54 protein-coding genes, 1 tRNA gene and 1 pseudogene (1 of these 56 running past the window's edge) are annotated in these 56,279 nt (G+C 64.9%); 28 read left to right on the top strand and 28 right to left on the bottom strand.

Translation table 11 applies throughout. The annotated features are described in order from the left end of the window. From ACLKOZ_RS11785 to ACLKOZ_RS11775, 3 genes are all read right to left on the bottom strand, one after another. Positions 1-3,370, bottom strand: the 5' portion of a protein-coding gene (locus ACLKOZ_RS11785; protein ID WP_436475253.1) for a DNA-directed RNA polymerase subunit beta'. It extends 530 nt beyond the left edge of the window; 3,370 of the gene's 3,900 nt are visible here — the first part of the coding sequence; it begins with the start codon at positions 3,368-3,370; the stop codon falls past the left edge of the window. A gap of 107 nt (positions 3,371-3,477) precedes the next feature. Beyond that, positions 3,478-6,987 (bottom strand): DNA-directed RNA polymerase subunit beta, encoded by a 3,510-nt coding sequence (gene rpoB / locus ACLKOZ_RS11780; RefSeq protein ID WP_337346866.1) that lies wholly within the window; start codon positions 6,985-6,987, stop codon positions 3,478-3,480. 297 nt (positions 6,988-7,284) lie between these two features. Continuing rightward, complete coding sequence (locus tag ACLKOZ_RS11775; RefSeq protein ID WP_436475251.1) at positions 7,285-7,752, bottom strand: hypothetical protein; 468 nt, start codon at positions 7,750-7,752, stop codon at positions 7,285-7,287. Between the two features lie 212 nt (positions 7,753-7,964). Between ACLKOZ_RS11775 and ACLKOZ_RS11770 the strand changes: the two genes are divergently transcribed. Continuing rightward, complete coding sequence (locus ACLKOZ_RS11770; protein ID WP_436475249.1) at positions 7,965-9,164, top strand: acetyl-CoA C-acetyltransferase; 1,200 nt, start codon at positions 7,965-7,967, stop codon at positions 9,162-9,164. Beyond that, complete coding sequence (locus tag ACLKOZ_RS11765) at positions 9,164-9,667, top strand: aminoacyl-tRNA deacylase (protein ID WP_436475247.1); 504 nt, start codon at positions 9,164-9,166, stop codon at positions 9,665-9,667. Before ACLKOZ_RS11770 ends, ACLKOZ_RS11765 begins: the two co-directional genes overlap by 1 nt. Before the next feature lie 116 nt (positions 9,668-9,783). Here ACLKOZ_RS11765 and rplL read toward each other — a convergent pair whose 3' ends face one another. From rplL to ACLKOZ_RS11720, 9 genes are all read right to left on the bottom strand, one after another. Then, a complete protein-coding gene (gene rplL, locus ACLKOZ_RS11760; protein WP_011692821.1) occupies positions 9,784-10,155 on the bottom strand; it encodes a 50S ribosomal protein L7/L12 in 372 nt (123 codons plus the stop codon). A gap of 78 nt (positions 10,156-10,233) precedes the next feature. Beyond that, the gene (gene rplJ, locus ACLKOZ_RS11755; protein ID WP_028269591.1) at positions 10,234-10,824 is read right to left on the bottom strand and encodes a 50S ribosomal protein L10; all 591 of its coding nucleotides are present in this window, start codon (positions 10,822-10,824) and stop codon (positions 10,234-10,236) included. Positions 10,825-11,133: 309 nt separating this feature from the next. Continuing rightward, entirely contained in the window at positions 11,134-12,252 is a 1,119-nt protein-coding gene (locus tag ACLKOZ_RS11750; protein ID WP_337346862.1) for a GNAT family N-acetyltransferase, read from the bottom strand. 8 nt (positions 12,253-12,260) lie between these two features. Beyond that, the gene (locus tag ACLKOZ_RS11745; RefSeq protein ID WP_436475244.1) at positions 12,261-13,373 is read right to left on the bottom strand and encodes a GNAT family N-acetyltransferase; all 1,113 of its coding nucleotides are present in this window, start codon (positions 13,371-13,373) and stop codon (positions 12,261-12,263) included. 125 nt (positions 13,374-13,498) lie between these two features. Continuing rightward, positions 13,499-14,206 carry a 50S ribosomal protein L1 gene (gene rplA, locus ACLKOZ_RS11740; protein ID WP_337346860.1) on the bottom strand — a complete coding sequence of 236 codons (708 nt, stop codon included), beginning with the start codon at positions 14,204-14,206 and terminating at the stop codon, positions 13,499-13,501. A 196-nt stretch (positions 14,207-14,402) separates the two neighbouring features. After that, on the bottom strand, positions 14,403-14,834 hold the full coding sequence (rplK, locus tag ACLKOZ_RS11735; protein WP_024365990.1) for a 50S ribosomal protein L11: 432 nt from the start codon (positions 14,832-14,834) through the stop codon (positions 14,403-14,405). A gap of 130 nt (positions 14,835-14,964) precedes the next feature. Beyond that, positions 14,965-15,807, bottom strand: coding sequence for a transcription termination/antitermination protein NusG (gene nusG, locus ACLKOZ_RS11730; protein ID WP_337346859.1), 843 nt, complete (start codon positions 15,805-15,807; stop codon positions 14,965-14,967). 117 nt (positions 15,808-15,924) lie between these two features. Then, positions 15,925-16,209 (bottom strand): preprotein translocase subunit SecE, encoded by a 285-nt coding sequence (secE, locus tag ACLKOZ_RS11725; RefSeq protein ID WP_337346858.1) that lies wholly within the window; start codon positions 16,207-16,209, stop codon positions 15,925-15,927. 81 nt (positions 16,210-16,290) lie between these two features. Next, positions 16,291-16,363: transfer RNA gene (locus ACLKOZ_RS11720), tRNA-Trp, on the bottom strand. 275 nt (positions 16,364-16,638) lie between these two features. On the opposite strand from ACLKOZ_RS11720, the gene ACLKOZ_RS11715 reads away from it, so the two are divergent. Then, positions 16,639-17,856 (top strand): pyridoxal phosphate-dependent aminotransferase, encoded by a 1,218-nt coding sequence (locus tag ACLKOZ_RS11715; protein ID WP_376043224.1) that lies wholly within the window; start codon positions 16,639-16,641, stop codon positions 17,854-17,856. Positions 17,857-17,938: 82 nt separating this feature from the next. On the opposite strand, the gene ACLKOZ_RS11710 is transcribed toward ACLKOZ_RS11715, so the two are convergent. Both ACLKOZ_RS11710 and ACLKOZ_RS11705 read right to left on the bottom strand, forming a co-directional pair. Continuing rightward, positions 17,939-18,622, bottom strand: coding sequence for a LuxR C-terminal-related transcriptional regulator (locus ACLKOZ_RS11710; RefSeq protein ID WP_436475240.1), 684 nt, complete (start codon positions 18,620-18,622; stop codon positions 17,939-17,941). Then, on the bottom strand, positions 18,619-20,097 hold the full coding sequence (locus ACLKOZ_RS11705; protein ID WP_436475238.1) for an ATP-binding protein: 1,479 nt from the start codon (positions 20,095-20,097) through the stop codon (positions 18,619-18,621). The genes ACLKOZ_RS11710 and ACLKOZ_RS11705 overlap by 4 nt, the downstream gene beginning before the upstream one ends. Positions 20,098-20,221: 124 nt before the next feature. Between ACLKOZ_RS11705 and ACLKOZ_RS11700 the strand changes: the two genes are divergently transcribed. From ACLKOZ_RS11700 to ACLKOZ_RS11660, 9 genes are all read left to right on the top strand, one after another. Then, positions 20,222-21,793, top strand: a complete 1,572-nt coding sequence (locus ACLKOZ_RS11700; protein ID WP_436475236.1) for a PspC domain-containing protein — start codon at positions 20,222-20,224, stop codon at positions 21,791-21,793. 1 nt (position 21,794) lies between these two features. Further along, positions 21,795-22,085, top strand: a complete 291-nt coding sequence (locus ACLKOZ_RS11695; protein WP_436475234.1) for a hypothetical protein — start codon at positions 21,795-21,797, stop codon at positions 22,083-22,085. A gap of 3 nt (positions 22,086-22,088) precedes the next feature. Continuing rightward, positions 22,089-22,346, top strand: coding sequence for a PspC domain-containing protein (locus ACLKOZ_RS11690; RefSeq protein WP_337346852.1), 258 nt, complete (start codon positions 22,089-22,091; stop codon positions 22,344-22,346). A gap of 189 nt (positions 22,347-22,535) precedes the next feature. Further along, positions 22,536-23,513 (top strand): ABC transporter ATP-binding protein, encoded by a 978-nt coding sequence (locus ACLKOZ_RS11685; protein WP_436475232.1) that lies wholly within the window; start codon positions 22,536-22,538, stop codon positions 23,511-23,513. Then, a complete protein-coding gene (locus ACLKOZ_RS11680; protein WP_337350839.1) occupies positions 23,510-24,376 on the top strand; it encodes an ABC transporter permease in 867 nt (288 codons plus the stop codon). The genes ACLKOZ_RS11685 and ACLKOZ_RS11680 overlap by 4 nt, the downstream gene beginning before the upstream one ends. A gap of 58 nt (positions 24,377-24,434) precedes the next feature. Continuing rightward, complete coding sequence (locus tag ACLKOZ_RS11675; protein WP_436475230.1) at positions 24,435-25,751, top strand: sensor histidine kinase; 1,317 nt, start codon at positions 24,435-24,437, stop codon at positions 25,749-25,751. After that, on the top strand, positions 25,748-26,380 hold the full coding sequence (locus tag ACLKOZ_RS11670; protein WP_436475228.1) for a response regulator: 633 nt from the start codon (positions 25,748-25,750) through the stop codon (positions 26,378-26,380). The genes ACLKOZ_RS11675 and ACLKOZ_RS11670 overlap by 4 nt, the downstream gene beginning before the upstream one ends. Positions 26,381-26,478: 98 nt before the next feature. Further along, a complete protein-coding gene (locus ACLKOZ_RS11665; protein WP_337346847.1) occupies positions 26,479-27,504 on the top strand; it encodes an ATP-dependent 6-phosphofructokinase in 1,026 nt (341 codons plus the stop codon). 102 nt (positions 27,505-27,606) lie between these two features. Then, positions 27,607-28,323 carry a GNAT family N-acetyltransferase gene (locus tag ACLKOZ_RS11660; protein WP_337350837.1) on the top strand — a complete coding sequence of 239 codons (717 nt, stop codon included), beginning with the start codon at positions 27,607-27,609 and terminating at the stop codon, positions 28,321-28,323. A gap of 23 nt (positions 28,324-28,346) precedes the next feature. On the opposite strand, the gene ACLKOZ_RS11655 is transcribed toward ACLKOZ_RS11660, so the two are convergent. The 6 genes from ACLKOZ_RS11655 to ACLKOZ_RS11630 all read right to left on the bottom strand — a co-directional run bounded on the left by ACLKOZ_RS11655 (position 28,347) and on the right by ACLKOZ_RS11630 (position 33,761). Further along, complete coding sequence (locus tag ACLKOZ_RS11655) at positions 28,347-29,864, bottom strand: DHA2 family efflux MFS transporter permease subunit (protein WP_436475225.1); 1,518 nt, start codon at positions 29,862-29,864, stop codon at positions 28,347-28,349. Positions 29,865-29,867: 3 nt separating this feature from the next. Continuing rightward, positions 29,868-30,278 (bottom strand): ankyrin repeat domain-containing protein, encoded by a 411-nt coding sequence (locus ACLKOZ_RS11650; protein WP_337346844.1) that lies wholly within the window; start codon positions 30,276-30,278, stop codon positions 29,868-29,870. Next, positions 30,275-31,360 carry a CAF17-like 4Fe-4S cluster assembly/insertion protein YgfZ gene (ygfZ, locus tag ACLKOZ_RS11645; protein ID WP_436475222.1) on the bottom strand — a complete coding sequence of 362 codons (1,086 nt, stop codon included), beginning with the start codon at positions 31,358-31,360 and terminating at the stop codon, positions 30,275-30,277. Before ygfZ ends, ACLKOZ_RS11650 begins: the two co-directional genes overlap by 4 nt. 41 nt (positions 31,361-31,401) lie before the next feature. Further along, entirely contained in the window at positions 31,402-32,124 is a 723-nt protein-coding gene (locus ACLKOZ_RS11640; protein ID WP_436475220.1) for a flavodoxin family protein, read from the bottom strand. Positions 32,125-32,210: 86 nt separating this feature from the next. Continuing rightward, complete coding sequence (locus ACLKOZ_RS11635) at positions 32,211-32,825, bottom strand: FABP family protein (RefSeq protein WP_337346841.1); 615 nt, start codon at positions 32,823-32,825, stop codon at positions 32,211-32,213. A 168-nt stretch (positions 32,826-32,993) separates the two neighbouring features. Continuing rightward, positions 32,994-33,761, bottom strand: a complete 768-nt coding sequence (locus ACLKOZ_RS11630) for a permease (protein WP_436475218.1) — start codon at positions 33,759-33,761, stop codon at positions 32,994-32,996. Positions 33,762-34,107: 346 nt separating this feature from the next. Between ACLKOZ_RS11630 and ACLKOZ_RS11625 the strand changes: the two genes are divergently transcribed. From ACLKOZ_RS11625 to asd, 13 genes are all read left to right on the top strand, one after another. Further along, positions 34,108-34,806: a winged helix-turn-helix transcriptional regulator gene (locus ACLKOZ_RS11625; RefSeq protein WP_337346839.1), complete on the top strand. Its 699-nt coding sequence runs from the start codon at positions 34,108-34,110 to the stop codon at positions 34,804-34,806. Between the two features lie 232 nt (positions 34,807-35,038). Further along, the gene (mshD, locus tag ACLKOZ_RS11620; protein ID WP_436475216.1) at positions 35,039-36,010 is read left to right on the top strand and encodes a mycothiol synthase; all 972 of its coding nucleotides are present in this window, start codon (positions 35,039-35,041) and stop codon (positions 36,008-36,010) included. 130 nt (positions 36,011-36,140) lie between these two features. Continuing rightward, positions 36,141-38,390 carry an RNA degradosome polyphosphate kinase gene (locus tag ACLKOZ_RS11615; protein ID WP_436475214.1) on the top strand — a complete coding sequence of 750 codons (2,250 nt, stop codon included), beginning with the start codon at positions 36,141-36,143 and terminating at the stop codon, positions 38,388-38,390. 10 nt (positions 38,391-38,400) lie between these two features. Then, complete coding sequence (locus ACLKOZ_RS11610; RefSeq protein WP_337346836.1) at positions 38,401-39,369, top strand: NUDIX hydrolase; 969 nt, start codon at positions 38,401-38,403, stop codon at positions 39,367-39,369. Positions 39,370-39,509: 140 nt separating this feature from the next. Then, positions 39,510-41,105, top strand: a complete 1,596-nt coding sequence (locus ACLKOZ_RS11605; RefSeq protein ID WP_436475212.1) for a hypothetical protein — start codon at positions 39,510-39,512, stop codon at positions 41,103-41,105. Beyond that, on the top strand, positions 41,102-41,494 hold the full coding sequence (locus ACLKOZ_RS11600) for a GntR family transcriptional regulator (protein WP_436475210.1): 393 nt from the start codon (positions 41,102-41,104) through the stop codon (positions 41,492-41,494). The genes ACLKOZ_RS11605 and ACLKOZ_RS11600 overlap by 4 nt, the downstream gene beginning before the upstream one ends. Before the next feature lie 81 nt (positions 41,495-41,575). Next, the gene (locus ACLKOZ_RS11595) at positions 41,576-42,379 is read left to right on the top strand and encodes a thymidylate synthase (RefSeq protein WP_436475208.1); all 804 of its coding nucleotides are present in this window, start codon (positions 41,576-41,578) and stop codon (positions 42,377-42,379) included. After that, positions 42,376-42,960, top strand: coding sequence for a dihydrofolate reductase (locus tag ACLKOZ_RS11590; RefSeq protein WP_436475206.1), 585 nt, complete (start codon positions 42,376-42,378; stop codon positions 42,958-42,960). The genes ACLKOZ_RS11595 and ACLKOZ_RS11590 overlap by 4 nt, the downstream gene beginning before the upstream one ends. A gap of 1 nt (position 42,961) precedes the next feature. Continuing rightward, entirely contained in the window at positions 42,962-43,180 is a 219-nt protein-coding gene (locus ACLKOZ_RS11585) for an NF038396 family protein (RefSeq protein WP_436475204.1), read from the top strand. 121 nt (positions 43,181-43,301) lie between these two features. Further along, a complete protein-coding gene (locus ACLKOZ_RS11580; protein WP_436475202.1) occupies positions 43,302-44,258 on the top strand; it encodes a hypothetical protein in 957 nt (318 codons plus the stop codon). A 28-nt stretch (positions 44,259-44,286) separates the two neighbouring features. Further along, on the top strand, positions 44,287-44,925 hold the full coding sequence (locus tag ACLKOZ_RS11575; protein ID WP_436475200.1) for a hypothetical protein: 639 nt from the start codon (positions 44,287-44,289) through the stop codon (positions 44,923-44,925). Positions 44,926-45,055: 130 nt separating this feature from the next. Further along, the gene (locus tag ACLKOZ_RS11570) at positions 45,056-45,301 is read left to right on the top strand and encodes a hypothetical protein (protein ID WP_337346829.1); all 246 of its coding nucleotides are present in this window, start codon (positions 45,056-45,058) and stop codon (positions 45,299-45,301) included. A 268-nt stretch (positions 45,302-45,569) separates the two neighbouring features. Further along, the gene (asd, locus tag ACLKOZ_RS11565; protein WP_436475198.1) at positions 45,570-46,700 is read left to right on the top strand and encodes an aspartate-semialdehyde dehydrogenase; all 1,131 of its coding nucleotides are present in this window, start codon (positions 45,570-45,572) and stop codon (positions 46,698-46,700) included. Between the two features lie 87 nt (positions 46,701-46,787). Here asd and ACLKOZ_RS11560 read toward each other — a convergent pair whose 3' ends face one another. Further along, entirely contained in the window at positions 46,788-47,894 is a 1,107-nt protein-coding gene (locus ACLKOZ_RS11560) for a winged helix DNA-binding domain-containing protein (RefSeq protein ID WP_436475196.1), read from the bottom strand. A gap of 115 nt (positions 47,895-48,009) precedes the next feature. Here ACLKOZ_RS11560 and ACLKOZ_RS11555 point away from each other — a divergent pair, with 115 nt between their 5' ends. Then, on the top strand, positions 48,010-48,522 hold the full coding sequence (locus ACLKOZ_RS11555; protein WP_436475194.1) for a hypothetical protein: 513 nt from the start codon (positions 48,010-48,012) through the stop codon (positions 48,520-48,522). Here the strand turns inward: ACLKOZ_RS11555 and ACLKOZ_RS11550 are convergent. From ACLKOZ_RS11550 to ACLKOZ_RS11535, 4 genes and pseudogenes are all read right to left on the bottom strand, one after another. Continuing rightward, positions 48,503-49,570, bottom strand: a complete 1,068-nt coding sequence (locus ACLKOZ_RS11550) for a UDP-N-acetylmuramate dehydrogenase (protein ID WP_436475192.1) — start codon at positions 49,568-49,570, stop codon at positions 48,503-48,505. The genes ACLKOZ_RS11555 and ACLKOZ_RS11550 overlap by 20 nt on opposite strands. Positions 49,571-49,595: 25 nt before the next feature. Continuing rightward, a pseudogene (locus ACLKOZ_RS11545) lies at positions 49,596-50,703 on the bottom strand (MFS transporter). Positions 50,704-50,882: 179 nt separating this feature from the next. Then, a complete protein-coding gene (locus tag ACLKOZ_RS11540; RefSeq protein WP_337350822.1) occupies positions 50,883-51,320 on the bottom strand; it encodes a MaoC family dehydratase in 438 nt (145 codons plus the stop codon). A gap of 2 nt (positions 51,321-51,322) precedes the next feature. Then, a complete protein-coding gene (locus ACLKOZ_RS11535; RefSeq protein WP_436475189.1) occupies positions 51,323-51,784 on the bottom strand; it encodes an FAS1-like dehydratase domain-containing protein in 462 nt (153 codons plus the stop codon). Between the two features lie 134 nt (positions 51,785-51,918). Here ACLKOZ_RS11535 and ACLKOZ_RS11530 point away from each other — a divergent pair, with 134 nt between their 5' ends. Continuing rightward, positions 51,919-52,299 (top strand): ArsR/SmtB family transcription factor, encoded by a 381-nt coding sequence (locus ACLKOZ_RS11530; protein WP_337346822.1) that lies wholly within the window; start codon positions 51,919-51,921, stop codon positions 52,297-52,299. Then, positions 52,296-53,969 (top strand): SulP family inorganic anion transporter, encoded by a 1,674-nt coding sequence (locus ACLKOZ_RS11525; RefSeq protein ID WP_436475187.1) that lies wholly within the window; start codon positions 52,296-52,298, stop codon positions 53,967-53,969. Before ACLKOZ_RS11530 ends, ACLKOZ_RS11525 begins: the two co-directional genes overlap by 4 nt. On the opposite strand, the gene ACLKOZ_RS11520 is transcribed toward ACLKOZ_RS11525, so the two are convergent. The 3 genes from ACLKOZ_RS11520 to ACLKOZ_RS11510 are packed head-to-tail and all read right to left on the bottom strand — an operon-like array spanning position 53,957 to position 56,036. Next, complete coding sequence (locus ACLKOZ_RS11520) at positions 53,957-54,181, bottom strand: DUF3188 domain-containing protein (protein ID WP_436475185.1); 225 nt, start codon at positions 54,179-54,181, stop codon at positions 53,957-53,959. The genes ACLKOZ_RS11525 and ACLKOZ_RS11520 overlap by 13 nt on opposite strands. Positions 54,182-54,203: 22 nt before the next feature. Continuing rightward, complete coding sequence (locus ACLKOZ_RS11515; protein ID WP_436475183.1) at positions 54,204-55,145, bottom strand: DUF2797 domain-containing protein; 942 nt, start codon at positions 55,143-55,145, stop codon at positions 54,204-54,206. A 27-nt stretch (positions 55,146-55,172) separates the two neighbouring features. Further along, positions 55,173-56,036, bottom strand: coding sequence for an HpcH/HpaI aldolase/citrate lyase family protein (locus ACLKOZ_RS11510; protein WP_337346818.1), 864 nt, complete (start codon positions 56,034-56,036; stop codon positions 55,173-55,175). Between the last annotated feature and the right edge of the window lie 243 nt (positions 56,037-56,279).

The raw sequence follows: 56,279 nt of genomic DNA, 5'->3' as shown, positions 1-56,279 counted from the left end.
GGCTGCGGTACACGCCCTGGACTTCATCCACCAGGAACTTCTGCGCGGCACGGGGACCCATGATGCGCAGCACCTGCTTGGGATCGACCGGACCGTTGATGAGCTTCTGGCCCACTGTGACGTGCTCGCCATCCTCGATGAGGAGGCGTGAACGGCGCAGTACCGGGTAGGCGATCTCTTCGGATCCGTCATCGGGGGTGATGACGAGGCGCATCTGGCGCTCGGACTCTTCAATGGTGATGCGGCCGGCTGCTTCAGCAATCGGTGCGACACCCTTCGGAGTACGGGCTTCGAAGAGCTCCTGGATACGGGGCAGACCCTGGGTGATGTCGTCGCCACCACTGGCGGAAACAGCACCACCGGTGTGGAACGTACGCATGGTCAGCTGCGTGCCGGGCTCACCGATGGACTGTGCGGCGATGATGCCCACGGCCTCTCCGATGTCCACGGTCTTGCCGGTTGCCAGGGAACGTCCGTAGCACAGAGCGCAGGTGCCCACGCTGGACTCACACGTGAGTACAGAGCGGACCTTGACCTCGGTGATGCCTGCCGCGAACAGCTCAGCAATCACGACGTCGCCGCAGTCAGTGCCGGCCGGAGCCAGGACATTGCCCTTGGAGTCAAGGACATCCACGGCCAAGGTACGGGCGTACGCGCTGTTCTCGACGTTCTCGTCCAGGACCAGCTCGCCGTTGGAGTCTGCGACGGCGATCGGAGTCACCAGACCGCGTTCGGTACCGCAGTCCTCTTCGCGGACGATGACGTCCTGGGACACGTCCACCAGACGACGGGTCAGGTAACCCGAGTTGGCGGTACGCAGTGCGGTGTCAGCCAGACCCTTACGGGCACCGTGGGTGGCGATGAAGTATTCCAGCACCGACAGGCCCTCGCGGTAGGAGGACTTGATGGGACGCGGGATGATTTCACCCTTCGGGTTGGCCACCAGGCCACGGATACCCGCGATCTGGCGGACCTGCATCCAGTTACCACGTGCACCGGAGGACACCATGCGGTTGATGGTGTTCATCGGGGACAGGCTGTCACGCATCGCCTGGGCGATCTCGTTGGTTGCCTTGTTCCAGATCTCGATCAGTTCCTGGCGACGCTCGTCGTCGTCGATCAGGCCCTTGTCGTACTGGCCCTGGATCTTGGCGGCCCGCTCCTCATAGCCGGCAAGGATGGCAGGCTTTGCGGCCGGAACCTCGATGTCGGAGATGGCAACGGTAACGCCTGAACGGGTGGCCCAGTAGAAGCCTGAATCCTTCAGGTTGTCCAGCGTCGCCGCGGTAACAACCTTCGGGTAGCGCTCAGCGAGGTCGTTGACGATGCGGGACAGTTCACCCTTGTCGGCAACAGCCTCAACCCAGGGGTAATCCTCGGGCAGGGTCTCGTTGAAGAGGACCTGGCCCAGGGAGGTCTGGACGAGGGCGGGCTGACCCGGCTCCCAACCTTCGGGAGCTTCCCAGCCGGCGTACGGAACAAAGCCTTCGAGGCGGATTCGGACCTGCGAGTTCAGGTGCAGCTCACGGGCGTCGAAAGCCATGATGGCTTCGGCAACCGAGCCGAAGACGCGGCCTTCGCCAGCTGAACCGACACGCTTGGTGGTCAGGTGGTAGAGGCCGATGATCATATCCTGCGACGGCAGGGTGACCGGGCGTCCATCGGACGGCTTCAGGATGTTGTTCGAGGACAGCATCAGGATGCGTGCCTCGGCCTGGGCCTCCGGGCTCAGCGGCAGGTGCACTGCCATCTGGTCGCCGTCGAAGTCAGCGTTGAACGCGCCACAAACCAGCGGGTGGAGCTGGATTGCCTTGCCCTCAACGAGCTGCGGTTCGAACGCCTGGATACCAAGGCGGTGCAGGGTAGGTGCACGGTTGAGCAGCACCGGGTGTTCGGTGATGATCTCTTCGAGCACATCCCAGACCTGCGGGCGGTAGCGCTCGACCATGCGCTTGGCCGACTTGATGTTCTGGGCGTGGTTGAGGTCAACCAGGCGCTTCATCACGAACGGCTTGAAGAGCTCCAGGGCCATCTGCTTGGGCAGGCCGCACTGGTGCAGCTTCAGCTGCGGGCCGACGACGATGACCGAACGGCCGGAGTAGTCAACACGCTTGCCGAGGAGGTTCTGGCGGAAACGACCCTGCTTGCCCTTGAGCATGTCGCTCAGGGACTTCAGCGGACGGTTGCCCGGTCCAGTGACCGGACGGCCGCGGCGGCCGTTGTCGAAGAGGCTGTCAACAGCTTCTTGAAGCATGCGCTTCTCGTTGTTGACGATGATCTCCGGAGCACCCAGGTCAAGCAGGCGCTTGAGTCGGTTATTGCGGTTGATCACACGGCGGTAGAGGTCGTTGAGGTCGGAGGTCGCGAAGCGGCCACCGTCCAGCTGGACCATCGGGCGCAGTTCCGGCGGGATCACCGGGACGGCATCCAGAACCATGCCAAGCGGGCTGTTGTTGGTGGTCAGGAACGCGTTGACAACCTTCAGGCGCTTCAGGGCGCGGGTCTTGCGCTGGCCCTTGCCGTTGGCAATGATGTCGCGCAGCAGGTCAGACTCGGCCTGCATGTCGAAGCCCTCAAGACGCTTCTTGATGGCTTCGGCACCCATGGAGCCTTCGAAGTAGATACCGTAGCGGTCGCGCAGCTCGCGGTACAGGCCCTCGTCACCTTCGAGGTCTGCGACCTTCAGGTTCTTGAAGCGGTCCCAGACCTGCTCGAGGCGCTCGATGTCGGCGTCGGCGCGCTTACGCACGTTCGCCATCTGGCGGTCGGCGGAGTCGCGGGCCTTCTTCTTGTCGGCAGCCTTGGCACCCTCACCCTCAAGGCGCGCAATTTCGCCTTCGAGGTCGCGGGCGATGGCCGCGATGTCGGAGTCGCGGTTGTCGATCAGCTGCTTCTTCTCGATGTCGTGCTCAACCTGCAGGTTGGGCAGTTCCTCGTGGCGGGCAGCCTCGTCGACGCTGGTGATCATGTAGGCGGCGAAGTAGATGACCTTTTCGAGGTCCTTCGGAGCCAGGTCAAGGAGGTAGCCCAGACGGGAGGGGACACCCTTGAAGTACCAGATGTGCGTGACCGGTGCGGCCAGCTCGATGTGGCCCATGCGCTCACGGCGGACCTTCGCGCGGGTGACTTCAACGCCACACCGTTCGCAAATGATGCCCTTGAAGCGCACGCGCTTGTACTTACCGCAGTAGCACTCCCAGTCGCGGGACGGGCCGAAGATCTTCTCGCAGAAGAGGCCGTCCTTCTCAGGCTTGAGCGTGCGGTAGTTGATGGTTTCCGGCTTCTTAACCTCGCCGTAAGACCAGCCACGGATGTCTTCCGCGGTGGCGAGGCCGATCTGCATGAGGCCGAAGGAGGATTCGCTGGACATATGGTCCCTGTTCTCTCTTGTTCTCTAAATTCTGAAGTCTTGGTTACGGGAAGAGGGAGCCCCGGAGCAAGGCAGCGGACGGGCCGGCTGCCTTGCTCCGGAGGACTCTAGACCTCTTCTACGGAACTGGGCTCTGCACGAGACAGATCGATGCCCAGTTCTTCCGCAGCCGTGAAGACTGCGTCATCAGAGTCACGCATTTCAATTGTGGTTCCGTCCGTGGAAAGCACTTCCACGTTCAGGCACAGCGACTGCATTTCCTTGATCAAGACCTTGAAGGACTCAGGAACGCCCGGCTCGGGGATGTTCTCGCCCTTGACGATTGCTTCGTAGACCTTCACGCGACCGTGGATGTCATCCGACTTGATCGTGAGGAGCTCCTGGAGCGTGTAAGCGGCGCCGTAAGCTTCGAGCGCCCACACTTCCATTTCACCGAAGCGCTGGCCACCGAACTGTGCCTTACCACCCAGCGGCTGCTGCGTGATCATGGAGTACGGACCGGTGGAGCGGGCGTGGATCTTGTCGTCCACCAGGTGGTGGAGCTTCAGGATGTACATGTAGCCAACAGAGATCGGATCCGGGAACGGCTCACCGGAGCGGCCGTCAAACAGGCGGGTCTTGCCCGAGGAGTTGATCAGGCGTTCGCCGTCGCGGGTCACGTTAGTGGAGTCCAGCAGGCCGGTGATTTCCTCTTCGCGGGCACCGTCGAACACGGGCGTTGCAACAGTGGTCTGGCCACTCTCGCGCGGCAGGTTCGGCAGCTGCTTGACCCACTCGGGCTCGCCTTCGATCTTCCAACCGGTCTTGGCAACCCAGCCGAGGTGCGTTTCGAGCACCTGGCCGACGTTCATTCGGCCCGGAACACCCAGCGGGTTCAGGACAATATCAACGGGGGTGCCGTCGGCAAGGAAGGGCATGTCCTCGATCGGAAGGATCTTGGAGATGACGCCCTTGTTGCCGTGGCGGCCGGCGAGCTTGTCGCCGTCGGTGATCTTGCGCTTGGCGGCCACGTAGACGCGGACCAGCTGGTTGACGCCCGGCGGCAGTTCGTCGTCGTTGTCGCGGTCGAAGACGCGGACGCCGATGACGGTGCCGGACTCGCCGTGCGGAACCTTCAGGGAGGTGTCGCGCACTTCGCGGGACTTCTCACCGAAGATGGCGCGCAGCAGGCGCTCTTCCGGGGTCAGTTCGGTTTCACCCTTCGGGGTGACCTTTCCGACCAGGATGTCGCCGGCTTCAACCTCGGCACCGATGTGGATGATGCCGCGCTCGTCCAGGCCAGCCAGTACTTCCTCGGACACGTTGGGGATGTCACGGGTGATTTCCTCGGCACCAAGTTTGGTGTCGCGGGCATCGATCTCGTGCTCCTCGATGTGGATGGAGGAAAGGACGTCCTCGGCAACAATGCGCTGCGAGAGGATGATCGCGTCCTCGAAGTTGTGGCCTTCCCATGACATGAATGCCACGAGCAGGTTCTTGCCGAGGGCGAGCTCGCCCTGGTCAGTTGCCGGGCCGTCGGCGATGATGCCGCCAACCTCGAGGCGCTGGCCTTCGTTCACCAGGACACGGTTGTTGTAGCAGTTGCCCTGGTTGGAGCGTGCGAACTTGTTGATGCGGTAGTTGGTTTCCGTGCCGTCGTCGTTGAGCATGATGACCAGCTCAGCGGAGACCTCGGTGACCACACCGGCCTTCTTCGCGATGGTGACATCACCGGCGTCGACGGCGGCTGCGCGCTCCATGCCGGTGCCCACGAACGGAGCCTCGGAACGGACCAGCGGCACAGCCTGGCGCTGCATGTTGGCACCCATGAGTGCACGGTTAGCATCGTCATGCTCGAGGAACGGGATCAGGGCCGTAGCCACGGACACCATCTGGCGCGGGGAAACGTCCATGAACTCGACGTCGGCGGCAGGAACCAGCACGGGCTCGCCTCCACCACCACGGGCGCGGACCAGGACGGTCTCTTCGGCGAACTTCTTGTTCTCATCCAGCGGAGCGTTGGCCTGGGCGATCAGGACCTCTGCTTCGTCGTCGGCCGTCAGGTACTGGACGTTGTCGGAAACGACGCCGTCCTTGACCAGGCGGTACGGCGTCTCGATGAAGCCGAACGGGTTGATGCGGCCGTAGGAAGCCAGCGAACCGATCAGGCCAATGTTCGGGCCTTCAGGGGTTTCGATGGGGCACATACGTCCGTAGTGGGACGGGTGAACGTCTCGAACTTCCATGCCTGCACGGTCACGGGACAGACCACCCGGGCCAAGCGCGGACAGACGGCGCTTGTGGGTCAGACCCGACAGCGGGTTGTTCTGGTCCATGAACTGCGACAGCTGGGAGGTTCCGAAGAACTCCTTGATGGCTGCAACAACCGGACGGATGTTGATCAGGGTCTGCGGCGTGATGGCCTCGACGTCCTGGGTGGTCATACGCTCGCGGACGACGCGCTCCATACGGGACAGGCCGGTGCGGACCTGGTTCTCGATGAGCTCGCCGACGGCGCGGATACGACGGTTGCCGAAGTGGTCGATGTCATCGATCTCAACGCGCAGTTCGTGGTCCTGGCCGTCGCGCTTACCCGTCAGGGTCTTCTCGCCGGCGTGCAGGGCAACCAGGAACTTGATCATGGCCACGATGTCTTCAACGTGCAGGACCGAGGCTTCCTTGTCGCCAAGGGAGCGGTCGATGCCAAGCTTGCGGTTGATCTTGTAACGGCCGACTTTGGCCAGATCGTAGCGCTTGGAGTTGAAGTACAGGTTGTCCAGCAGGGACTGGGCAGCCTCGACTGTGGGCGGCTCGCCCGGTCGCAGCTTCCGGTAGATGTCCAGCAACGCGTCTTCGCGGGTCTCGGTTGCGTCCTTCTCGAGCGTGGCGCGCATGGAGTCGTACTGGCCGAACTCTTCGAGGATCTGGCCTTCGGTCCAGCCAAGGGCCTTCAGCAGCACGGTGACGGACTGCTTGCGCTTACGGTCGAGGCGTACGCCGACCTGGTCGCGCTTGTCGATCTCGAGTTCAAACCATGCACCACGGGACGGGATGATCTTGGCAGTGAAGATGTCCTTGTCACTGGTCTTGTCGGCGGTGCGCTCAAAGTAGGCGCCCGGCGAACGGACCAGCTGGGAGACGACGACACGCTCGGTGCCGTTGACGACGAAGGTACCCTTCTCCGTCATCAGGGGGAAGTCGCCCATGAACACGGTCTGCTGCTTGATTTCGCCCGTGTTGTTGTTCATGAACTCGGCCTTGACGTACAGCGGTGCCGAGTACGTTGCGTCCCGGTCCTTGCACTCGGCCATGGTGTACTTCGGGTCAGCGAACTCCGGATCGGAGAAGCTCAGGGACATGGTGCCCTGGAAGTCCTCAATCGGGGAGATCTCTTCGAAGATGTCCGACAGTCCGGACGTGGTGGCGACGCTGAGGTCGTTTTCTTCTACGGCTTTCGCTACGCGTGCCTGCCAGCGTTCGTTTCCGACCAGCCAGTCAAAGCTGTCCGTCTGCAGGGCAAGAAGATTCGGAACGTCAAGCGGTTCGTGAATCTTTGCGAATGAGAGCCGGCGAGTGGCACCATCAGTGCTGTCGGCGGTGTTAGCGGTTTCGTTATTAGAGGTGCTCGAGGCGACCAAGAGGGATCCTTCCACAGACCTTCAGGCGTTTTCAGATCTCCCCCGCTGTGCACCCTGCAGAATGACTCCGCAGTGCTACCATCCGGTTCCGCTATATGACCCGGGGCCCGGGCTGCCCATACAATGACGTTGTTGACGGCACGTTGATGGTCAGCTGCCAGGCAAAGCCCACCGCTATATGAAGGCTGAAGGTAAACAGGGAAGACGCAAATATCTACGATACGGCAAAACCGATTACGTGTCTACCCCACATCGCGCGTTATTGCAAGACCCATATTTTTCGCATTCGGACGCGGCTCAGAGCCGGAGCGTGACACCCTCAGCTGTGCATTCCTGGGCGTTGGCGAAAACCGCGTCACGGACCATGTCCTTTGACGATTGGTCCACTTCACCGCCGCTTTCAACCGCCGACGACCTGTCCAGGGAGAGGACGCCCAGGGACGTAAACAATCCCTTCTGGTTGCCGGACGCAACGTCCTTGGCGTCCTGGGCGGCGAAGTAGATCTCTTCGTAGGCGTTGGCGTCATCCTTAATGGCCTTGTAATCGGCGTAGAGCTTGTTGAACTGCTCGCAGGCGGCCCGGACACCTCCTGCCTGCGGCGCCTGGGCGTCGGAAGAGCGCGACGGCGTCGGCCGCGAAGATGCGGGGCTGGACGTCGTGGGGGTGGCCATCGCCGTGGTGGGAGCGGGGGCGGGGGCGACTACGCTGCAGGCCGATAGCCCTGCAAGGCTTGCGACCGCTGCCACGGCGAGGATTTTCTTCAAGATGATGCTCCCTGTTTTTGTTCTGCGGCGATGCTGTCATACCCGCCGTCCACCCTACTGAGGCCGCCGACGCCTTGCACGTTTCGGTGATGGGTAGTTCTCCCCTGCCGCGTGCTGAAGGAATTCGCCTGCGCCTGCCAATGTTTGGATAATTAGGTGAGGAAGCTCACGGTAGCCTTGGCCTACATCGGTTCAGATCGGAAGAGATAACAATGGGCAACTCCACAGACAACACTGACGTTGTCATCCTCTCAGCGGCGCGGACCCCCCAGGGCCGGCTGAATGGGCAACTGGCGAGCTTCACCGCCGTCGAACTCGGAGCCCACGCCATCAAGGCCGCGATCGCGGCAAGCGGCGTGGACGCCGGGCGCGTGGATGCGGTGATCATGGGCCAGGTGCTTCAGGCCGGAGCGGGCCAGAATCCTGCCAGGCAAAGCGCCATCGGGGCCGGGATCGGCTGGAATGTTCCGACGGTCACTATCAACAAAGTGTGCCTCTCCGGCCTGACCGCGGTCATAGACGCCGCCCGCCTCATCCGCAGCGGCGATGCCACTGTGGTGGTGGCCGGCGGACAGGAGTCCATGACGCGCGCGCCGCACCTGCTGCCCGGCTCACGCCAGGGCTGGACCTACGGCGCGATCCAGGCCCTGGACGTCGCGGCACACGACGGACTCACTGACGCCTTCGACGGCCAATCCATGGGTCTTTCCACCGAAACGAGGAACCTCGCCCTCGGCATTGACCGCACGTCCCAGGACAACGTGGCTGCCCAGTCCCACCAGCGTGCCGCGCTGGCAGCGAAGAACGGCGTGTTCGACGACGAAATCGCACCGATCAGTGTCAAGCAGCGCAAGGGCGACCCCCTTGTTGTCGCCGCGGACGAAGGTGTTCGGCCCAACACCTCCATCGAAACACTGGCCGGCCTCAAGGCAGCGTTCGTGACGGACGGGACTATCACCGCCGGCAACTCCTCTCCCCTGTCCGACGGCGCCTCCGCGCTGGTACTCGCGTCGCGGCAGTTCGCCGAAGACAACGGGTTGGAGTACCTGGCCGTCGTCGGTAAGCCCGGACAGGTGGCCGGGCCGGACAACTCGCTTCACTCCCAGCCCTCACATGCGCTCCAGAGCGCCCTTGGCCGGGCAGGCTGGACCACGGCGGACCTGGACTTCATCGAGATCAACGAAGCATTCGGTTCCGTGGCAGTGCAGTCCCTGAAGGACCTGGACTACCCGCTGGAGCAGTGCAATATCCATGGCGGGGCCATTGCCCTGGGCCACCCCATCGGCGCCTCGGGGGCTCGGCTGGCACTGCACGCGGCCCATGAACTCAAGCGGCGCGGAAGCGGCAAGGCTGCCGTCTCCCTGTGCGGCGGCGGAGGGCAGGGCGAAGCGCTCCTGCTGTACCGGGACTGATGGTGGCGCAAGCCGACAACGGAAGTGCCGCCGTCGGACGCCGGCGCTTCCTGGCTGACGCCGCGGCGCGTGGCCTCGACGTCGAGGTGGTGGAGCGCCTAGCCGCCCGGAGCCTTGAGGAGGCTGCGGGCATCCTGGGCATAACCCCGGCGGACATCGTGAAGTCCCTGGTGGTCAAGCACAAGGACGGCAGCTTCCTGTTCGCGTTGATCCCCGGTGACCGGCAGATCTCCTGGCCCAAGCTCCGGGCCCTGGTGGGAGTCAACAAGCTGTCGCTGCCGCCGCCCGACGTCGCCCTCGATGCCACGGGATACGAACGGGGCACCATTACTCCGCTGGGCAGCACCAAGGCGTGGCCGGTTTACGCCGACCAGACGATTGCCGGGCGCCGGATCTCCATGGGCGCCGGGCAGCATGGTTTCAGCGCCTTTGTTGACGCCGACGCCCTGACTGCTGCCCTGGGCGCAACCGTCGCGGACATCTCCGATCCCAACCCCATGTAGGTAGCAGCAGATGTCGTTATGAGCCCCCATAACGACATCAGCTGCTACCTAGTTGGTTTAACGCAGGAAGCCCCGCCCACCGGAGTGGACGGGGCTTCCTGTTGGAAAAGCGAGTGTTACTTGAGGGTAACGGTGGCGCCGGCAGCCTCGAGCTGCTCCTTGGCCTTCTCGGCAGCTTCCTTGGTTGCACCTTCGAGGACAGCCTTCGGAGCACTGTCAACCAGGTCCTTGGCTTCCTTCAGGCCCAGGGAAGTGATGGCGCGAACTTCCTTGATCACTGCGATCTTCTTGTCGCCAGCAGCCTCGAGAACGACGTCGAAGTCGGTCTTCTCTTCGGCTTCTTCAGCAGCAGCGGCCGGGCCGGCAACGGCAACAGCAGCAGCAGTAACTTCGAAGGTCTCTTCGAAGAGCTTGACGAACTCGGAGAGCTCGATGATGGTCAGTTCCTTGAAAGCTTCAATGAGCTCTTCGTTGGTGAGCTTCGCCATGGTGTGGCGTCCTTCCTATAGGTGGTGCTTGGCGGCCAGGGCCGTTGCCTTCACACCGGAGTCTGGTTTGAAAGAGAGTTAGTTCTCTTCGGTGGCTGCGGCCTCGGCCGGAGCTTCGGTCTCTGCTGCTTCTGCGGCCGGGGCTTCTTCAGCGGCGGGCGCTTCGGCTGCTGCCGGTGCACCGTTCTCTTCTTCAAGCTTGAGGCGCAGGGCGTCAATGATGCGTGCAGCAGCGGCAGCAGGAGCCTTGAGGATCCCTGCAACCTTGGCGAGCTGCAGCTCGCGGGACTCGAGTGCTGCCAGGGCAGCAACTTCGCTGGCGTTCAGTGCCTTGCCCTCGAAGTAACCGGTCTTGATAACCAGCTGCTTGTTGGTCTTGGCAAAATCCGTCAGGCTCTTGGCCGCTGCAACTGCGTCACCCTTGATGAACGCGATTGCAGTGGGGCCGGCGAGCTGGCCGTCGAATGCTTCGACACCAGCTTCCTTGGCTGCAATGGCGGTCAGGGTGTTCTTGACGACCGAGAACTTGGTGTCCTGGCCGAGAGAAACACGCAGCTGCTTGAGCTGTGCAACAGTGAGCCCACGGTATTCGGTCAGGACAGCGGCGTTCGATTCCTTGAAATCGTTAGTGATCTCAGCTACTGCTGAAACCTTTGCAGGCGTTGCCATAACCCTCCTTCCGGGGATAGTGCCGGTATTCGACGGTCCCCGCTCAAGGTGAGCTAAAACTAAAAACGCCCCGCGCAGATGCACGGGGCTTGGCTCAACACAGTTTCACACCATGGAGCTTTGCTTCGTTCACCTGCGCCGGCCGCCCTACGTTCAGGGTCCTTCGTCCAGAAAACCACTTGATCTCCAGCGCACAAACTACAGAGTTGAGCTGTGTTCAGAAGAGTGGATTTCCAACAACCGACGGTCTTTGGTAGTTCAAGCTTACGGGACGCGGCCTCCCTCTACCAAATCGTGCACATCGAAGGCTCAGCTCTTGCTGGCGCCCAACTGCGGGAGTTCCTTTTGCCAGATGCCCGTCACCCCCGCCGTAGTGAACCCCAACTGCTTGTTGACGGTCAGCAGGTATCTGTTCTCCGGGGCGTTCCAGGTATAAATGACCCTCGCGTCCGGGAACTGCTCGGTGAGGCGTTCCATGTTGGCCACCTTGATCAGCAGCCCCAGCTTATTCCCGCGGTGTTCCTGGAGCACCAGGGTGTCGTCCTGGAACACCACGTCGGCGCGGTGGGCCAGGACGCTGATTGTGGTCAGGCCCACCAAAGCGCCCGTGGCAAGGTGCTCAACAGCCGTAACCACCGTCCGGCGACCCTGGGCAATCGTGGCCTCTTCCGCCTCACGCAGGATGCCGCCGTCGAACACCATGTCCTGCTCGACAGGGGTCTGCAGCGATGGGTCGACGTCGGCGCCCGCCTGGTTCTCCAACACGGCCACCGCCTCCAGCCACTCGTCCGGGCAGCGGTCCGTCCAGTGATGCAGGCGGTACCGGCCGTTGTTGGCGGCGTCCGCCTCCGCCTGGAGGTCGGCCACGAGCTTGGTGTCCAGGGGCAGGGCGCAGGAACTGAACTGCTCAATGTGCTGCAGCGTATACCCCGTCTTGCGGGCAAACTCGACTTCGCGGCTCTCCAGTGGAACAAAGCCCTGGCCCGATCCCGGGACCAGCTGGGCTTTCTCGAACTCGTGCAGTGAAGCACCCGGGTGGTTGGTATCCACCAGGATCATGGTCCGGCCCTCAGCCCGCGCCAGGTGTTCGGCGGCGAGCAATAGTTTCCGGCCAACGCCCTGGCGCTGGAATTCGGGCAGGATGTCCAGCGTGAACTCGGCCAGGTCCAGGTTATCGGCCAGTGGAAGGGCGATATCAACGGTACCTACGATCTCACCGTCGACCTTTGCCACCAGGATGATCTGGCGTTCGTAGGGGTCCTCAAGCTCCAGGAGTTTCTCCAGCGGCGCATACGCCAGATCATCAGTGCCCCAGGTCTGCATCCGGACCTTGCGGCCCACCTCAACGGCGGCCAGGAAGTCCGCCGCGTCCGGTGCGTCCAGCGAATCCGGGATCCACAGCTGCTCGATCTTCACGTCGTTTGCCATAAGGGGCATCATCCCAGCCGTTTCTGCCACTCACCTTCATAGCCAGCAGGCTTGAATCCAAGCGAAATATTTATCGCCAGCATATGCTGGTTTTCGCTGGCATTCCACGTAAGGACCGACCGCGCGGCGGGCCAGCGCTGCTGTGCCAGACGCAGGTTCGCGAGCTTGACCAGCATTCCCAAGCGGTGTCCCCGGTGTTCTGCAGACACCAACGTGTCCTGTTGGATGATCGTCGCAGGAACCTCCGGGCGCCAATTCAGGACGGTATAGGCCGCCAGCCTGCCGGATGTGCTGTGCATCGCGGCGGCCACCAGGGCCTGTACACCACTGCGGACCAGCGTTTCTTCCTCTTCCCGCACCCGGGCCGCGTCCCAGTCCTCGGGGCCCCAGTCCAACCCGGCCGTGGGCACATCGGTGCTCATTCGGGCCTTCAGGGCGGAGTATTCGACGACGAACTCCTCGGGACAGGCCTCCGTCCAGGTGAGAACCTTATAGTCCAGTGCGTGGGCGGATGCCTCGGTCTCCAGCATTTCCAGGCGCTCTGCAGGAACGGGTAGGGCTAGCCGGCTGGACCGCTCCACTTGCTCCAACTCATATCCGGCATCGGCGGCAAAGGCAGTTGAAGCCTCTTCCCGCGGGAGCCCGCCTGCGCCTGATTTTGCCGGCAGCAAGGTTCCTGGGCGTTCTGCCTGCTCCAGCGGGATCTCGCAGTAGGCGTCCAGCGATGTCCTGCCCCGCGTCGCCGCAACGGACTCGGCGTACTCCAGCAGGCGCCTCCCCCACCCGCAGCGCCGGTAGGCCGGGGCCACCAGGACATCGATCCCGGCACTGGCCGTGTTCTCCCGCAGGGGCAGCGTGACCGAGCACAGGCCCACCAGCTCTCCGCCGAGCCGTGCGGCAAAGAGGTGCCGCTCCTCATACTCGTTGCCGCGCCAGAACTCCATTGCCTCGGCTGGAGTAAGGCAGCGGTCAAGGTTGCCCCATTTCTCCTGCTCGTGGGCTTCACGGAGGGCCTGACAGGCACGGAAGTCCGCGGCACCGTCCGGACTTCCCTCTGCAGCCGGGGTGCCGCCGTCGGGCGTTGGCGGGATCTGAACAGCGGTGATGGCCAGGGCGGTCATGCCCCCAGCCTAGCCATCCGCAGGATTTAGTCGAGGGTGCGGGCTTAAGCAAAGAGACCGCCCGGCGCGATGCCGGGCGGTCTCTTTGTGTGCCGGACAGGTCCGGCAGCAGGCGCTGTTGAGGATTAGACCTCGGTCAGGACCTTGGTGACGTTGGGGTCAACGGAGATGCCCGGACCGAACGTGGTGGCCACAGTGGCCTTCTGGATGTAGCGGCCCTTGGAAGCGGACGGCTTCAGGCGAAGCACCTCTTCCAGTGCTGCGGCGTAGTTTTCGGCCAGCTTGATGGCGTCGAACGAAACCTTGCCGATGATGAAGTGCAGGTTCGAGTGCTTGTCGACGCGGAAGTCGATCTTGCCGCCCTTGATGTCGTTGACAGCCTTTGCGACATCCGGGGTGACTGTGCCGGTCTTCGGGTTCGGCATCAGGTTACGGGGACCCAGCACCTTACCAAGACGGCCAACCTTGCCCATAAGGTCAGGGGTGGCTACGGCTGCATCGAAGTCGGTCCAGCCAGCGGCGATCTTTTCGATCAGGTCATCGGAACCAACGAAGTCGGCGCCGGCTGCGATTGCTGCCTCAGCCTTGTCGCCCGTTGCGAAAACCAGGACGCGGGAGACCTTACCGGTGCCGTGGGGCAGGTTGACGGTGCCGCGGACCATCTGGTCAGCCTTGCGGGGGTCAACGCCGAGGCGGAAAGCGACCTCAACGGTGGCGTCGAACTTGGACGGGTTGGTGTCCTTGGCGAGCGTTACTGCCTCGAACGGCGCGTAGAACTTCTCCGCGTCGATCTTGGCGGCTGCTGCCTCATATGCTTTGCTGCGCTTTGCCATGCTGCTTATTTCTCCTTGTGCAGTTGTGGTCTGCGGACCGCGCTGGGCCCTGCCACAGTTGGTGATCCGGCTGGTGTACGCGGATTCCAACATTACGGTTTGTGCCGGTTCTCCGGCAGTGGTGCCGGTTTCCCGGCGGTGCCGCCCGCCGTCGTGATCGGTTTCCCGAACCCAACGCCCTGGCAGCGGAAGGGGATTAACCCTCGACGGTGATACCCATGGAGCGGGCGGTGCCGGCGATGATCTTCGCTGCGCCTTCGAGGCTCGTGGCGTTGAGGTCTTCCATCTTCGTGGTGGCGATCTCGTTGACCTGGGCCTGCGTCAGCTTCGCAACCTTGACGGTGTGCGGGGTGGGTGAACCCTTGGCAACGCCTGCAGCCTTCTTGATGAGCTCTGCAGCCGGCGGGGTCTTGGTGATGAACGTGAATGAACGGTCTTCGTAAACCGTGATTTCAACGGGGATGACGTTTCCGCGCTGGGCTTCTGTGGCAGCGTTGTACGCCTTGCAGAATTCCATGATGTTGACACCGTGCTGGCCAAGCGCAGGACCGATCGGCGGAGCCGGGTTAGCGGCACCTGCCTGGATCTGCAGCTTGATGAGGCCGGTGACCTTCTTCTTGGGAGCCAATGTAGGGTCCTTCTCTCAATAATGTCCTGGGACACAGGAGCGTGCCTCAGGTTTTTGGCCGCCATGGCGAGGCGGCCGGCCGTTCCGGACCTGCTAAGCGGGCAGCGCCGGAACGAATTCTGTAGTGGTGCTAGATCTTGGTGACCTGGTTGAACGCCAGGGTGACCGGGGTTTCGCGCTCGAAGATGGAGACGAGCACCACGAGGGTCTGGGATTCCACCTTGATTTCGGAGATCGTAGCCGGAAGGGTCTCGAACGGACCTTCCTTGACGATGACGGATTCGCCAACCTCGAAGTCAACGTCAACCGGGGCGGCAGCGTGCTTGACGGGCTTGCCCTTCTCGGCCTGCTCTTCTTCGAAGACCGGGGCGAGCATGGAGAAGACCTCATCGAGGCGCAGCGGCACGGGGTTGTGGGCGTTGCCCACAAAGCCGGTAACGCCGGGAGTGTGGCGGACGGCGCCCCAGGAGGCGTCCGTCAGGTCCATGCGAACCAGGACGTAGCCGGGGATGCGGACGCGGTTGATGACCTTGCGCTGGGCGTTCTTGATCTCAACGACTTCTTCCATCGGCACCTGGATTTCGAAGATGTAATCTTCCATGTCCAGGGTCTGGATGCGGGTCTCAAGGTTGGCCTTCACGCGGTTTTCGTAACCGGCGTAGGAGTGGATGACGTACCAGTCACCCTCCTGGCGGCGCAGTTTGGCCTTGAATTCCTCGGCGGGATCAACCTCGGCCTTGGCGGCCGCAGCGGCGAGGGCGTCTGCCTCCTCCGATTCGTCGTCGGAGTCGTCGCCGTCAACGTCTGCCTCTGAAGCGTCAGAGTGGTCGTCGGAATCATCAGCGTCGTCAGAATCGGCGAAGTCGGATTCGGACGCAGCGGACTCAACCTCGGACTCTTCACCGGCTCCTGCCGTGACGTCCGCGGACTCTTCCAGCTCAGTCTCGGTTACCTCGAGCTCCTGCTCAGACACTTGGTCTCCTGCTTCCTCATTGCCTAACATGCCTATTTAAATGGCTCAATTCCGCACACTGTCGTGGCCTCCTCCGGTTTACCCGGACCAGACCACGCAGCCTGCGGACGATTCGCCTTAGCGGTCCCCGGGAGCGATCCCGCCGAAGACCCAGCTGACAGCGGTTCCAAAACCGATGTCCAGCAGGCTGACGATGACCATCATGATGGCCACGAACACCAGCACCACCAGTGTGTAATTGATCAGTTCCTTGCGGGTTGGTGCAACAACCTTCTTCAATTCACCGATGACCTGGCGAACGAAAAGTGCAATGCGAGCGAAGAAGTTTGCCTTGGCGGCCTTCTTAGCTGGGCGGCCCTTGGAGCTGCTGGCAGCTGTTTCGGTCACCTGGTCCTCGCTCATCTTTGCAATGTTGGATTACCCGGCCCTGATCAGAACCATGGTTGCTGCGCTTGCTCCGGTTTGTCGCCGGAACAGCTTGCGCAGGGCAGACAGGACTCGAACCTGCAACCTGCGGTTTTGGAGACCGCTGCGCTACCAATTGCGCCACTACCCTATGGATCGAAAACGACCGTTTTGACGGACTTCCGCAGTTTGCACTGGGGCGCACGACATCATCTGTGTTTTCAACACCGGTGAACCAGTCTACGCAACAACTTCGCGTACGTCGAACCAGCCACATTCCGGACGCCCGTTCCGCTGGAATTGTTGATCTGACCTGCAGTCACAAAACCAATCCGGCAACCCGAACGATCCGGTGAACAGCATAGAGTAGATCACGTCGAATTCCACCATTCAGCCACCGAGCTGTAAGCGAAGAACGGACCCGCCATGTCTGCCGCCCGCGTTTCCCAGCGCATTTCCGCCATTGCCGAATCCGCAACCCTGGCCGTTGATGCCAAGGCCAAGGCGCTCAAGGCGGCCGGCCGGCCGGTTATTGGCTTCGGCGCAGGCGAACCTGATTTCCCTACGCCGGACTACATCGTCAAAGCGTCCATCGAAGCCGCTGGCCAGCCCAAGTACCACCGCTACTCCCCTGCCGGCGGCCTTCCTGAACTGAAGAAAGCCATCGCCGAGAAAACCCTCCGCGATTCTGGCTACGCGGTGGACGCGTCCCAGGTGCTGGTGACCAACGGCGGCAAGCAGGCTGTGTACAACACTTTCGCCACGCTGGTTGACCCGGGCGATGAGGTGATTGTCCCCACACCGTTCTGGACCACGTACCCGGAGGCAATCAGGCTCGCCGGCGGTGTCCCCGTTGAGGTCTTTGCGGGTCCGGAGCAGGAATACCTCGTCACCGTGGAGCAGCTTGAGGCCGCTGTCACGGACCGGACCAAGATCCTGTTGTTCGTTTCGCCGTCCAACCCCACGGGTTCGGTCTACTCCCCCGAGCAGGTCGCCGAGATCGGCAAATGGGCCGCTGCCAAGGGGCTGTGGGTGGTCACCGACGAAATCTACGAGCACCTGACCTACGACGGCGTCCCTTTCACCTCCATCGCCACCGCTGCCCCTGAACTGGGCGACAAAGTGGTCATCCTCAACGGTGTGGCAAAGACCTATGCCATGACGGGCTGGCGGGTGGGCTGGATGATCGGCCCGGCCGACGTCATCAAGGCAGCCACCAACCTGCAGTCCCACGCCACGTCCAACGTCTCCAACATCATGCAGATCGCGGCCCTAGCAGCCGTCTCCGGCCCGCTGACCGCCGTCGACGAAATGAAGGTCGCCTTTGACCGCCGCCGCAAGGCGATCGTCGCCGGACTGAACGCCATCGACGGCGTGGAATGCCCGACGCCGAAGGGCGCCTTCTACGTCTACGCGGACGTCCGCGGGCTGCTGGGGAAGGAATTTCCGACGGCGGCAGGCACCGCCACGCCGTCGACCTCCGCTGAACTGGCCGCGCTGATCCTGGACGAGGTCGAGGTGGCGGTGGTGCCGGGTGAGGCATTCGGCCCATCCGGCTACTTGCGCCTCTCCTACGCCTTGGGCGACGAGGACCTGGCCACCGGCGTTGCCCGGCTCCAGGACTTCCTCGGCAAGGCCAAGTAACGCTCCCCGACACCAGATGCGCTATCACTTGTGGTCCCTTATCAAGGCTTACAGGGACCACAAGTGATAGCGCATCTTTGGGTTAGAGGAGGCGGCGTTCGGCGGCCCATTTGGTGAGCTCGTGCCGGCTGGAGAGCTGGAGTTTGCGCAGCACGGCCGACACGTGCGTTTCCACGGTCTTGATGCTGATGAACAGCTCCTTAGCCACTTCCTTGTAGCTGTAGCCACGGGCAATCAGGCGCATGACTTCCAGTTCGCGGGCAGAAAGCCTGTCCAGTTCGTCGTCGGCAATGTCCGCCGGGGCGGTACCGAAGGCATCCAGCACGAAACCTGCCAGCCGGGGCGAGAACACGGCGTCCCCGCCTGCCACCCGGAACACGGCGTCGGTGATCTCGGCACCGGAGATCGTCTTGGTGACGTACCCCCGCGCTCCCGCCCGGATGACAGCCACTACGTCCTCCGCGGCGTCCGAGACACTGAGGGCAAGGAACTTCGTGGTGGCCAGGAGCGCTGCTGAGCCGGCAATGACTTCACGCCCGCCGCCGCCGAGGCCGCCGGGCAGGTGCACGTCCAGCAGGACCACTTCCGGACGTTCCTGGGCGATCACCGCAATGGCCTGCTCCACTGTGGCGGCCTCGCCCACCACCTGGATGCTCGCGTCAAGGTCAGCCTTGAGGCCTGAGCGGAAAATGGCGTGGTCATCCACGATCACCACGCGGACCGGCTGGGCGGGGCGAATGGGTCCGGTCGCCTGTGCGTTGTTCATGATTTCCCTTCCGCGTTGTCCGTTTGGAGCGCCGGCAGGCCGAGCCGCACTTCAGTACCGTCCGGTGTACTGATGATGGAGGCGGTCCCGCCATGGCGCTTCATGCGTCCGATGATCGATTCCCTGACTCCCAGCCTGTCCTCGGGCACATCATTGAGTTCGAATCCGGGACCACGGTCCTTGACGAAGACTTCGGCACGGCCGTCAGAGACTTCAAGGTACACGGACACAGACCCGCCGCCGTGCCGGGAGGCGTTCAGCATCGCCTCCCGGCTGGCCTGGACGAGGGCCTCGTGGGCTTCGGTCATGGCGGTGTCCCCTACGCTCACCACCTCAACGGCGTTGCCCAGGAAGTCCTCCACCTCTGCCGCCGTTGCCTTGATCCGTTCAGAGAGCTGCCCTGCGTCCCGGCCCGGGTCCTGGAACAGCCAGCCCCGGAGTTCACGCTCCTGGGCCCGGGCGAGGCGGACTACATCGTGTTCGTTGCCGGCCCGGCGCTGGATCAGGGCGAGGGTCTGCAGTACGGAGTCGTGCAGGTGGGCCGCGATCTCTGCGCGTTCGGTTTCGCGGACCCTGCCGGCACGCTCCGATTCCAGGTCCCGCCAAAATTTGAGTGCCCAGGGAAGAAGCACCAGAACCACTCCGCCCAGTACCGCCACCGAAGCAAGCAGCGCCAGCCACGTCTGTTCCCATGATCCTGAACCGGACACCATCACGAGCACGCCGGCCACCACCAAGGCCAATCCTGCTGCCAGCCGTGCCCAGCCACCGGCCTGGTCGGCCTTGGTTTTGTCCAAGAGCCCCGCGCGGCGGGTCTCGTCGAGCTGCATCCAGGCGATGGCAGCGCCTCCCAGCACGGCCGCGGCAGGAATGAGCGTCCCGAGGGGTACGTCGACACCCAGGAGCTGCGCGATCAGGATGCCCGCCACCAGGAGGAGTCCGGCTCCCAGCAGGACCTCCTTGCCGTACCGCATGCTGCGGACCCGGAACCACGGCGGCCGCACAGCCGCACCGTAACCTGTCGTGGCCGGGCCGTAGCCGGGCAAAGGCTCGGCCGACCACGCTGCGCTGTAGGCAGCGGGAGCATTGGCAGCGGCGCCGCCCGCGGCGGCGGGGGCGGAAGCTCCGGCGTCGTGCGTTCCGCGCGGCGCAGCACCCGTGGCTGAGTGGCCGGCAGGCTGTGCGTGCGCCGTGGTCGGCCGGGCGCTGAAAGCCGGATCAAGACTCACCGCCGGGGCAATGGGCGACGCCGGACGCCTGGCGTTGCGCCGAGCGCTTTCGTCAGCAGTAGGGACCATGATCCAGAGCCACGCGTAGAAGGCCAGTCCGGCACCGCCGGCCAAGGTTGCGAGCGCCATGCCGATCCTGACGGTCTTCACCGGCCAGCCCAGATGCGCCGCGAGGCCGGAGCACACGCCCGCAATGATGCGGTCGCTGCTGCGGACCAGCGGTGGGCGGGTAAAGGCTGTGCTCATGTGTCAATCCAAACATGGATCAGGGTTCCCCGGACCCGATTCGGGCCCGAACCGGGGGTATCTCAGGGACGGCTCAGGGTGTTCCCCAGTAGAGCGGGGCGGCGCCGGACGGCAGGATCGAAGTATGAACTCGCAGACCCCCACCCCAGATGACGAACACCCCACCGAGCCACTCCCGCCCCGCGGAACCGAACACCCCACCGAGCCACTGATGCCTGGGACGGAAAGCACGCAGGATTCGCAGCCCTCCCCGTCACAGGACGCGCCGGAGCAACCACCTTACGGCGAGCAGTCCGGACCCTACGCAGGACCGTACGCCGGCCCCTACCAAAGCCAGCCGTCTGGCCAGTACGCCGGCGCCAAACCACCTTCCCAGTCCACCGAATTCTTCCCCTGGATCCGGAGCCACGGCATCCAGCGCGGGCGGGACCGCTGGATCGGCGGTGTCTCCAGCGGCATCGCCTACCGGATGGGCATCGACCCCCTGATTGTGCGAGGCATCTTCATCGTCCTCACGCTTTTCGCCGGAATCGGCGTCCTTCTCTACGGCCTTGCGTGGGCGTTCCTCCCCGAACCTGACGGCCGGATCCACGTCCAGGAAGCCGGTGCCGGCCGGTGGTCCACCGGCATGACCGGTGCCTTGATCACCACCGTGATAGGCCTCACCGGGCTCGGCGGCGGCTTCTGGGGCTGGAGCCGCAACGGCTTCGGCGGATTCGTCTGGACCGTCTTCTGGGTCGGTGGCGCCATCTACCTCATTTACTACCTGACCCAACGCAACAAGGTCCGGAATGGAGCTCCCATGAACACCACACCGCAGCCGGCCGGCGCCGACGGAAGTGCCGCCTTCGCGGCCGCATACCCCACCGCCCCGTACACCTCGCCATACTCCACGACGGATACCGGCTCCGGTTCCGCGGGGACCCCTCCCTACACGCCAACACCGCCCTCCGGCCCCACCCCGCCCTACGGCAGCGGCGGGTTCCCCGGGGGAGGCAACTACGGCGGCGGCAATTACGGCGGCGGTTACCAGCAGCCACAAGGACCGGCGCGCCCGCCAAAGGTCCGCCCCGGCGGTCCTGGAGCGCCTGCAGTGGCAATCACCGCCGGAACAGCATTGCTGGTCGGCGGCGGGCTCAAGGCCCTGGACGCCGGCAACGTGATCAACCTCGGCGACTCCGCGAACGCCATCGTCTGGGCCAGCGCCGCAGCGGTCCTGGGCCTCGGCATCCTCCTCGCCGGCCTGCGCGGAAGGACCTCAGGGATCCTCGGCTTCTTTGCCGTGGTTGCGCTGATCATCGGCGGCATCTTCAACGTGGTGGGCAACGGCGACAGGGTCCGCTTCACCCAGGTTGACTGGACACCCGCCAGCATTGAACAGGCCAGGGACGGACTCGACGTCACCGCCGGCCGGGGGACTGTTGACCTCACTGACCTGGGCGTGGCGGCCCCGCTGACATCCGACGTCGTTGTTCCCCTGGACATCACCGCCAGCAACGTCACCGTGGTTATCCCCGATGACGTCCCCGTGGACGTCAAGGCCGACATGACTATGGGCAACATCCACGACGGCGCCAACGACCGCAGCGGCATCACCACCCGTGAGAGCAGCTACAACACCGACTTGCCCGGCGCCCGCCTGGTGGTCGAGATTGACGGCACCTTCAGCAACGTCACCATCCAGGAAGGAAACTGACATGAGCAACGTTGATCCGGCACCGGATTCATACGCCAAGGAAACGCCGACGGCGGAATCCGCCACAACAGACCCCACTGCTCCCGCAACCACCAGGGTTGGAACCGTGGTCTGGGGCCTCGTGGTCCTGGCACTGGCCGTCCTGATCATCATCGCCCAACTGGGAGTCGTTACCCTGAACGGAACCTACGTGCTGATCGGCCTCATGATCGGAGCCGGTGCCGCGTTGGTGGTTGGCGGGCTGCTCTCGGCACGGAAACGTGACAACGAGCCCACAACAGGGAAGTCTTGAACCATGGACAAGTTTTTCAGCATCGTCAGGGGCTTCGGCCTGAAACGCGGTCCCGAGCGCTGGCTGGGCGGCGTGTGCGGAGGAATAGCGGCCAAGCTCAACGTGGATGTGGCCTTTGTCCGGATCGCGTTCCTGGTCTTCTGCCTCCTCCCCGGACCCGCAGTGGTCTTCTACGTCGCGGCGTGGCTGATCCTTCCGGACCAGCGGAATTCCATCCCGCTGCAGACCTTCCTGGACCGCCGGTCCATCAACGGATCCTGACCCTTCCAAACGGGCCCCCGTCCGCGAGCACCCACCATGGGAACTCCGCGGACGGGGGCCTTTCCGGTGCCGGCTGTACGTGCGATTCCTGCGCACGCGATTTCCTGCCCTGTGTCCACCGGCCGGTGGACACAGGATTCAACCGGCCGGACCTGTTGGCAGCTGGCCCCCGACTGCCACGCTGGAAGCATGAACTCTTCAACCGGCCCGGAGCGGCACTCCCCTGATGCCATCACCGTCCGCGGCCTCAACAAGTCGTACAGGTTGCCCAAAGGCGGCATCCTCACTGCAGTGGACCATCTGGACCTCGCCATCCGGACCGGCGAAACGTACGCCCTCCTAGGTCCGAACGGGGCGGGCAAGTCCACCACGATCGAGATGCTTGAAGGACACCGGAAACCGGACGGCGGCGAGGTGAGCGTCCTGGGCACGCGGCCATGGAAGGCCTACCCAGCTTTCCGTGCCCGGATCGGTATCGTCCTCCAGGAAGCTACGGATTCCGGGGAACTTCGGGTCTCTGAGGCACTTCGGTCCCTGGCTGCCTGTTTCCCCGCGCCCCGCAAGGTGGATGAGGTCATCGAAGCGGTAGGCCTCGGGGGCAAAGGCGGCGTCCGGATCTCCACCCTGTCGGGCGGCCAGCGGCGACGCCTTGATGTTGCCCTCGGGATCATCGGCAACCCCGAAGTCCTGTTCCTGGATGAACCCACCACAGGATTCGATCCCGAGGCCCGGAGGCAGTTTTGGGATCTTATCCGCCGGCTGAGCAAGGCTGGCACCACCATTGTGCTCACCACCCATTACCTTGACGAGGCCGAGCAATTGGCGGACCGGATCGGCGTGATAAACCACGGCCGGATGATCGCCGAAGGCAGCCCGGCGGACATCGGAGGCCCCGGCCTCCGCGTGCCGCGGGTCCGTTGGCGGGATGCCTCGGGCCTGCGTGAAGTGGTGACCCAGCACCCCGCGGCGCTGGTCCACTCCCTGTCCGACGGCGGCGCAAGCGAGCCGGCGGAGCTCGCCGTCGTCCGTCCCAGCCTCGAGGACATCTATCTCCAGCTCATCGGCGCCGCCGATGAGGCCGGGCGTCCGGGCCACACCGAACCTTCGCCAGACCAGGCGATACCGCCGGACAAGGCAACACACTCCAGGACAGGAGCCCTCCGATGAGCACCGCATTGCCAGCATCCGCCGGCCCAGTAGCCGGCCGCCCGGCCTGGCGTCCCTCAGTCCTGCGCCTGGGGGTTGGCCGGATCCTGCTGGAGATCAAGCTATTTAACCGGGATGTGCTGTCACTGGTCCTCGTGCTGTTTTTCCCGATCCTGATGATGTCCCTTTTTGGCACAGTGTTCGGTGATGAACCGGTCTTCGGGGCGGATCCGAACGGGCAGGGCGGCATCACTCCGGCGCACTATTACCTGCCAGGCATGCTGGCCCTGAGCACCATCCTCAGCGGCTTCCAGAACCTCAGCAGCTATGTGGCAACCGAGCGTTTCAACGGAACAGTGAAGAGGCTTGCAGGGACCCCGTTGCCGGCCGCCTCCTACTTCATCGGAAAGACGGGCCAGACGCTCTACCTGATCGTGGCCCAGACCGCCCTCCTGCTGCTGGCGGCCACAGTCCTGTTTGACGTGCCGCTCCCCCGGGAGGCAGGGCAGTGGGGCCTCGTGGCGCTGCTAATGGTCCTCGCCACGGCCGCCTGGGCCACCGTGGCGATAGCCTTCACGGCCCTGCCCAAGTCCGCCCAGAGCGCCTCGACGCTCGCGGTCCTGCCGGTACTGCTGCTGTCCTTCACCTCCGGGGTGTACTTTCCGTTCTCCCAGCTTCCGGACTGGCTGCAGTCCATCAGCAATTTCTTTCCCCTGCGGTGGACGGCGAGCGCCTTCCGGTCCGTCTTCCTGCCTGCCGGTTTTGAGGCCGTGGAGCCGGGAGCAACCTACAACCTGCCGCTGACGTTCCTCGTGCTGGGTATCTGGGTGGCGGCCGGTGCGGTCCTGGCAAGGCTGGCGTTCAAGTGGCCGCCACAGAAGTAACCGGAACGGCGGCGGGAGTGATCTTGGTTGCCCGCCGTCGCGCCGATAGGGTGCACCCATGAGCTATATCAGCGGACGGACCGAGCGGCTGCTGCCCGCCCGCTCGGTATGGACCACTTCCATGCTCTGGTGGCACGCGGGTTTCTACGCCGCGCTGGCCAGCGTGTCCTACTTCGCGCTCTTTGGCGATGGGCGGGATTCAGCGACGCCGCTGGTGATTGGATCGCTGTTGCTGCTGGGCATTGCCTATCCGTTCCTCACCCGCACCAAGGACCTCCGGACGGGACGCCCCACCATTTATGTGGCGCTCCTCGTGACGGTGGTTGTGCTCCTCTCGTTCGTGTACGACGGCGCAGGCGTCCTGCTGTTTGTGGCTTTCCCCCAGGTCTGGATGTTTACAGGCACGCAGCGCCAGGGCGTGGCTGCCACTGCCCTGCTCTGCGTGGGCGTGGCCGTCGGCCAAGTCAGCCGCTGGGGGCTGAGCGGCACGGAGGTCTACGGCATTACGGCCCAGCTGGTGACGTCGTTCGTGGCCAGCTGCATGATTGGCCTCTGGATTTCAAAAGTCATCGAACAGAGCGAACAGCGGGCCGAACTGCTGGCCGAACTTGACGCAACACGCCATGAGCTCGACGTTGCCGAGCAGGCACGCGGGGCACTGGCTGAGCGGGAACGGATGGCACGGGAAATCCACGACACCCTGGCACAGGGCTTTACCTCCATCGCCATGCTGTCCGAAGCCGCACAGGCCCAGCTCAGGACACAACCGCAGGATCCAACGGGACTGCTCCGGAGCCTCTCGGCCATCTCCCAGACCGCCCGGGAAAGCCTGGCCGAGGCCCGTGCCCTGGTGGCTTCGGGCGTCCCGTCCGACGTCCAGGGCGGCGACCTGCTGGCCGCACTGCGGCGCCTTCCGGACACCCTGCACCTGGACAGCATGCGGCTCAACGTGGCCCTGCCGGACCGCCTGCCGCCGCTCCCGTCCACGCAGCAGGTTGCCCTCCTTCGGACGGCCCAGGAAGCACTAAACAATGTCCGGAGGCATTCCGGAGCGACAACCGCGGAGCTGGTCGTGGACGTCCCGGCAGGAGATCCACCTTTGCTGCGGCTGACCGTGACGGACAACGGGCACGGATTTGACCCCTCGGCTGACCACGAAGGGTTCGGCCTGAGGTCCATGGCGGCCCGGCTGGCCGAAATCGGCGGCCGGCTGCAGGTGACTTCATCGTCCGGCGGCACCCGGCTGGTGGCAGTCGTCCCGACGGCGGGGCCAGCCGCCCTGGCAAGGGGACCCCAGCGTGATGACGCGGCGGCACAGGAGCCCAGCGACGCGGACCTGCGTCCACGGTCGCACACACCGGGAGCCGGGGCATGAACGCCGCCGGAACGGTCACGGTAGTCCTGGCCGACGACCACCCCGTGGTGCGGAGCGGCCTTGCCGCCCTTCTTGATACCGCTGCCGGCATTGACGTGGTGGCTGACGCCGCCAACGGGCAGGAGGCGGTGGACGCCGTCAGCCGCCTGCGGCCGGACGTTGTGCTGATGGACCTGCGGATGCCCGTCCTGGACGGCGCCGGCGCCACGGAACAGATCCGGGACCGGTTCCCCGGCACCAAGGTGCTGGTCCTCACAACGTACGACGACGACTCCGACATCGTGCGCGCAGTGGAGTCGGGCGCGGTGGGCTACCTGCTCAAGGACACGCCCGGAGACCGGATCATCGAGGCCGTCCGCGCCGCGGCGCGTGGTGAGACAGTCCTGGCGCCGCCGGTTGCGGCCAGGCTGGTTTCCCGGATGCGGTCCCCGGAACTGCCCCGGCTGACCGCCAGGGAGGTGGAGGTCCTCCGTTGCGTAGCCCAAGGGCTGAGCAACCCCGAGGTGGCCGCGCGGCTGCACATCGCCGAAGCGACGGTTAAGACCCACCTCCTGAGGGTCTTCAACAAACTGGACGTGGACGACAGGACCCGGGCTGTGGTCCTCGCCATGGAGCGGGGCCTTTTGTAACCAGTTTGTGTCGTACCCCACACCGCCCACTAGAATCTAGGGTGAGCTCAGCGTGGCGCTCTGCCTGTAAACCTTCACACCAGGATTTGAGCCGAGACATGAAAATTGGAATTCTTACCAGCGGTGGCGACTGCCCCGGATTGAACGCCGTTATCCGCGGAGCCGTCCTGAAGGGCATCGCCATCCACGGCCACGAATTCGTGGGATTCCTGGACGGCTGGCGCGGCGTCGTTGAAGGCGACATCATCGATATCCCCCGCACCATGGTCCGCGGCATCGCCAAGCAGGGCGGCACCATCCTGGGTACTTCCCGCACCAACCCGTTCGAGAACGGCGGAGGCCCGGAAGTCATCAAGGCCCACATGGACCGGATGGGCATCGATGCAATCATCGCCATCGGCGGTGAGGGAACGCTCGCTGCCGCCAAGCGCCTCACTGACGCCGGACTGAAGATCGTCGGTGTCCCCAAGACTGTCGACAATGACCTCGACGCCACCGACTACACCTTCGGATTTGATACCGCCGTCCAGATCGCCACCGAAGCCATCGACAGGCTGCGCACCACCGGCGAATCGCACCACCGCTGCATGATCGCCGAAGTGATGGGCCGCCACGTAGGGTGGATCGCCCTTCACGCCGGCATGGCAGCCGGTGCGCATGCCATCCTGATCCCGGAGCAGAAGGTCAGTATCGAACAGATCACCGAATGGGTGCAGGAGGCCCACGACCGTGGCCGTGCGCCCCTCGTGGTGGTGGCAGAGGGCTTCGTGCCGGACCATATGGAATCGCCCCACTCCGAACGCGGCCTCGATACCTTCGGACGGCCCCGGCTGGGCGGCATCGCGGACCAACTGGCGCCCGAGCTTGAGGCGCGCACCGGCATCGAGACCCGCGCTACGATCCTTGGCCACATCCAGCGCGGCGGTGTGCCGTCCGCCTTCGACCGCGTCCTGGCCACCCGGCTGGGCATGGCGGCCATCGACTCCGTGGTGGAAGGCTACTGGGGCACCATGGTGGCACTCAAGGGCACCGACATCCAGCACGTCGGCTTCGCCGAAGCGCTGGGCCAGTTGAAGACCGTTCCGCAGAACCGTTACGACGAGGCCGCTGTCCTGTTCGGCTGAGCCAAGCGGCACGGACCAGCGCGGACGCACAGTTACCGCCCCCTTTCGACGCGGGGCCGTGACTGTACGTTCGCGCTTCACTGTGCTGGGTAGGCTGGGCACATGACTCTTGACCCCGGTTCCGCTGCCATCATCCAGCTCGCGTGGGCAAGGCGGCTGGGGCTCGACGACGACGCGTTCGCTGCGTCCCTTGCCTCCGGCGAGCGGATTGTCAGGGCCGACGACTCGGTCCGGACAGTGGAGTTCGTCCGGCTTTTCGGCAGCTCGGCGCTGGTGGGCCCGCAGTGGGTCATTGACGCAGCCGCCGGCATCCCGGACGAGGAAATGGCCCAGCATGTCACGCTGCTGACCCTCACCCGCTCCCATGGAGGCCACGGCCTGGGGGCCGCAGCCCTATTTTTCGCCGACGACCTGCCCCTGAAGCAACCTTCCGAGGATTTGACCGTGTCCCACGGCAACCCGGAGGCGATCGAACTCGAGGGGCTGTGCCCGCCGGACGATGTCAACGAAGTGGGGCTCTCGGACCTGGAAAACCGGTACACGATCGTCCATGAGGTGGACGGCCGGCGGGTCCCGGTGGCGTGCGGCGCCTACTCGGAGTGGGAGGGCCTGCTGGGACACCTCGGAGTGCTGGTGGATCCGGAATGGCGGCGCCGGGGGCTCGGATCGCTGGCTGCCTCCATTGCAGCCCACGAGGCCCTCGCGGCAGGACTCACCGTCCAATGGCGTGCCGAAGTCAGCAACACCGGTTGCGTGGCCCTGGCCCGAAAGCTCGGGCTGTCCACCGGCGGAATCCAGACCAGCGTGCACCTGGGCTGATCCCGTCCCTGCCCGGCAAAGGGCTATGGCCGGGCAGCGCCCTCCGCCGCAGCGCCTGGCGTGTCCGCGGCAGCAGCCTGCGGCGCGCTCCAGCCGTGCACAGCCTTGGGTTTGGCGAAGAACAGGGCCACGGCCGCCCCGACGAGGATCACGGCTGCCGGCAGCAGGATGGACTGGCCCATCGCCGTCGAGAATCCCTCCTGGAGGGATTCCGGGAGCCGGCCTGAGAATTCCATGTTGTCCGTCCCGAGTCCCCCGGCAGGAAGTTCCGCCGCGAGGCGCGCCTGGATCAGCACAGCGATGGCCGCGCTGCCCAGCACGGCCCCGATCTGGCGCGTGGTGTTGTAGACGCCCGAGCCCGCACCGGCCTGCCGCGGCGGAAGGTTCCGCGTCGCCGTCGAACTCAAGGGAGCCCAGATGCCGGCGTTGGCGAATCCCAGCACGGCACTGGGCAGGAGGAACAGCAGGATGGGCGTGTCCGGGTGCATCAGGACCGAGTTCCACGCCAAGGCAACGGCCATCAGGACCAAGCCGCCGGACGTGATGTATCTGGGATTGACGCGGTCGATGATCCGGCCAACCACCGGCGCGAGTCCGCCGGAAATCAGCGCCATGGGCACCATCATCAAGGCTGACTGGGTAGGCGTCATGCCCCGGACCATCTGGTAATAGAAGATCAGCGGCAAGCCGAAGGCGGTCACCGTGAACCCCACCGTGGTGATCCCGATGTTCGCCAGCGAGAAGTTGCGGTCACGGAACAGGTCCAGCGGCAGGAGCGGCTCACCCTTGTTGTAGCGCTGCCAGGCGATGAAGCCGGCAAGCACCACCAGGCCGGAGATGATCAGGCCCCAGACGCTCACGGGTCCGGCGATGCTACCCCAGTTATAGGTCTCGCCCTCCTGGATGCCGAAGACAAGCAGGAAAAGTCCGACGGCGCTGAGCAGCACGCCGGGAATGTCGAACCGGTGCGGATGGGTACTGAGGGACGGGACGAAGCGCCAGGCGAGGATGAAGCCCACGATGCCGACCGGGACGTTGATGAAGAAGATCCACTCCCAGCCGAGGCTGTCCACGAGGACACCCCCGAGGATGGGGCCTACCAACGTGGCCATGCCGGCGGTCGCTCCCCAGAGCCCCATGGCTGCACCGCGGCGGTCAGGTGGGAAGATCCGGGTGATGACGGCCATGGTCTGCGGCGTCATCATGGCGGCGCCCAGGCCCTGCAGGACGCAGGCAGTAATGAGGGACTCGACATCGCCGGACAGTCCGCACCACAGGGATGCCATCGTGAAGACCACCAGGCCCAGGAGGTACAGCTTCTTGGGGCCGAACCGGTCACCCAGCCTGCCCGTGATCAGCAACGGCACGGCGTAGGCGAGAAGGTAGGCGCTGGTCACCCAGATGACGGCGTTGATGTCCGTTCCCAGCCCCTCCATGATGCTGGGGTTGGCCACCGAGACGATGGTGGTGTCGATCAGGATCATAAAGAACCCGATCACCAGCGACCACAGGGCGGGCCAGGGCCGTGCTACGTTTTCCAAGCGTCAGTTGCCCAGCAGGTCAAGGATCTCCGTGCGGGCGAACATCTGCGCTGCCGCCCGGGCCGACGGCGTGCCGGCGTCGGGATCGGCTCCTGCCTCCAGCAGGACCCGGGCGACGTCCGCGTAACCCTTGAACGCCGCACCGGCCAGCGGCGTCTGGCCGCGGTCATTGGCGGTGTCCGCCTCGGCCCCGTGCTCCAGGATCAGCTGCACTGTGTCCGCATGGCCGTGGTAAGCGGCAAGCATAAGCAGGGAATCCCCGGCGGCGTTGGTCATGGTGGCAGGCGCGCCCGCGCTCAGGTAGCCGCGCAGGAGCCCGGTGTCGCCCTCCCTGGCTGCCTGGAACAGCTTGTGCGCGAGCTCCAGCGTTTCGTCGTCAGGTGCGGCCGGGCCGGGTGCAGTGTTTTCTGTCATGAGCGGGTCCCCCTCAGGAATCCTGTCGGGCGCCCCACTACCTGGCCGGCGTCGGGGGCGACAATCACTTCCTGGGCGGCGGTGTACGGTTCCTCGCCATCCATTACCGTCAGTATTTCATCGGGGGCAACGGACCGCTTAATGACGGCCAGTGCCACCGGGCCCATTTCATAGTGCTGGGCCACGGAGGTTACCGTGCCTACCTTCCGCTCGCCCAGCAGGACCTCGCTGCCGGGAGCGGGCATGGTGTGCTGCGACCCGTCCAGCTGGAGGAAGACCAGGCGGCGCGGCGGGTGGCCCAGGTTGTGCACGCGGGCGATGGTCTCCTGGCCCTTGTAGCAGCCCTTGGCCAGGTGCACTGCGGTGCGGAGGAGGTCCAGTTCGTGCGGAATGGTCTTGTCATCGGTTTCTGCGCCCAGCCGGGGACGCCAGGCCGCAATGCGGAGGGCTTCTGCTGCCAACACGCCCGCGAGCGGCCGGTCCCCCACCGTCTGCTCCAGCTCAGCGGCTGGCACAAGGTACTCGAACCAGGGGCGTTCCAGGCCGGGGTGCCTGTCTTCGGGTACCACCGCGTAGGAGTAACCGCCGACGCCTACCTGGGGCCAGGGATCCCGCCAGGCCTGCAGGCCTGACCATTCCTGCACTTCCTGCGTGGAGCCGAGTACTGCCCAGCCTGAAGAGACGTCGTTAATTTCTACGCGCAGCATGAACTTCATCCTGTTCAGCCATTCCGCCAGCGGCCCGGCCTCGGCGGCCTCAACGATCAGCCAGGTGGTCCCGCCGTCGTCCACCACCCGGGCGTCAAACTCAATCCGGCCCTGGACGCTCAGCAGGAGCAGTTCGCTTGAGTCCCCGGGCTGCAGGCCCGTGACCTGCTGCGAGGACAGGGTGTTCAGCCAGGACAGCCGGTCCGGGCCGCTGACAGTCACCACGCCGCGGTGGGAGAGATCGACGACGGCGGTGCCGGCTGCGAGGGCGCGCTGCTCGCGCAGGGGCTCACCGTAGTGGGCTGCGACGCCGGCGTCCGCGCCGGCGCCCTCGACGGCACCAGGGCGCGACAGCATTGGGCTGGGAGTAGTCATACTGGGGCAACGTCCTTTGGTCAGTGAGTATTCCGGTGACGCTAGCGGTATTCCGGGTTTTCGAAATCGAAACGCGTTCCGGCTTTCCATTCTTCAGGAAGGTTGCCGTAGGCGGGAATTCCGCCGGCGTCCTTGAGCATCCGGGCGAAATGTAACAGGTTCCAGGTCATGAACGTTGTGTTCCGGTTGGTGAAGTCGGATTCGGGGCCGCCGGAGCCTTCGTCCAAGTAGCTCGGACCCGGGCCCACCGGACCGATCCAGCCGGCATCCGCCTGTGGCGGGATGGTGAAGCCGATGTGCTGCAGGCTGTAGAGGACGTTCATGGAGCAGTGCTTGATGCCGTCTTCGTTGCCGGTGATGAGGCAGCCGCCGACCTTGGGATAGTAGGCCCACTGCCCCTTGCTGTTCAGTTGCCCCGAGTGGGCGTAGAGCCGTTCGATGAGTTTCTTCGTTTGCGAGGAGTTATCGCCCAGCCAGATGGGGCCCGCCACCACCACGATGTCGGCTTCCTGCACCGCAGGGTACAGCTCGGGCCACTCATCAGTGGGCCACCCGTACTCTGTCATGTCCGGGTACACGCCGCTCGCGATGTCATGGTCCACGGTCCGGATGATCCGGGTGCTGACACCCTGCTTTTCCATGATGAGGCGGCTGACGTTGATCAGGCCCTCGGTGTTGGATGTCTGCGGGGATCTTTTCAGCGTGCCATTAAAGAACAGTGCCTTCAGATCGCTGTAATCCGCGGCGTTCTGCTGTGCAGCCATGATGCTCCCTGTGATTCACTCGCGGGTGAAGCCTAGGAAGCCAAGTGTACTGAGGGCCACGACCCAGCGGGCGTCACGATTCAGTGTCAGGAAACCTTTTTCAGGAAGGCGGAGGCATGCGCCTCAAGCCCCTTGCCCGGCTGCGATGTTCCACCGGTTGCGACGTCCCAGCGCCAGAGGAGATTCCCGTCCACCAAGCCGAAAATCCGCGTGGCGGCACTGTAGTCCTTGGAGTGGCTGCCGCGCATCACCATGTCGGTAGTGAGCTGGATCTGGGGTCCCTTGATCTGTCCGTAATAGAGTTCGGAGATGCCACCGGGGTGGGCGATCGAGACAGAGATATCGAACCCGCCATCCTTGTTGCGCAGGGCTTCGACCTCGTCGGCGCTCTTGAGGGCCGGAACGATGTCCGCCGGGATCAGGCCCGGGCCGCCGTCGGCGTCGAGTTGCTTGCGCTCCAGTGCCCAAAAGCCGGTCTCAACGGTAAGGGGCCGCAGGCGCGTGCCGTCCTCGGCCGTTAACCAACTCTCCGCCCGGTATTGCAGGTACGGCAGACCGTTGTGCGTGAAGGACACGTGTTGGAAAAAGTGTTCCGAGTCCTCGTCGCCGCTGCCGAGCCGGCCGCTGCCTTCCCACTCACCAATGAGCCAGGAAAGGGGGACGAGTTCGGGGGTCAGATCTGTGGGAATCTCAATCGGCACAGCAATTACCTCGGGAAACGGCTAGCTTGTTGAACGGTCTACTTCTGGCCTTTGAAGAGGCGGTAGACGACGAATCCTGCAAACCAGGCCATGGCGAGGCTGGCGATACCGAGCAGGACGAGGAAGAAAATTTCAAATGCAAGTACGGACATGATGCCATCCTAACGCCTAGTAGATGAGTAGTTTGTCTATGAAGTACGCCAACGAACCCACGGCTGAGACGGGTGCAAGACCCATACTAAGAGCCGCCGGAATGTTAAGTGGAGCGCCCCGGAGTGTGACGAGCCGGCGGAAACTGACCAGCACCGCACCCACGACCACCCCGAATACCGCGGCCGGCAGGACGGCGATGTCGGAGAAAACCAGGCCGGCAAGTGGCCCGGCCAGCCCGGCCATCACAATGCCGAGCGGGGCCACAATGCTGTCGGGCCAGCGGATAAGGCCAGCCAACAGGGCAACGGCGGCGCTGATGGCTGCGACCAGCATCATTTCCCGGACACCGTTGAAACGGGCCCCGGCAATCCAGCCCGCACCAAGGCAGGACAGCAGCACGCCGGCGCAGCAGCCCAAGGTGGATTCGAGCCGCTGGGCCTGGCCTGTGCCGCGGATGAGCTGCACCACAAACACCGCCATCATGCCCAGCGCCATGAACGCCGGTGTCCAGTCCAGGAAACCTGGGGCAGGGGCATAAGCTGCCGCGAGCGCCGATCCGGCACCAGGCAGTGCAATGACAGCGGCCAGGGTCTTCTTCGCCGGAATACGGAGGAAGTGGGGCCAGCCGACGCCGACAGCGAGCGCCACGACCACCGCGACAGCGAGCAATGTGTCCGGAGACGTGTACACCCCGGCAATAATGGCGGCCAGCCCGGCCATGCCGAAGGCGCCGATTGTCCACGAGGGCAGCGAACGGACCGGGGCTTGCAGATCCGCGCTCATGCGGGACCTGGCTCTGACGTGCGCGGCTTCAACTCTGCACCCAATTCGCGGCATTCCCATTCTGGCTGGCGACCGGGAGGCGGTTCAGCCCCCGGCAGGGCACAGTGCCCCTGTGTTCAATCCTGCCCTATGTGACCGCGATGTGTCGCAAAACGGACACGGAGGATGGCCCGATCAGTGTCTGTTAAGGGGCGGTTGGGTATACTCAAAGCTCAGCTACGCTTCCTGCTTCGGTTGCCGGCCGGATATTTCGATCGACGGCCCAGACCGCAGCAGTGAGACAGTACCGGCCGGTGAAAACCCGGTTCAGTCGCCCAAAGATGCGCGGACGGCCCTTGGAGGAATAATGTCGCACATCCTGTTATTGACGAACAGCACCGGCTCATCGGTGGACATCCTGCCTGCCCTTGAACTGCTGAACCACCGCGTGCACATCCTGGCCGCCGAACCCACCGCGCTGCTGGAGACTGATCCATGCGACATTGTGCTGCTGGATGCCCGTAAGGACCTGGTAGGTGCCCGTTCGCTGACCCAGCTCCTGAAAGCCACCGGCCTGAGCGCCCCGCTGGTCCTGATCCTGACCGAGGGCGGCATGGCTGCGGTTTCCTCTGCCTGGGCCGTGGACGACATCGTGCTGGACTCCGCCGGGCCCGCCGAGGTGGAGGCCCGCATCAGGCTGTCCGTGGCACGGGCCGTTCCGGACACCGACGACGCCCCCACCGAAATCCGGGCCGCCGGCGTGGTCATCGACGAAGCGAGCTACACGGCCCGCGTCAATGGCGCTCCCCTGAACCTGACTTTCAAGGAATTCGAACTCCTGAAGTACCTTGCACAGCATCCGGGACGCGTGTTCACCCGCCAACAGCTGCTGACCGAGGTCTGGGGTTACGACTACTACGGCGGCACGCGGACCGTCGACGTCCACGTCCGGCGCCTCCGGGCCAAGCTTGGCGCAGACCACGAGAACCTGATCAGCACCGTAAGGAACGTGGGTTACCGGCTTACTCTTGTAAGGCAGCAGGAAGACGAACTCACGGAAGCCTGAACCTGACCCAGTTCCATAACAGAAGCAGCCCCGGACTACTGTCCAGGGCTGTTCTGTTTTATGAGTCTTCGTTGTGGAGGACATACGGGTCGAACGTATCGAGGCCACCCCACTGGTGGATCCCCCTCGAATCCGGCGTTGTGCTGCTCCCCGGATCGGATACCGACTATACGGTCAAGCCACGCACCTATCAAATCGGCAGAGCTACGGCCGGGGCGTATAGCCTAGCTTCATGACCCCAGCACATCCGGAGAAATGGCCCGTCCTCGTCGTCAGAGGCAGTGTGGATGACCAGTTACTGAAGGACTTCAGTGGCCTCCTGGCTGCGGCCGAGGAATCCGACGGCAATCCTTCGCTGTCCGAACAGACGGTGGTCACACTCCGCGCCGGCGATTCCGCTGAGCACTCCTTGCTGAGCCTGGCCCTGTACGCTCCGGACGAGGACTCGGATCCCGCAACGGGGCAGGACCTGGCCGGCTTCGCCGTGGTGGTGGAAGAGTCCGACGGCGGCGGGGTGCTGGAGATCGCAGTTCACCCGAGTTACCGCAACCAAGGCGTCGCCGACCGCCTCGTGGGTGCGCTGAAAACAACACGCGGCTTGGACGGCCTGAAGGCCTGGTCCCATGGCAATCACGAGGCAGCGGCGGATCTTGCCGCCCGCTACGGCTTCGGCCCGGTCCGGGAACTGTGGAAGATGCGGCTGGCGACTGCCTCCTCTGATCTTCCCGACGCCGGCCTTCCGGACGGGGTTTCACTGCGTGCTTTTGTGCCGGGCCAGGACGAGGACGCCTGGCTGGCAGCGAACCGTGAGGCATTCGCCCACCACCCTGAGCAGGGCGGAATGACCCGCGCCGACCTGGACGCCAGGATGGCCGAGGACTGGTTTGATCCGGCGGGGTTCCTCCTGGCCGTGGACGGGTCAGGCCGGCTGCTGGGCTACCACTGGACCAAGGTCCACCCCCGCCACGGTGACCACCCGGCGATCGGTGAGGTCTACGTCGTCGGCGTCTCCCCTGCCGCGCAGGGAATGGGACTGGGCAAAGCACTGACGGTGGCAGGCATCCGCCATCTCCAGGAGTTGGGCCTGAACGCCGTCATGCTTTATGTCGACGCCGACAACGCCCCGGCCGTGCGCCTCTACCAAAATCTCGGGTTCACACGGTGGGATATGGACGTGATGTACGCCCCGGTCACGGCGGGTTAGTCCAATCGACTGACGCACGACTTCCAGCGCCCGAAATCTAGGGGTCCGCGCCGCTGAATGCTTGTAAGGTTGAAACAGAACCGCGCCGGCCGTGAGAGCCAGCATCCAGCGCCAGGTAAGAGGAGACCCCATGAAGCCGGAACCCGCCGGAACAGTCACGTCCGAAGGCGCCGCCGTGCCGGTGCGGGCACGTTTTGGTTCATCCGAAGTTCCGGCATCACGTGCCACGCAGGACCGGATCGACATCCCGGAGTTCGCCCCCAACCTCGAGCCTGAGGGCGATATCCGGCCCGACCGGTTCCTGGACCGCGAACTGAGCTGGCTTGCCTTCAACTCCCGGGTGCTGGAACTGGCTGAGGATCCCACGCTCCACCTGCTGGAGCGGGTCAGCTTCCTGTCCATCTTCGCTTCCAACCTGGACGAGTTCTTTATGGTCCGCGTGGCCGGACTGAAACGGCGCATCGCCACAGGACTGGCTGTGCCCTCCCCCGCCGGCCTCAGTCCGGTGGAAGTCCTGGAGAAGATCGGTGAGGAAGCCCACCGGCTGCAGCAGCGCCATGCCCAGGTCTTCGCCGAGCAGATCCGTCCGGCCCTGGCCTACGAGCACATCCACGTGATGCACTGGGATGAACTGGACGACGCCGCAAAGCAGCAACTCAGCGCCATGTTCGCCGAGAAAGTCTTCCCCATCCTGACGCCGCTGGCCGTGGACCCCGCCCACCCGTTCCCCTACATCTCCGGGCTGTCGTTGAACCTGGCCGTAGTGGTGCGAAACCCGGTCAGCGACAAGGAACTCTTCGCCCGCGTCAAGGTCCCTGACCAGCTTCCGCGGCTGATCTCCATCGACGGACCGCGTGCCGGCGCCGTCGCTGGACGTGTTGCCCGGTTCATTGCCCTCGAAGAAGTCATCGCGGTGCACCTGGACAAGCTCTTCGCCGGGATGGAAGTCCTGGAACACCACATCTTCCGGGTCACCCGCAACGAAGACGTGGAAGTGGAAGAGGATGACGCCGAAAACCTCCTTCAGGCGCTGGAGAAGGAACTGCTGCGCCGCAGGTTCGGCCCGCCCGTCCGCCTCGAAGTCACGCACGACATCAACCCCAACATCCGTGCCCTGCTGATCCGCGAGCTTGGTGTGGAAGAGTCCGAGGTCTACTCAGTCCCCGCGCCGCTGGACCTCCGCGGACTGTCCGTCATCGCCGGCATAGACCGGGCGGACCTGCACTACCCCAAGCATGTGCCGCACACGTCCCGGTACCTCAACGAGTCCGAGACATCCAAGGCGGCCAACGTTTTCGCTGCCATGCGCCGCCGCGACATCCTGCTCCACCACCCCTACGACTCCTTCTCCACTTCGGTCCAGGCCTTCCTGGAACAGGCGGCCGCGGATCCCAAGGTCCAGGCCATCAAGCAAACCCTGTACCGGACCTCGGGTGACTCGCCCATTGTTGATGCCCTGATCGATGCTGCCGAGGCCGGCAAGCAGGTCCTGGCCCTGGTGGAGATCAAGGCCCGGTTCGATGAGCAGGCAAATATCTCGTGGGCACGGAAGCTGGAGCAGGCCGGCGTCCACGTGGTCTACGGAATCGTGGGCCTCAAAACGCACTGCAAACTGTCACTGGTTGTCCGGCAGGAAGTGGACGGCCTCCGCCGCTACTGCCACATCGGCACCGGCAACTACCACCCGCGGACCGCGCGCTACTACGAGGACCTGGGCCTGCTGACAGCGAATGACCAGGTGGGCGAGGATCTTTCCAAGCTGTTCAACCAGCTTTCCGGCTACGCGCCCAAGTCAACGTTCAAGCGCCTGCTCGTGGCTCCCAGGTCGGTCCGCTCCGGACTCATTGACCGCATCGAAACCGAGATCCGCAACGCCCGCGCAGGACTGTCGGCCCGCGTCCAGATCAAGGTCAACTCCATGGTGGATGAGGCGATCATCGATTCCCTGTACCGCGCTTCTCAGGCAGGGGTGAACGTCGATGTCATTGTCCGCGGCATCTGCTCGCTCCGTCCCGGCGTTCCGGGCCTGAGTGAGAACATCACAGTGCGCTCCGTGCTGGGCCGGTTCCTGGAGCACTCCCGTGTATTCGCGTTCGCGAACGGCGGCGACCCTGTGGTCTACATCGGCTCGGCCGACATGATGCACCGTAACCTGGACCGCAGGGTCGAGGCCCTGGTGCAGCTCGCCAGCCAGGATGACATCACCTACGTCCTGGACCTGCTGCGCCGGTACATGGACCCGGAGACGGCGAGTTGGCACCTGGACAACCAGGGTGACTGGACCCGGCATCACATCGCCGACGACGGCACCCACCTCGACGACGTCCAGTCCTGGCTGCTTGCATCGAGGCCGCGCCAGCGCTCCTTGAGCCGCCGGTAGGGCAGCGGTGTTGGCAAGCGATACACCGGTAGCTGACCAGACAGACCATCCCGGCGAGCCGGTAGCAGTTACTGCTGCCGGCGCCCTGCCGTGGCGGATCAATAAGGACCGTTTAGAGGTCCTGCTGATCCACCGGCCGCGCTATGACGACTGGTCCTGGCCCAAAGGCAAGATTGACGCCGGCGAGACGATCCCCGAATGTGCCGTCCGCGAGATCCAGGAGGAAATCGGCCTCACCGCCCAGCTGGGCATCCCGCTTCCGCCCATCCACTATCACGTGGCCACGGGCCTGAAAGTGGTCCACTACTGGGCCGTCCAGGTGAACGGGGCAACCCTTCGGCCCGACGGCAAGGAAGTTGACAGTGTTATGTGGTGCGCTCCCGAGAAGGCTGCGGCGCTGCTGTCCAACCCGTCCGACGTCGCTCCCCTTGAGTATCTCCGGGAAGCCCACGAACGCCACGAACTGGCTACCTGGCCACTGATTGTGGTGCGGCATGCCAAAGCCAAGCCGCGTTCATCCTGGTCCAAGGCCGAGGGAGAGCGGCCCTTGGCCGCCACCGGGATCAGGCAGGCGCAGGCCGTGGGGCGCCTGCTGCAGGCCTGGAAGCCGCAACGCGTGGTCAGCAGTCCGTGGCTGCGCTGTGTTGCCACCATCGCGCCGTATGCCAAGGCCGTGGACGCAAAGATCAAGCTGGTGGATGCCCTGACCGAACACCGGCACGCCCGGAACCCGAAGAAAACCGCTGCCGTTGTGTCCACGCTGTTGGACAAACAGCGCGGCGTTGCCGTCTGCACGCACCGGCCGGCACTGCCGACCGTCCTCGACCAGCTGGGAAAAGCGATGCCGGGCCGCCTGCGCGGGCTCCTGCCAACGTCCGATCCCTACCTCGCGCCGGGAGAGATCCTGGTGTTCCACGTTTCACACCACAGCAAGCAGCGGATCGTCGCCGTGGAGCAGTTCAAACCGTTTGACGACTAAGGCGGCCTGGCTCCCGGCCGCGCCGGGCCACACATTGACCCCGGAGTTTTTGTATCAAATACTTGATACATTGACGCACCAGCCTGGGGGATAGCGTGTCGAATGACGGTTTTGAGTTTACGGTCCACAATGTTCCGCCCATGGTCCTGCTGGGCCCCTTCCTGTTGGCAGCCGGCCTGTACCTGCTGCTGCGGTGGGTGATCCGGGCCCCTGGCGGGGGAACCACAGCCGTCACGGTGTCCCAGCATTCGCTGTGGATCGGCGTCATCGGATGGCTCGCAAGCTCCCTCCAAACAGTGGGAAGTGCCGGTGTCCTTCCAGCCGGGAACGCCTCTCCCCCGCTGGCCAGCCCCGCAAGCATCCTGGTCGCCTTGGCCTGGCCCATCCTCGGCTGCCTGGCCGTCCATGCCATCGGACAGCTGAGCTACCCCGGACCGCAGCTCCCCCGAAGGCTGGCAACGCTGGAGGTCCGCCGAGTCCGGGACTTCCTGCCACGCGCCCTCACCTGGACGGTCGCGGCGATCTTCGCTGCCTCGGCACTGCATATCGGCTGGGTGGCCACGCTCCCGGGCTACGAGGCCGTTCCATTCAACGGCCAGGAACGCGGCCCGGGCTTCAGCCGGATGGGCGGAGACGGCCGGATCCAGGGTTCCGTCCTCGCGGCCTGCCTCGGCGCCGGCTGGCTTGCGCTGGCCCTGGGCACAGTCCTGGTACTGACCCTGATCAGCCGCCGGAGGCAGCTCGAGGCCCTGGACGCGGCAGAGAACGACCTGCTGCGGACCATTGCCATGAACAGGCTCCTGCGGACGGTGGCAACCATCGCCGCAGGACTTGCGGCAGTAGGGGGAAACTTCGCAGCCCGGCCTGACCCTTCAGCCAACATCACGAGTTGGACCAATCCTGCGGGATTCGCGTCATTTGTGGTGCTGCTGGTGATGTTGGGGTGGGCTCCCCCCAAACTGCCCAGCGCGCAGGGGGGCGGCTCCGGCGTGGGATCGTCGCAAGCTCCGGCCGCCGCACATCCGGCGACGCGCCTCTCAGTTTCCCTCGGGGCAGCCACAGGGCTTGCCCCGCTTGTCGCGGGCACGCTGGGGTTCTTTGTTCCCGGCCTCCGGGCACAGCCGGTGATCCTGGTTGCGCTGATGGCTGCCGTCCTGCTGCTGGTAGCGGCTGCGGGCGAGCTCCTGCTGCACCGCAACTACGGCTCCCCCGACGTCCCCAGGACCTGGCCGCGGCAGGCGGTCAGCCCGGCCCTGCTGACCACGGCGATTGCCGCCGTCGCACTTTTCACCGCGGTCGCAGCAGTGGCCGCTCCGGGTGAACTGCAGCTTCTCGAGGCCGGGCGCGGTGCGTCCGGCAGTTGGATTGCCGCGGTCCTGGCCACCGTGGCCGTAGCAGCCATCTCCTGCCTGCCCGTGGCCGCGGCAAGGATGCGCCGCGGCATCACGACCGGCGTCGCCGGTCTCGACGCCGCGCTCCGGGCGATCACAGTCCACCGTGTGGTGCGGACCATCGCAGCCTATTGCGTTGCCCAAGGCGGTGTGCTGCTCATAACAGCCAGCAATGCCGTCCCGCCGCTGCTGGGACTGCCTGCGTCCTCCGCCACCTGGCAGCCCGGTGCCGTCGTGGGGGCGGCGCTCACCACTGCGGGGGTGGTCATCGCCATTATCCCGGTCAGGGGATTCGCCCGGGTTCCTGCAGCCCCGGCGCAGTCAGTGCCGGAAGGGTCACGGTGAACGCCGGAATCTCCGTGGACCTGCGCTCGGCAACCCCGCCGTATGAGCAGATCCGCTCCCAAATAAGCTCCCTGATCGCCACCGGCGCACTCCCGGTGGGCAGCCGGCTGCCCACGGTCCGGAGCCTTGCCGCGGACCTGGGCATCGCTGCGGGGACCGTCGCCAGGGCCTACAAGGAGCTGGAAGCAGCCGGACTCCTAGAGTCCCGACGGCGGAACGGCACCGTTGTGGCGCGCGCGGCACATGGCAGCGCTTCCGGACTGCCAGGCGGCACCGTGCCCGAAGCGGTGACTGCCGCCGTCGACCTCTTGGTCCGTTCGGGCCGGGACGCCCGGCTCAGCGATGAGTTGCTGCTGGACCTGGTCCGCGGAAAGCTGAGGAAGGGCTGACGGCCTCACTGGCTAAGGCGTTTTCGGCCGCGCCGCGATGTCGCCGACGGCCTCGGGCTGCCTCCCCGGTAGACTTTAGCCGTGAGCATCCCAACGCCTTATGAAGACCTCCTGCGCGATGTCATGGCCCATGGCACGCACAAATCCGACCGTACGGGAACGGGCACCACCAGCGTGTTCGGCCGGCAGATCCGCTTCGACCTGGCCACCAGCTTCCCGCTGATCACCACGAAACGCGTCCATTTCAAGTCCGTTGCCGTGGAGCTCCTATGGTTCCTGCGAGGTGAATCAAACGTGAAGTGGATGCAGGACCAAGGCGTAACTATCTGGAACGAATGGGCCGACGCCGACGGCGAACTCGGACCGGTTTACGGCGTCCAATGGCGCAGCTGGCCCACGCCTGACGGCGGACATATCGACCAGATCGCCGAGCTGGTGGAGAACCTCAAGACGAACCCTGACTCACGCCGGCACATCGTGTCCGCCTGGAACGTCTCGGAACTCAAGGACATGGCCCTGCCGCCGTGCCACGCGTTCTTCCAGTTCTATGTCGCGGACGGCAAGCTCTCCTGCCAGCTCTACCAGCGTTCCGCGGACATGTTCCTGGGGGTCCCCTTCAACATTGCCTCCTACGCACTGCTGACCCACATGGTGGCGCAGCAGGCGGGGCTGGGTGTTGGCGAATTTGTCTGGACCGGCGGGGACGTCCACATCTACGAGAACCACATGGACCAGGTCCTCAAGCAACTGGAGCGCGAGCCCTACGAGTACCCGCAGCTGGTCATTACGCGGAAGCCGGCGTCGATTTTTGACTACACGCTGGAGGACTTCGACGTGGTCGGTTACCAGCACCACCCCACGATCAAGGCTCCGATCGCCGTATGAGCACCGAGAACACCGCAGATCCCCAGGCCTTCACCGAGGAACTCGCCGGCTCCGTGACGGGCGTCGGCCTGGTCTGGGCCCAAACGTCCGGCGGAGTAATCGGCAAGGACGGCGACATGCCGTGGAACCTGCCGGAGGACCTGAAGCACTTCAACCGGCTCACCATGGGACACCCGGTGATCATGGGGCGCAAGACGTGGCTGTCGTTCCCGGATAAGTATCGTCCGCTCCCCGGCCGGACCAACATCGTCATTACGCGGCAAAAAGGCTGGGGCGAGTCACCCGAGGCAAAGGGCGCCATCGTGGTTCCTTCCCTGGATGACGCCCTCTTGGAATCCCAGTTCGTCGACGGCGGCGAGACCGTGTGGATCCTCGGCGGCGGTGAAGTGTTCCGCCAGTCCACCGACCTCGCCAACGTCGCGGTGGTCACCACCATCGATATGGAGGCCGACGGCGACACCTTCGCTCCCGAGCTTGGCGAAACCTGGGAAGCGGCTGCTTCCGTTCCGCCGGACGGCTGGCTCACGGCTGCCAACGGGACTCAATACAGGTTCACCAAATGGATACGGACGGCGGGCTGAGATGCTGAAGAAACCGGAAACCCTCTTTGTCCTCGGATATATGCTGCTGCCGCTGCTGGCCCTGCTCTCCGCGATTGTTGGGCTGACCATGATCCTGGGCGGCAACAAGATAGCCGGTGCCATCGTGCTGGTGGTGGTGACGCAGGTGTTCGCGTTCGGTGCCTTCTACGCGTTACGGCTCCGCAAGGCCGCGGTGCTGGGGGAAAGCGACCGCGGCTGACGCGTTTTGCCGGTGGGCGGATGGGGAGGACAGCCCATCGCGGGCCCTTGGCTCCGCTATTAGAGTTGTGCAGGCAGCCTGATGAATATTTGCTGCAGAGACATTTGGGGGATGATGCCTTGTGGCAGGAAACATGTGGGGCGCCGACGTCGCCGAGCTCCGGACGCTGGCGCAGCAGTTCGGCAAGGCGTCCGACACCCTGCTCCAGCAGTCAACCCTGCTGAGCAACCAGATCAACAACAACCCTTCCTGGAAGGGCCAGGATGCTGCCACGTTCCGTTCCGACTGGAACGGCAACCACCGGGCACTGATTCAACAAGCGGCTTCCGCGCTTAGGCAGGATTCCAAGAAGCTGCTGGAGAACGCCAACGAGCAGGAGAAGGCGAGCAACGGGGCGCCTGGATCCGGCGGCGGGCCGGGCTCCAGGGGACAAAGCGGAACATCCGGGAACGGCGGGGTTGACTCCGGCGTCGGGCCGTCCCGGGATCCCTATTTTTGGGAGCACGAGGAGGACGACACCTGGTGGGACACCTATGTGGCAAAGCCGTGGGATGTCTACAAGGTGGTACCGGACACGCTGCGAACGATAAGTCTGCCCCTTCAGGCAGGCACCGAACTTGCCAGCTGGCATAACGCGTTCAATTTCGCAGGCACCACCAACAAGTTCTGGGATACGTTGGACTCGCCACTATTTACCAAGGCAGCCAAGACCCTGGACAGCGCGGCAGACCTAACCGAAGGCTCGGACAAGGTTTTTGCGGCGCTCAAGGGCGTGAAGACCTTTGGAAACGTCCTTGGCGGCCTCGGCGCAGTCATCGACGCGGGCAGCGCAATCAACAGCTTCTCCAAGGGTGAGATAGGCGACGGCGTCTGGAGCACAACGAAGGCTGCCTTAGGGGCGGCCGCCCTCTTCCCTGGTCCCCAGCAGCCGTTCCTGATCGCCGCCAACGTAGGGATTGCCGTATGGGAAAACCGGGAAAAAATCGCGGACGGGGCCGAATGGGTGGCCGACAGGGTCAGTGAGGGCGTCACCGCCGTGGCCAAGGATCCGGCCAAGCTTCTTCCCTGGAACTGGTGAAAATTGACTTCGTTAGGAGATATTAGACATGAGTGCTGAGACCATCGAGGGCACCGGCCTTTCGCCAGCTGGCTATGGGATTGCCGAGTTGTTGTACCTACTCGGATGTTATGACACAGCGAGCACGAGGAAATCCGCCGACGCATTGATGCTGCAGTGGCCCTCGAGCAGCGACGACTTGCGTGTTGCGGGAACGTCATCGCTGCTCGCGCGGCAACAGCTCAAAGTCGAGGGCGACGAACTGGTTCCTACAGGACTGGCACTGGCCATAGCCTATGCCCTGGGGAATGCCACGCGCTGGACCAGCGCCTCATTCCTTTCGGATGACGCACCCCAGGCGGCGGTCTTCATTCACGCTCCGGACTTAGCGGCATTCCTCCAGCCACGTGGGCTGGGCGGCTGGTTTGCCCAGGTCCAGATGGCCAGCCACGGTGTCGCGGGGACTTTGGCACAGCTTGCCGCCGAGCACTGCTCCCAAGCCACGAATGCAAAGGTGGTTCTTTCATCGACCGTTGATAGCTCCTTGGCCCGGAACGTCATTCTCCGCGCATCCGGGGACCGTTGGGAAGCCGCACTCAGCCGTGGTGATGAACGCGCCGTGCCAGTGGGCGGGACATTGAGCCTGGCGGAAGTTGAAAGTCTCTTGAACGAACAACTCCTCGGATAGGAACATCGTTGTGAAACCTGACCGTAAAGTCTTCCGTCGACCCGACGGTACCCCATATGATCCAAACCGCTTCAATGTGCGCCAATACGAGGAGCAATACGGTCCGGGCGGAGTCCCGGAAGGGTACTCCATGGCTGCCATAACGCCGGTGCAGAGCCCCGGCTTGATCACGGGAGTCGGCATCTTCCTGATAGCCATGGCCGGGATGATGGTCTATGGGGCGTTCGCGGCTGCTGGTGAGCCCGGCTTGTCCGTCTATGCGGCCATCGTCGCGGCGCTGACCTTAGCCGGTGCCGTCTGGGCCTTCATCATCGCGGGTCGGCGCCGGCGCTGGTTGCGGGAACAATCCAAAGCCCCAGCGGACCCCGCTCTTTGACCGCGAACGTGAAACCGAGGCAGACCTGACGGCCGCGCTGAAAGCCTTCAGGTCCGAGGCCGGAGCAACTACCAGCGAGTTGCACAGTTACGCCAAAGATGAGCCAAACGCCTGAGGGCCCAACGGGGAATCCCCGACCCCACGGCCCGCCAGTTCGACTGGTAGGAGGCACCCTGGCGAGTGCCGGCGTCGTACATTCCGGCTGAACGTGGCCAGGGCGTGACGTAACCGACTGCGCCCTGCCGGTTCCGAAGTCTAAACTGTACGAATGACTACAGCAGCTACCCCGTCCGTTGGACTTGTCGGTTGGCGTGGCATGGTCGGTTCCGTCCTGATGCAGCGCATGCAGGACGAGGGCGACTTCGCCAACATCAACCCGGTGTTTTTCTCCACCTCAAACGCAGGAGGTGCCGCCCCGTCGTTCGCTGATGGGGCCGGCAAGCTCGAGGACGCGTTTGACGTCGAGACCCTGGCGAAGCTGCCCATTATTGTCACCGCCCAGGGCGGGGACTACACCAAGCGCGTGCACACCGAGCTGCGCAGCCGCGGCTGGGACGGACTCTGGATTGACGCCGCTTCCACCCTGCGGATGAACGACGACTCCATCATCGTGCTGGACCCGATCAACCGCGACGTCATCGACAAGGGCCTGGTCAACGGCACCAGGGACTTCATCGGCGGCAACTGTACTGTGTCGTGCATGCTGATGGGCCTCGGCGGGCTGTTCAAGAACGGCCTCGTCGAATGGGGCACGTCCATGACCTACCAGGCTGCCTCCGGCGGCGGCGCCCGGCACATGCGCGAACTGCTGAGCCAGTTCGGCACGCTCAACGCCGAGGTCAGCTCGGAACTGGACGACCCGGCGTCGGCCATCCTGGAAATCGACCGCAAGGTCCTGGCCCACCAGCGCACCGACATCGACGCCACACAGTTCGGCGTGCCGCTGGCCGGCTCCCTGATCCCCTGGATCGACGCTGACCTCGGCAACGGACAGTCCAAGGAAGAGTGGAAGGCCGGGGTTGAGACCAACAAGATCCTGGGCACCTCGGAAGAGAACCGCGTAATCATGGACGGCCTCTGCATCCGGATCGGTGCCATGCGCTCCCACTCCCAAGCACTCACCCTCAAGCTCCGCGAGGACCTCTCCGTGGCCGAGATCGAGAAGATCGTGGCCGAGGACAACGAGTGGGCCAAGGTCATCCCGAACACCAAGGAAGCCTCCATGGCCGGTCTGACCCCTGTGGCTGCATCCGGAACACTGGACATCCCCGTGGGCCGCATCCGCAAGATGGAAATGGGTCCGCAGTACATCAGCGCCTTCACGGTCGGTGACCAACTGCTTTGGGGTGCCGCCGAGCCGCTGCGCCGCATGCTCAACATCGCCACCGGGAACCTGTAGCCCTAGCTTTTCCTTCAGGACACGCAATCGGTCCGGGGACGCCTGAATTCAGGTGTCCCCGGGCCGATTCCGTGTCCTCTGCGCGCTTCAGTGCTCCAGGAAGCTGACGTACCTTTCGACGGCCCTCGTGAAGGCAGCACCGGCGCCGGCACCGAGCGGCCGGGATTCGTCAAAGAGTTCGGGTACGACGGCGGCGCTCCTGCTGGTCCCGGCCCGAGCCCACGTGCCGATCACCTCTCCCCCGGCCACGATGGTTTTCTTAAACACGCCGTTGCCGCCCGGGACGATCTTGTTCGCGTGCTCCGGCGCCAGGACCAGGCTCCGGTCCTGGTAACCCAGGAGAAACTCGTCAAAGCCGGGCAGCAGGAGGACGGACCGCTGTCCAGGCACGCCATCGTCAAGCAGCGCGGCTGTTTCCGGTGACATCCAGTAGCTGGTATCGCCGAATTCCACCTCGACCAGCTTCGCGCGAACCTGCTCAAACGCGGGCCGCACGTCAGTCAGGGGGATCTGCGTCCACCATGCGAAGTCCCGGAGGGTGGCTGGACCGTGGCTGCGGAAGTAGCGCAGCGCAAACTCGGCGATCCCCTCCTGCCGCTCCAGCTTCCGCGACTCCGGGATCCACTCATCGAAGGCCACCAGCAGCTGCTGGTTTCCGGCCAGCGGACCCTGCACAAGCCAGCCGTGGCGGCACAGCGTCCCCAGGATGTGGACCCCCCGCTGGCCAGTGGTGGGCTGCCCTGCCGCCTCAAACACTGCGAAGAGTTCAGTCCTGCTCAGGGAACCGCCTCCCGCGACGCGCTCCAGGGCAACGTCGCGGCACTTCTCGATGTCGGCCCAGGTGATGTCCAACTCCCGGTGCCTGCCGGCGATGCTGCGCGTGAGCCGATCGGCGGTAAGGCCCAGCATCCAGCGCAGATCTTCAGGTGCCACCAGGTGAAGCGTTCCCCGCATGGGCCAGGAACGAACCACAGAGCCCTCGTCCAGGGCTGCCCGGACGTCCGTCAGTCCGGAGCCCGGTACACGGCAGCCCACAGCCCACAGAGCCGCCTGAAAGTCCTGGGCCTGGGAGGCCGTCATCCAGCGGACAGCCTCCGGGACCGAGCCCAGGCCGGGCCCCAGCAGTCCTTGGGACGCCAGCCGGAGCCGGCCCAGGAGCTTGCGGCTTACACGTTTCGATGCCGTTCCTGCCATGACCTCATCCTAGGTTGTTGACGAACTCCCCAACATGGTTGAAAACCTGGGCCTGGGCCGCCAGGGAGGGCAGCAATGGTCCTCGCCCCTGCGGCGTGGCCGCTAGGGTAGAACCATGACTTTGGGGAGTTTGTGGCAGTTGTTCGCGCGCGAAACAAAAGGATGGATGGTGGGAGGGACCGTTTCGGTCCTCGCCGGCGTGGCGGTGGGACTGCCTGCAGTCACCGGATTCCTGGCAAACGGGGAATCAGAACTTTCGCTGCTGCTGTCCTCCTTGGCGTTCAGCCTCGGTGGCGGCTACGCCGTCCTGTTTCCCGGTATTCGCGTGGGCCACAGTACCCTCCGCATTCTCCGCGACTGGAAGCAGCACCCCCTGAGCGGGAAGGTCCTCTGGATCCTGTCCCACGCCGTTGCGGTCACTGGCCTCGTGACCTGCATCCTTGCCGGCGGTGGAAATCCGTCGCTCCCAGGGCTCCTGATCTGGCTGTTCATGGGCCCCTACCTCGCCCTGACCGGCTGGGCCACAGCCGTGCTCGGCATGGCGGCGAACGTCCGGCTCGCTGACAGTGAGGCTGGCCAGCGCGACGCCGCTGCGCGGGCGGCCGGGGCTAAAGCGACAGACCGATAAGCAGCGGTTCGGGGTGCAGCTCAATGCCAAAGCGTTCGACGACGCCGGCACGCACCTCGCGTGCGACGGCCACCATGTCCGCGGCGCTGGCGGAGCCGCGGTTGGTGATGGCCAGCGTGTGCTTGGTGGACAGCGAGGCCCGTCCGCCGGACACACTGCCTTCCTCCAGCCCGTAGCCTTTTCCAAAGCCCGCGTGGTCGATGAGCCAGGCCGCGGACAATTTCACCAGGCCGTCGGACCCGGCCGGGTACCGCGGCGCAGAATCGGGCAGCCGTGCGGCCGCGTCCGTCGGGACGATCGGATTGGTAAAGAACGAGCCGGTGGAATAGGTATCGCGGTCTGCGGAGTCCAGCACCATGCCCTTGGAGGCGCGCAGCCGGAGCACCTCCCGGCGGACATCGTTGGAATAGGCACGTTTGCCGGGCTCCACGCCCAGGGAACGGGCAAGCTCGGCGTACCGAATAGGGGCGCTCATCCGGCCCAGCGGCAGCTGGAACTCGACCGTCAGCACCACGTAGCGGGGCGACCCGTCCACGGTGGTCTGCTTGAGGATTGAATCGCGGTACCCGAACTTCAGCTCCGAGTTGGTGAACGTCTGTACAGCGTTCCGGGTCCGGTCCCAGGTCCGCACGGCGGCGATGGTCTGTGAAACGTCCGAGCCATAGGCCCCCACGTTCTGGACAGGCGTGGCACCGGTGGCACCGGGGATTCCGGCGAGGGCTTCGATCCCGGACCAGGCGTGCAGCACAGCGTGTTCCACGAGGGCGTCCCAGTTGTGGCCGGCCTGCACCACCACAGCGACGCCGCCGCAGGAGTCTTCGGCGTTCACGGTGAAACCCTCCGAAGCTATCCTGACCACGGTTCCGGGGAACCCGTCGTCGGAAATCAGGAGGTTGGAGCCGCCCCCGATGATGAGGACCTGCTCCCCGGCGGCGTCTGCCGTCCGGACGGCGTCGATGATCTCGGCCTCGGTCCGGGCCTGAACAAATTTGCCGGCGGGACCTCCGACGGCGGCCGTGGTCAGGTCGGAGAGCATTGTCTGGGTCACCCATCAACCCTAACGCAGGCGATGCCTACGGAACTTTGCGGGCCACCGGGGAGAGCGGAAGCTCACCACCAGCATGACCATCACGGCCAGCAGCGAGTGCAGGATGCCCACGTGCTCGGCGAGCAGGCCCAGCAGCGGCGGCCCGCACAGGAACGCGCCGTAGCCGATGGTGGAAACGACCGAGACCCGGGCGGCTGCCGTGGCGGGGTCGTCAGCGGCGGCGGACATGCCCACCGGGAAGCCCAGCGATGCGCCGAGCCCCCAGATGGCCAGGGCGACAAAGGCAATCCATGGGACCGGGGCGAACACAAACAGCCCGAGTCCAAATACGGCCAGCGCCGCGCACCAGCGCATCACCGGGACGCGGCCAAAGCGGTCCAGGACCAGGGTGCCGGCGAACCGCCCAACGGTCATGAAAGTAACGAAGAGACCATAGCCTGCGGCGCCGGCGGCGTCCGTCTGGCCGTGGCCGTCCGCGAGGGCCAGGGCAACCCAGTCGCCCGCGGCGCCCTCGGCAAGTGCCAGTCCCAGGACCATCACGCCCAGGAGAAGGGTGCGCCGGTCCCGCCAGGCCTGGGCGATCCTGCGCTTGTTGTCCAACGGGGCTTCGGCGGACCGGCCTGCCTCCCACCGGGCGTGATGATCGGGATCGGCCCCGTGGACGGATCCTCGAAGTTATCGGGTACATATGCCCGCTGCCCCGCCACGGGGGTAACGTCCGCGCGGAACCATCCCGCCGCCGTCGTCACCGAAACAGCCACCACGACGCCGGCCGCCGCCAGGTGCCAGAACACCGGGAGCGAGGCGGCAGCAGCCCAGGCTCCGAGTCCGGCACCGGCCACGGTGCCCAGGCTGAAGGCACCGTGGAGCCGGGGCATGATGTGCCGGCCCACGGCACGTTCCACCGCAGCCCCTTCAACGTTGGAGACGGTGTTCCAGCTGGCGGTGCCCAGGCCGATGATGGCCAGGCCCACAGCCACAGCGACAGGGGTGGCAAGCACCGACGTCCCGAATCCTGCGATCACCAGGCCAAAGCCCACCATGATGCTGCCGGTCCGGATGGTCCGCTTGGAACCGAGCCGGAGCACAATCAGGCCGGACGCGGAGACCGAAACGAAGGATCCCAACGTCATGCAGAGCAGGAGCAGGCCAATGTTGCCTGGGGTCAGGTCGAGTCCGTCCCGGATTGCCGGAAGCCGCGACACCCAGGACGCGAAGGCCAGGCCGCTGGCCGCGTAGGCCACCAGGACGGCGTTGCGCCAGGCGGTGACTTCGGCGGCTGTAGTTGTGGTGGTCAGAGGCTCCTTGGGGTTCAGGAGAGCCTGACCACGGCCTGGGCCTTCATCAGTACCTTCTGGCCGGCCGAGACCACTGTGAGGTCAACGCGGGCGGTGCCGGCATCGGCGTCGAGCTTTCCAATGGCGCCACTGACCTCGATGGTGGCCCCGGGCTCAGCGGTGCCAGTGGTGTCCGCGACAAGGACCGGCTTGGTGAAGCGGGTCTGGAAGTCGACGACGGCGGCGGGGTCCCCTGCCCAGTCGGTCACGAGCTGGACCGCGGCACCCATCGTGAACATGCCGTGCGCGATGACGCCGGGAAGTTCCACACCGGTGGCGAACGCTTCGTTCCAGTGGATGGGGTTGAAGTCGCCGGACGCGCCGGCGTACTTGACCAGGTCCGTGCGGGTGACCTCGACCGTGCGGCTGCCGATTTCCTGGCCAGCCGTAAGTTCGTTGAAGGTGGGGCTCATGGTTATTGTCCCTCTCCGCGGACGAGGATGGATGAGGTGGTGGTGGCAACGCTTTCACGCGATTCGTCTGCGGCGAGGGCGAAGATTTCCTGGCGGGTGGTGATCATGGCACCGCCACCCATGGCACGGACGCCGTCAACGTGCAGTTCCGCCACCAGACGGTCGCCGGCGAAGATGGGACGGTGATGGGTGAACCGTTGGTCGGCGTGGACCACTCGGGAAAAATCAATCCCTGACTCCGGATCCTCGATCAGCTGCGCGTCGGCCCGCTGCGCGATGATGATCGCGAACGTCGGCGGGGCCACCAGGTCGGTGTGGCCCAGGGCCTTGGCTGCGTCGACGTCGAAGTGGGCTGGGTGCGTGGCTTTGACGGCGCGGGCGAACTCGCGGATTTTCTCGCGGCCGACGTCGTATACCTCTGCGGCAGGGTAGCTGCGGCCCTGCAGGTCCGGATTGATAGTCATGGGTTCAAGCCTATCGTTGCCCGGCAGTGGGCGGGGTCTTGCGACGCCCTGATATGATGGATTCATCATTCCATCAAGTCGCTGCGGTTCCTTGTTCCTTGGATTGCCGGCTACTCCACACAAGGAGCCTCCCCATGTTGACTCCCGCCCAGGCTCCGCTTTATGAGATCAAAGCCAACCTGTTCAAAGCACTGGCCCACCCGGCCCGGATCCGGATCCTGGAGCTGCTGGCCGCCGCTCCGGAGAACACAGCCGCAGTGAGCTACCTCCTTGCCGAGACCGGTCTGGAGGCCTCCCATCTCTCCCAGCATCTGGCCACGCTGCGCAAGCACAAGGTGGTGACGTCGGCGCGGTCCGCCAACGCCGTGACATACCGCCTTGCGCACCCGGGAATTTCGAAGCTGCTTGCTGTCGCCCGCACGTTCCTGCTCGACAGCCTCGCTGACTCCAACGAACAACTCCGGCTGGCACAGCAGCTGCCGGATGGCCACCTGTCCGGGGGAAGCGCCCTGTGAGCCACCACCTACGCCTTGGTTCCCGGGGCTTCAGCCGGTTCCTGCCGTCCCGGGCCGACTACACCGGCATCCGGCAGTTCTGGCGGGCGGACCTGCTGGCGGGCATTACCGTGGGCATCGTGGCTTTGCCGCTGGCGCTGGCGTTCGGCGTCAGCTCCGGGGTTGGCGCCGAGGCCGGGCTCATCACGGCGATCGTGGCCGGACTGGTGGCTGCCGTCATGGGCGGATCCCCGGTCCAGGTGTCAGGGCCCACCGGCGCCATGGTCGTGGTCCTCGCCCCGGTGGTGGCCGTCCATGGCACCGGCAGCGTGGCCCTGCTGTCCCTTATGGCGGGACTGTTGGTCTGCATACTGGGAATCAGCGGCCTGGGGCGGGCAGTGGCGTTCATCCCATGGCCCGTAGTGGAAGGCTTCACGCTGGGCATTGCCGCCATCATCTTCCTCCAGCAGGTTCCGCTGGCCACCGGTACATCCGGCATCCCTGGCCACAACACCCTGCTGGCCGCGATCGAGGCGGCGTCCGGGGCAGTGGCGCCCACTGTCCTGCTGACACTCGCGCTCGTGGCGGGTGTCGCCGTCGTGATGGTCCTGGTGCAGAAGCTGTTCCGGGCCCTTCCGGCGAGCCTGGTCGCGGTGCTCCTGGCGACCACGGCGGCCGAACTCCTGCAGTTGGACATCCCGCGGATCGGTCCCTTGCCGCACTCCCTGCCCTCACCCGCGTTCCCTGGCTTTGATCCGGCCTCGCTGGGCAGCCTGGCCATGCCGGCCGTGGCAATCGCGGTCCTGGCCTCGATCGAATCCCTGCTCTCCGCCCGGGTGGCCGCGGGCATGACGGGGCCGGACGGCGCACCAAGCGGTGCCTATAGCCCGGACCGGGAGCTTACGGGCCAGGGCCTGTCTTCCATCGCCGCGGGACTGTTCGGCGGCATGCCGGCTACCGGAGCCATCGCACGAACTGCCGTCAATGTGAGGGCAGGAGCCAAAACCCGGATGGCCGCTGCGGTCCACGCCGTGGTGCTGTTGGGCATTGTCTACCTGGCTTCCGGGATGGTCAGCCGCATCCCGCTGGCAGCCCTGGGCGGGGTCCTGATGGTCACCGCGGCGCGGATGGTGTCCCGGCGAACCGTTGCCGCAATCCTGCGCTCTACGCGACCGGACGCGGCGGTCTTTGTGCTCACGGCTACCGTCACTGTGGCTTTCGACCTGATCGTTGCGATCCAGATAGGCCTGGCCGCGGCTGCGCTCTTCACCCTGCGGAAGTTCGCATCGCTGAGCAGTGTGCAGCGCGAGGAGATTTCAGGGCCACCAACCGACGGTGATGAGCATATTGCCATCTTCCGGTTGGATGGCGCCATGTTCTTCGGCGCCGCTGAACGCATCCTCCAGGAGATCAGCCAAGTGAAGGACACCCAGGTGGCCATCGTCAGGCTCTCCCAACTGCGGATGCTCGACGCCACCGGCGCCCACGCCCTCGTGGAAGTCATTTCTGCGTTGGAACTGCGCGGCGTCACGGTTTTGCTCAAGGGGGTCCGACCTGACCATCTGGCCCTGGTGACCAATGTTGGAGTGATCCGTTCGCTCCGGCACCACAAGCACCTGTTCGAAGACCTCCCGTCGGCAGTGGCGCATGCCCGCGACCACGTGCGCAGGAACGCGGCCTACCGCTTGTAGTTCTTCCGGATCGCCTGGCCCCGGACCACGATCCCGGCGACATGCAACAGGAGGCCGAGCCCGATCAGCGGCAGGGAGGCGGTGGCCAGGCCCTGGTTTCCGGACGTCTTGCCGATCAGGTTCAGGACGATTCCGACGCCGATCAGCCCCATAGCGGTGAAGACCATGACCTTGTAGGCGGTGGGCGCGGTGTTCCAGAATTCGTTCAGCACCGTCCAAGTCTACCGAGCACGCTTAGAACAACGATTCCTGCACGGCAGGCACGTCCGAGGCGAAGTCCCCCAGGACGATGGTCCGGGCGGCCAGCCGGCCAAGGTTCACCACGAAGGCAGCGTCCGTTCCGTCCAGCCGGGCCAGGGCGTTCGTACCGCTGAGCGCCGCGATACCGAAGCCGTGCCGGCCGTCGTCGAGCGCGTGCGGGTAGGCGTGCCGGGCGGTGGATGCGCAGAGGCCGGCTGCCTGCGCCGGCCGCACCCATTGTTCCTCCGCAATGCTGAAACCCTCGACGGCGACGCCGGCCAGCAGAGTGCGGACCGCGGCCGCGTGGCGGGCGTTGATGGCATCCACGCGGGGCACTGGCAGGGGCTGCACGAGGGCCTCCTCCTTGGCCGCGGAACGGACCTGCTGGGTGAGTCCGGCTTCCGCCGACACCAGGTCCTCGAGAATCCTTACGACCCGACCGTCCTGCGCCCGGGCCACGTACCTGGCCGCCACGGCGCCCTGTTCGGCAAGCCGGTTCCATTTCCTCAGATGGGACGCCGTTCCCACTTTGCTGGCACCGCTGGCGAAGGTCGCAACGTACAGCCAGTGCTGCTGCATGAGGTAAGTCCGCAGTCCCGCCGGGACGCGGCCGCCACGGTGGAAGTCATGGATGAGCCGGGAGTCGTCCAGCACGAAGCACCGCTCGCATTGCTTGCCCCTGGCCGCAGGAGCGCTGGCCGGGCACGGCACGTGGTCGCGCCGGGACGCCGAGTGGACCTTGTAGTGCCCCAGGCAGAACCTGGCGCCCGCGGCCACGTGGAAGCCCAGCCTGGCACCGGGGTGGAGGCTGACTTCCCTGAAGGCACCGTTTGGCGGCTGGAGGCGCAGAACCGGCCTGCCGCCGTCGTGCTCCTGCTGGGAAGCCGGTTCCCCGTCCCAAAAGACCCCGTGCACCAGATAGCGGGTATCGGTCACGGGGTCTCCTGTCACGGACTGCTGTGGCTAGAGCGCCGGCTGCACGCCGAAGGCTACGGCGAGCTTCATGATCTTCTCGGCGCGGCCAAGGCGGGGCAGGTCCGAGCCGTCCCGGATGACGCGGCCGTTGGCCTCGAAGTCGGACATAAAGTCAGTGGCCCAGGCGACGTCAGACGGCGTGGGGCTGATGACCTCGTTAATGATGGCTGTCTGGTCGATGGCGAGGCAGAGCTTGCCCGTCATGCCCATCATGACGGTGATGGCGGTCTGCTCGCGCAGGATGGGGTGGTTGGTGCCCACCGTGGGTCCGTCAATGGGGCCGGGCAGGTTGCCGACGCGGCTGGCGACCACCAGCTTGGCACGGGGGTAGGCCATCGCTTCCTGGGTGGCTGCCATGCCGGTGTCGCGGCGGAAGTCGCCGGAGCCGAAGGCGAGCCGGAAAGCGCCCTGTGCTTTGGCGATGTTGTTGGCTTCCTCGATACCCAGGGCGGACTCCACCAGCGGAATGACCGGCGTCTTGCCGTCCATCCGGTGGAAGCTTTCGGTGACCTGGTCCGCGGATTCGGTCTTTGCGAGCATAACGCCGAGGAGCCCCGGGGTGCCGCGCAGGCCTGCGAGGTCGTCGGCCCAGAACGGGCTGGTGGCATCGTTGATTCGGACCCATGCCTTACCGCCGCCGGAGAGCCAGTCCACCACGTGGCCACGGGCGCGGTCCTTCTGCGACGGGTCCACGGCATCTTCGATGTCGAGGATGATGGAGTCGGCACGCGAGATGGCCGATTGGTCAAAGAGTTCCGTTTTCATGGCATTGACGAGAAGCCACGAACGGGCGATCTCTGCGGGGATATGCCGTTCAGGCCGTACGGTCTCGGTGGCGGTGGTAGACGTCATGTATCTACCGTATCCGCCCGGCAACCGGCTCGCCGCAGAAAACGGCCGGCATGTGAGGATCAATACGAACTAAACCGGATATGACTGGCGCCCGGAGCAACCAGGTAGCACTTGATGTCGTTTTGGGGGCTCAGAACGACATCTGCTGCTACCTAGTTGTATTGACCACGGACGTTAGTGACGGTCGGCGTGGCTTGGTGACATGAAGAAGACCTCCGAGTGGAGTGGGGCTTGTCTAGAGTC

This window comes from Arthrobacter sp. R4, from assembly GCF_051365025.1.
GTDB lineage: Bacteria > Actinomycetota > Actinomycetes > Actinomycetales > Micrococcaceae > Arthrobacter.
Note: the sequence above shows the minus strand (reverse complement) of the source record. Positions and strands in the feature narration are given on the sequence as shown.

What these genes read in the sequence shown, in the direction of transcription:
- ACLKOZ_RS11770 (WP_436475249.1), top strand. Translation starts at nt 7,965, where the DNA reads ATGGGCAACTCCACAGACAACACTGACGTTGTCATCCTCTCAGCGGCG.
- ACLKOZ_RS11765 (WP_436475247.1), top strand. Translation starts at nt 9,164, where the DNA reads ATGGTGGCGCAAGCCGACAACGGAAGTGCCGCCGTCGGACGCCGGCGC.
- rplL (WP_011692821.1), bottom strand. Translation starts at nt 10,155, where the DNA reads ATGGCGAAGCTCACCAACGAAGAGCTCATTGAAGCTTTCAAGGAACTG.
- rplJ (WP_028269591.1), bottom strand. Translation starts at nt 10,824, where the DNA reads ATGGCAACGCCTGCAAAGGTTTCAGCAGTAGCTGAGATCACTAACGAT.
- ACLKOZ_RS11750 (WP_337346862.1), bottom strand. Translation starts at nt 12,252, where the DNA reads ATGGCAAACGACGTGAAGATCGAGCAGCTGTGGATCCCGGATTCGCTG.
- ACLKOZ_RS11745 (WP_436475244.1), bottom strand. Translation starts at nt 13,373, where the DNA reads ATGACCGCCCTGGCCATCACCGCTGTTCAGATCCCGCCAACGCCCGAC.
- rplA (WP_337346860.1), bottom strand. Translation starts at nt 14,206, where the DNA reads ATGGCAAAGCGCAGCAAAGCATATGAGGCAGCAGCCGCCAAGATCGAC.
- secE (WP_337346858.1), bottom strand. Translation starts at nt 16,209, where the DNA reads ATGAGCGAGGACCAGGTGACCGAAACAGCTGCCAGCAGCTCCAAGGGC.
- ACLKOZ_RS11715 (WP_376043224.1), top strand. Translation starts at nt 16,639, where the DNA reads ATGTCTGCCGCCCGCGTTTCCCAGCGCATTTCCGCCATTGCCGAATCC.
- ACLKOZ_RS11710 (WP_436475240.1), bottom strand. Translation starts at nt 18,622, where the DNA reads ATGAACAACGCACAGGCGACCGGACCCATTCGCCCCGCCCAGCCGGTC.
- ACLKOZ_RS11705 (WP_436475238.1), bottom strand. Translation starts at nt 20,097, where the DNA reads ATGAGCACAGCCTTTACCCGCCCACCGCTGGTCCGCAGCAGCGACCGC.
- ACLKOZ_RS11700 (WP_436475236.1), top strand. Translation starts at nt 20,222, where the DNA reads ATGAACTCGCAGACCCCCACCCCAGATGACGAACACCCCACCGAGCCA.
- ACLKOZ_RS11695 (WP_436475234.1), top strand. Translation starts at nt 21,795, where the DNA reads ATGAGCAACGTTGATCCGGCACCGGATTCATACGCCAAGGAAACGCCG.
- ACLKOZ_RS11690 (WP_337346852.1), top strand. Translation starts at nt 22,089, where the DNA reads ATGGACAAGTTTTTCAGCATCGTCAGGGGCTTCGGCCTGAAACGCGGT.
- ACLKOZ_RS11685 (WP_436475232.1), top strand. Translation starts at nt 22,536, where the DNA reads ATGAACTCTTCAACCGGCCCGGAGCGGCACTCCCCTGATGCCATCACC.
- ACLKOZ_RS11680 (WP_337350839.1), top strand. Translation starts at nt 23,510, where the DNA reads ATGAGCACCGCATTGCCAGCATCCGCCGGCCCAGTAGCCGGCCGCCCG.
- ACLKOZ_RS11675 (WP_436475230.1), top strand. Translation starts at nt 24,435, where the DNA reads ATGAGCTATATCAGCGGACGGACCGAGCGGCTGCTGCCCGCCCGCTCG.
- ACLKOZ_RS11670 (WP_436475228.1), top strand. Translation starts at nt 25,748, where the DNA reads ATGAACGCCGCCGGAACGGTCACGGTAGTCCTGGCCGACGACCACCCC.
- ACLKOZ_RS11665 (WP_337346847.1), top strand. Translation starts at nt 26,479, where the DNA reads ATGAAAATTGGAATTCTTACCAGCGGTGGCGACTGCCCCGGATTGAAC.
- ACLKOZ_RS11660 (WP_337350837.1), top strand. Translation starts at nt 27,607, where the DNA reads ATGACTCTTGACCCCGGTTCCGCTGCCATCATCCAGCTCGCGTGGGCA.
- ACLKOZ_RS11650 (WP_337346844.1), bottom strand. Translation starts at nt 30,278, where the DNA reads ATGACAGAAAACACTGCACCCGGCCCGGCCGCACCTGACGACGAAACG.
- ygfZ (WP_436475222.1), bottom strand. Translation starts at nt 31,360, where the DNA reads ATGACTACTCCCAGCCCAATGCTGTCGCGCCCTGGTGCCGTCGAGGGC.
- ACLKOZ_RS11640 (WP_436475220.1), bottom strand. Translation starts at nt 32,124, where the DNA reads ATGGCTGCACAGCAGAACGCCGCGGATTACAGCGATCTGAAGGCACTG.
- ACLKOZ_RS11630 (WP_436475218.1), bottom strand. Translation starts at nt 33,761, where the DNA reads ATGAGCGCGGATCTGCAAGCCCCGGTCCGTTCGCTGCCCTCGTGGACA.
- ACLKOZ_RS11625 (WP_337346839.1), top strand. Translation starts at nt 34,108, where the DNA reads ATGTCGCACATCCTGTTATTGACGAACAGCACCGGCTCATCGGTGGAC.
- mshD (WP_436475216.1), top strand. Translation starts at nt 35,039, where the DNA reads ATGACCCCAGCACATCCGGAGAAATGGCCCGTCCTCGTCGTCAGAGGC.
- ACLKOZ_RS11615 (WP_436475214.1), top strand. Translation starts at nt 36,141, where the DNA reads ATGAAGCCGGAACCCGCCGGAACAGTCACGTCCGAAGGCGCCGCCGTG.
- ACLKOZ_RS11605 (WP_436475212.1), top strand. Translation starts at nt 39,510, where the DNA reads ATGGTCCTGCTGGGCCCCTTCCTGTTGGCAGCCGGCCTGTACCTGCTG.
- ACLKOZ_RS11590 (WP_436475206.1), top strand. Translation starts at nt 42,376, where the DNA reads ATGAGCACCGAGAACACCGCAGATCCCCAGGCCTTCACCGAGGAACTC.
- ACLKOZ_RS11585 (WP_436475204.1), top strand. Translation starts at nt 42,962, where the DNA reads ATGCTGAAGAAACCGGAAACCCTCTTTGTCCTCGGATATATGCTGCTG.
- ACLKOZ_RS11575 (WP_436475200.1), top strand. Translation starts at nt 44,287, where the DNA reads ATGAGTGCTGAGACCATCGAGGGCACCGGCCTTTCGCCAGCTGGCTAT.
- ACLKOZ_RS11570 (WP_337346829.1), top strand. Translation starts at nt 45,056, where the DNA reads ATGGCTGCCATAACGCCGGTGCAGAGCCCCGGCTTGATCACGGGAGTC.
- asd (WP_436475198.1), top strand. Translation starts at nt 45,570, where the DNA reads ATGACTACAGCAGCTACCCCGTCCGTTGGACTTGTCGGTTGGCGTGGC.
- ACLKOZ_RS11560 (WP_436475196.1), bottom strand. Translation starts at nt 47,894, where the DNA reads ATGGCAGGAACGGCATCGAAACGTGTAAGCCGCAAGCTCCTGGGCCGG.
- ACLKOZ_RS11555 (WP_436475194.1), top strand. Translation starts at nt 48,010, where the DNA reads ATGACTTTGGGGAGTTTGTGGCAGTTGTTCGCGCGCGAAACAAAAGGA.
- ACLKOZ_RS11540 (WP_337350822.1), bottom strand. Translation starts at nt 51,320, where the DNA reads ATGAGCCCCACCTTCAACGAACTTACGGCTGGCCAGGAAATCGGCAGC.
- ACLKOZ_RS11535 (WP_436475189.1), bottom strand. Translation starts at nt 51,784, where the DNA reads ATGACTATCAATCCGGACCTGCAGGGCCGCAGCTACCCTGCCGCAGAG.
- ACLKOZ_RS11530 (WP_337346822.1), top strand. Translation starts at nt 51,919, where the DNA reads ATGTTGACTCCCGCCCAGGCTCCGCTTTATGAGATCAAAGCCAACCTG.
- ACLKOZ_RS11510 (WP_337346818.1), bottom strand. Translation starts at nt 56,036, where the DNA reads ATGACGTCTACCACCGCCACCGAGACCGTACGGCCTGAACGGCATATC.